General features: G+C 56.4%; 56 protein-coding genes and 2 riboswitches (2 of these 58 running past the window's edge). Of the genes, 23 read left to right on the plus strand and 33 right to left on the minus strand.

The window, feature by feature from the left end; genetic code table 11:
* Together PFY00_RS00860 and fliF are read right to left on the minus strand one after the other, a co-directional pair.
* Window positions 1–293, minus strand: partial view of a FliH/SctL family protein gene (locus tag PFY00_RS00860; RefSeq protein WP_271430626.1) — the start only. Its footprint begins 316 nt before the window's first position; only the first 293 of its 609 coding nucleotides appear in the window; it begins with the start codon at window positions 291–293; its stop codon lies beyond the left edge, outside the window.
* Window positions 290–1831, minus strand: a complete 1542-nt coding sequence (fliF, locus tag PFY00_RS00865; protein ID WP_408648439.1) for a flagellar basal-body MS-ring/collar protein FliF — start codon at window positions 1829–1831, stop codon at window positions 290–292. The genes PFY00_RS00860 and fliF overlap by 4 nt, the downstream gene beginning before the upstream one ends.
* 190 nt (window positions 1832–2021) lie before the next feature.
* Here fliF and PFY00_RS00870 point away from each other — a divergent pair, with 190 nt between their 5' ends.
* The 6 genes from PFY00_RS00870 to PFY00_RS00895 all read left to right on the plus strand — a co-directional run bounded on the left by PFY00_RS00870 (window position 2022) and on the right by PFY00_RS00895 (window position 5665).
* Complete coding sequence (locus PFY00_RS00870) at window positions 2022–2525, plus strand: flagellar basal body-associated FliL family protein (RefSeq protein ID WP_271430628.1); 504 nt, start codon at window positions 2022–2024, stop codon at window positions 2523–2525.
* A 10-nt stretch (window positions 2526–2535) separates the two neighbouring features.
* Window positions 2536–2916, plus strand: coding sequence for a DUF6468 domain-containing protein (locus PFY00_RS00875; RefSeq protein WP_271430629.1), 381 nt, complete (start codon window positions 2536–2538; stop codon window positions 2914–2916).
* On the plus strand, window positions 2916–3521 hold the full coding sequence (locus tag PFY00_RS00880) for a MotE family protein (protein WP_271430630.1): 606 nt from the start codon (window positions 2916–2918) through the stop codon (window positions 3519–3521). The genes PFY00_RS00875 and PFY00_RS00880 overlap by 1 nt, the downstream gene beginning before the upstream one ends.
* Before the next feature lie 127 nt (window positions 3522–3648).
* Window positions 3649–4197: a L,D-transpeptidase gene (locus PFY00_RS00885; protein WP_271430631.1), complete on the plus strand. Its 549-nt coding sequence runs from the start codon at window positions 3649–3651 to the stop codon at window positions 4195–4197.
* Complete coding sequence (locus tag PFY00_RS00890; protein WP_271430632.1) at window positions 4194–5360, plus strand: geranylgeranyl reductase family protein; 1167 nt, start codon at window positions 4194–4196, stop codon at window positions 5358–5360. Before PFY00_RS00885 ends, PFY00_RS00890 begins: the two co-directional genes overlap by 4 nt.
* A gap of 107 nt (window positions 5361–5467) precedes the next feature.
* A complete protein-coding gene (locus PFY00_RS00895) occupies window positions 5468–5665 on the plus strand; it encodes a hypothetical protein (RefSeq protein ID WP_271430633.1) in 198 nt (65 codons plus the stop codon).
* Window positions 5666–5697: 32 nt separating this feature from the next.
* Here PFY00_RS00895 and PFY00_RS00900 read toward each other — a convergent pair whose 3' ends face one another.
* Both PFY00_RS00900 and PFY00_RS00905 read right to left on the minus strand, forming a co-directional pair.
* Entirely contained in the window at window positions 5698–5949 is a 252-nt protein-coding gene (locus PFY00_RS00900; protein ID WP_271430634.1) for a hypothetical protein, read from the minus strand.
* Between the two features lie 76 nt (window positions 5950–6025).
* Entirely contained in the window at window positions 6026–6715 is a 690-nt protein-coding gene (locus PFY00_RS00905) for an arylesterase (RefSeq protein ID WP_271430635.1), read from the minus strand.
* Between the two features lie 18 nt (window positions 6716–6733).
* On the opposite strand from PFY00_RS00905, the gene PFY00_RS00910 reads away from it, so the two are divergent.
* From PFY00_RS00910 to PFY00_RS00920, 3 genes are all read left to right on the plus strand, one after another.
* Window positions 6734–7426 carry an ABC transporter ATP-binding protein gene (locus PFY00_RS00910; protein WP_271430636.1) on the plus strand — a complete coding sequence of 231 codons (693 nt, stop codon included), beginning with the start codon at window positions 6734–6736 and terminating at the stop codon, window positions 7424–7426.
* Window positions 7423–9948: an ABC transporter permease gene (locus PFY00_RS00915; RefSeq protein WP_271430637.1), complete on the plus strand. Its 2526-nt coding sequence runs from the start codon at window positions 7423–7425 to the stop codon at window positions 9946–9948. Before PFY00_RS00910 ends, PFY00_RS00915 begins: the two co-directional genes overlap by 4 nt.
* A 71-nt stretch (window positions 9949–10019) precedes the next feature.
* Window positions 10020–10919, plus strand: coding sequence for an inositol monophosphatase family protein (locus PFY00_RS00920; protein ID WP_271430638.1), 900 nt, complete (start codon window positions 10020–10022; stop codon window positions 10917–10919).
* A gap of 96 nt (window positions 10920–11015) precedes the next feature.
* Here PFY00_RS00920 and gcvP read toward each other — a convergent pair whose 3' ends face one another.
* From gcvP to PFY00_RS00940, 4 genes are all read right to left on the minus strand, one after another.
* Window positions 11016–13865 carry an aminomethyl-transferring glycine dehydrogenase gene (gene gcvP, locus PFY00_RS00925; RefSeq protein ID WP_271430639.1) on the minus strand — a complete coding sequence of 950 codons (2850 nt, stop codon included), beginning with the start codon at window positions 13863–13865 and terminating at the stop codon, window positions 11016–11018.
* A 127-nt stretch (window positions 13866–13992) separates the two neighbouring features.
* Window positions 13993–14355 (minus strand): glycine cleavage system protein GcvH, encoded by a 363-nt coding sequence (gcvH, locus tag PFY00_RS00930; protein WP_271430640.1) that lies wholly within the window; start codon window positions 14353–14355, stop codon window positions 13993–13995.
* Window positions 14356–14373: 18 nt separating this feature from the next.
* The gene (gcvT, locus tag PFY00_RS00935) at window positions 14374–15510 is read right to left on the minus strand and encodes a glycine cleavage system aminomethyltransferase GcvT (protein WP_271430641.1); all 1137 of its coding nucleotides are present in this window, start codon (window positions 15508–15510) and stop codon (window positions 14374–14376) included.
* A gap of 93 nt (window positions 15511–15603) precedes the next feature.
* A riboswitch (glycine riboswitch) is annotated at window positions 15604–15665 on the minus strand.
* 3 nt (window positions 15666–15668) lie between these two features.
* Window positions 15669–15754: riboswitch (glycine riboswitch) on the minus strand.
* A 24-nt stretch (window positions 15755–15778) separates the two neighbouring features.
* Entirely contained in the window at window positions 15779–16255 is a 477-nt protein-coding gene (locus PFY00_RS00940) for an RrF2 family transcriptional regulator (RefSeq protein WP_271430642.1), read from the minus strand.
* Window positions 16256–16343: 88 nt separating this feature from the next.
* Between PFY00_RS00940 and PFY00_RS00945 the strand changes: the two genes are divergently transcribed.
* A complete protein-coding gene (locus PFY00_RS00945) occupies window positions 16344–16910 on the plus strand; it encodes a gamma-glutamylcyclotransferase family protein (RefSeq protein WP_271430643.1) in 567 nt (188 codons plus the stop codon).
* A gap of 4 nt (window positions 16911–16914) precedes the next feature.
* Here PFY00_RS00945 and PFY00_RS00950 read toward each other — a convergent pair whose 3' ends face one another.
* Together PFY00_RS00950 and gltX are read right to left on the minus strand one after the other, a co-directional pair.
* Window positions 16915–18303 carry an MATE family efflux transporter gene (locus PFY00_RS00950; protein ID WP_271430644.1) on the minus strand — a complete coding sequence of 463 codons (1389 nt, stop codon included), beginning with the start codon at window positions 18301–18303 and terminating at the stop codon, window positions 16915–16917.
* Between the two features lie 4 nt (window positions 18304–18307).
* Window positions 18308–19633 carry a glutamate--tRNA ligase gene (gltX, locus tag PFY00_RS00955; protein WP_271430645.1) on the minus strand — a complete coding sequence of 442 codons (1326 nt, stop codon included), beginning with the start codon at window positions 19631–19633 and terminating at the stop codon, window positions 18308–18310.
* A 114-nt stretch (window positions 19634–19747) separates the two neighbouring features.
* Here gltX and thpR point away from each other — a divergent pair, with 114 nt between their 5' ends.
* From thpR to PFY00_RS00970, 3 genes are all read left to right on the plus strand, one after another.
* Window positions 19748–20281, plus strand: a complete 534-nt coding sequence (gene thpR, locus PFY00_RS00960; RefSeq protein ID WP_271430646.1) for an RNA 2',3'-cyclic phosphodiesterase — start codon at window positions 19748–19750, stop codon at window positions 20279–20281.
* Between the two features lie 104 nt (window positions 20282–20385).
* Window positions 20386–21312, plus strand: coding sequence for an MBL fold metallo-hydrolase (locus PFY00_RS00965; protein ID WP_271430647.1), 927 nt, complete (start codon window positions 20386–20388; stop codon window positions 21310–21312).
* A gap of 153 nt (window positions 21313–21465) precedes the next feature.
* A complete protein-coding gene (locus PFY00_RS00970) occupies window positions 21466–21858 on the plus strand; it encodes a metallopeptidase family protein (protein ID WP_408648430.1) in 393 nt (130 codons plus the stop codon).
* A gap of 6 nt (window positions 21859–21864) precedes the next feature.
* Here PFY00_RS00970 and PFY00_RS00975 read toward each other — a convergent pair whose 3' ends face one another.
* The 3 genes from PFY00_RS00975 to PFY00_RS00985 form a co-directional block, all read right to left on the minus strand.
* The gene (locus PFY00_RS00975; RefSeq protein ID WP_271430648.1) at window positions 21865–22398 is read right to left on the minus strand and encodes a hypothetical protein; all 534 of its coding nucleotides are present in this window, start codon (window positions 22396–22398) and stop codon (window positions 21865–21867) included.
* Between the two features lie 104 nt (window positions 22399–22502).
* A complete protein-coding gene (locus PFY00_RS00980; protein WP_271430649.1) occupies window positions 22503–23069 on the minus strand; it encodes a hypothetical protein in 567 nt (188 codons plus the stop codon).
* Between the two features lie 11 nt (window positions 23070–23080).
* Window positions 23081–24745 (minus strand): NAD+ synthase, encoded by a 1665-nt coding sequence (locus PFY00_RS00985; RefSeq protein WP_271430650.1) that lies wholly within the window; start codon window positions 24743–24745, stop codon window positions 23081–23083.
* A gap of 149 nt (window positions 24746–24894) precedes the next feature.
* On the opposite strand from PFY00_RS00985, the gene PFY00_RS00990 reads away from it, so the two are divergent.
* Window positions 24895–26328 (plus strand): MORN repeat-containing protein, encoded by a 1434-nt coding sequence (locus PFY00_RS00990; protein WP_271430651.1) that lies wholly within the window; start codon window positions 24895–24897, stop codon window positions 26326–26328.
* A gap of 31 nt (window positions 26329–26359) precedes the next feature.
* Here PFY00_RS00990 and PFY00_RS00995 read toward each other — a convergent pair whose 3' ends face one another.
* From PFY00_RS00995 to modA, 5 genes are read right to left on the minus strand one after another with little or no spacing between them, the layout of a single operon-like run.
* Window positions 26360–27883, minus strand: a complete 1524-nt coding sequence (locus PFY00_RS00995; RefSeq protein WP_271430652.1) for a cryptochrome/photolyase family protein — start codon at window positions 27881–27883, stop codon at window positions 26360–26362.
* Window positions 27880–28557 (minus strand): SDR family NAD(P)-dependent oxidoreductase, encoded by a 678-nt coding sequence (locus tag PFY00_RS01000; protein WP_271430653.1) that lies wholly within the window; start codon window positions 28555–28557, stop codon window positions 27880–27882. Before PFY00_RS01000 ends, PFY00_RS00995 begins: the two co-directional genes overlap by 4 nt.
* Window positions 28558–28589: 32 nt before the next feature.
* Window positions 28590–29687, minus strand: a complete 1098-nt coding sequence (gene modC, locus PFY00_RS01005; RefSeq protein WP_271430654.1) for a molybdenum ABC transporter ATP-binding protein — start codon at window positions 29685–29687, stop codon at window positions 28590–28592.
* On the minus strand, window positions 29684–30379 hold the full coding sequence (modB, locus tag PFY00_RS01010; RefSeq protein ID WP_271430655.1) for a molybdate ABC transporter permease subunit: 696 nt from the start codon (window positions 30377–30379) through the stop codon (window positions 29684–29686). Before modB ends, modC begins: the two co-directional genes overlap by 4 nt.
* Window positions 30380–30381: 2 nt before the next feature.
* Window positions 30382–31167: a molybdate ABC transporter substrate-binding protein gene (modA, locus tag PFY00_RS01015; RefSeq protein WP_271430656.1), complete on the minus strand. Its 786-nt coding sequence runs from the start codon at window positions 31165–31167 to the stop codon at window positions 30382–30384.
* 219 nt (window positions 31168–31386) lie between these two features.
* On the opposite strand from modA, the gene PFY00_RS01020 reads away from it, so the two are divergent.
* From PFY00_RS01020 to PFY00_RS01040, 5 genes are read left to right on the plus strand one after another with little or no spacing between them, the layout of a single operon-like run.
* Complete coding sequence (locus PFY00_RS01020; RefSeq protein WP_271430657.1) at window positions 31387–32385, plus strand: 3-oxoacyl-ACP synthase III family protein; 999 nt, start codon at window positions 31387–31389, stop codon at window positions 32383–32385.
* A gap of 1 nt (window position 32386) precedes the next feature.
* A complete protein-coding gene (locus PFY00_RS01025; protein ID WP_271430658.1) occupies window positions 32387–33361 on the plus strand; it encodes an NAD-dependent epimerase/dehydratase family protein in 975 nt (324 codons plus the stop codon).
* The gene (locus PFY00_RS01030; protein ID WP_271430659.1) at window positions 33358–34179 is read left to right on the plus strand and encodes an MBL fold metallo-hydrolase; all 822 of its coding nucleotides are present in this window, start codon (window positions 33358–33360) and stop codon (window positions 34177–34179) included. The genes PFY00_RS01025 and PFY00_RS01030 overlap by 4 nt, the downstream gene beginning before the upstream one ends.
* Complete coding sequence (locus PFY00_RS01035; RefSeq protein ID WP_271430660.1) at window positions 34176–35429, plus strand: CoF synthetase; 1254 nt, start codon at window positions 34176–34178, stop codon at window positions 35427–35429. Before PFY00_RS01030 ends, PFY00_RS01035 begins: the two co-directional genes overlap by 4 nt.
* A 1-nt stretch (window position 35430) precedes the next feature.
* Window positions 35431–36492 carry a DUF3419 family protein gene (locus tag PFY00_RS01040; protein WP_271430661.1) on the plus strand — a complete coding sequence of 354 codons (1062 nt, stop codon included), beginning with the start codon at window positions 35431–35433 and terminating at the stop codon, window positions 36490–36492.
* Between the two features lie 34 nt (window positions 36493–36526).
* Here the strand turns inward: PFY00_RS01040 and PFY00_RS01045 are convergent, their stop codons facing one another.
* The 12 genes from PFY00_RS01045 to PFY00_RS01100 all read right to left on the minus strand — a co-directional run bounded on the left by PFY00_RS01045 (window position 36527) and on the right by PFY00_RS01100 (window position 50262).
* On the minus strand, window positions 36527–37693 hold the full coding sequence (locus PFY00_RS01045; RefSeq protein ID WP_271430662.1) for a mandelate racemase/muconate lactonizing enzyme family protein: 1167 nt from the start codon (window positions 37691–37693) through the stop codon (window positions 36527–36529).
* A gap of 56 nt (window positions 37694–37749) precedes the next feature.
* The gene (locus tag PFY00_RS01050; protein WP_271430663.1) at window positions 37750–39276 is read right to left on the minus strand and encodes an aldehyde dehydrogenase (NADP(+)); all 1527 of its coding nucleotides are present in this window, start codon (window positions 39274–39276) and stop codon (window positions 37750–37752) included.
* Between the two features lie 128 nt (window positions 39277–39404).
* A complete protein-coding gene (gene gyrB, locus PFY00_RS01055) occupies window positions 39405–41822 on the minus strand; it encodes a DNA topoisomerase (ATP-hydrolyzing) subunit B (RefSeq protein WP_271430664.1) in 2418 nt (805 codons plus the stop codon).
* Between the two features lie 112 nt (window positions 41823–41934).
* Entirely contained in the window at window positions 41935–42450 is a 516-nt protein-coding gene (locus tag PFY00_RS01060; protein WP_271430665.1) for a GNAT family N-acetyltransferase, read from the minus strand.
* Window positions 42443–43540, minus strand: coding sequence for a DNA replication/repair protein RecF (recF, locus tag PFY00_RS01065; protein WP_271430666.1), 1098 nt, complete (start codon window positions 43538–43540; stop codon window positions 42443–42445). The genes PFY00_RS01060 and recF overlap by 8 nt, the downstream gene beginning before the upstream one ends.
* Window positions 43541–43606: 66 nt before the next feature.
* Window positions 43607–44725, minus strand: a complete 1119-nt coding sequence (gene dnaN / locus PFY00_RS01070; protein WP_271430667.1) for a DNA polymerase III subunit beta — start codon at window positions 44723–44725, stop codon at window positions 43607–43609.
* 160 nt (window positions 44726–44885) lie between these two features.
* Window positions 44886–46247: a chromosomal replication initiator protein DnaA gene (dnaA, locus tag PFY00_RS01075; RefSeq protein ID WP_271430668.1), complete on the minus strand. Its 1362-nt coding sequence runs from the start codon at window positions 46245–46247 to the stop codon at window positions 44886–44888.
* Window positions 46248–46726: 479 nt separating this feature from the next.
* Window positions 46727–46990 carry a 30S ribosomal protein S20 gene (gene rpsT / locus PFY00_RS01080; protein ID WP_271430669.1) on the minus strand — a complete coding sequence of 88 codons (264 nt, stop codon included), beginning with the start codon at window positions 46988–46990 and terminating at the stop codon, window positions 46727–46729.
* Between the two features lie 186 nt (window positions 46991–47176).
* On the minus strand, window positions 47177–47953 hold the full coding sequence (locus tag PFY00_RS01085) for an enoyl-CoA hydratase (RefSeq protein WP_271430670.1): 777 nt from the start codon (window positions 47951–47953) through the stop codon (window positions 47177–47179).
* A 65-nt stretch (window positions 47954–48018) separates the two neighbouring features.
* Window positions 48019–48870 carry a bifunctional DNA-formamidopyrimidine glycosylase/DNA-(apurinic or apyrimidinic site) lyase gene (gene mutM / locus PFY00_RS01090; RefSeq protein WP_271430671.1) on the minus strand — a complete coding sequence of 284 codons (852 nt, stop codon included), beginning with the start codon at window positions 48868–48870 and terminating at the stop codon, window positions 48019–48021.
* Window positions 48871–48910: 40 nt separating this feature from the next.
* Window positions 48911–49534, minus strand: a complete 624-nt coding sequence (locus tag PFY00_RS01095; protein WP_271430672.1) for a hypothetical protein — start codon at window positions 49532–49534, stop codon at window positions 48911–48913.
* Between the two features lie 74 nt (window positions 49535–49608).
* The gene (locus PFY00_RS01100) at window positions 49609–50262 is read right to left on the minus strand and encodes a hypothetical protein (protein WP_271430673.1); all 654 of its coding nucleotides are present in this window, start codon (window positions 50260–50262) and stop codon (window positions 49609–49611) included.
* A 95-nt stretch (window positions 50263–50357) separates the two neighbouring features.
* Between PFY00_RS01100 and ubiE the strand changes: the two genes are divergently transcribed.
* Complete coding sequence (gene ubiE / locus PFY00_RS01105; protein ID WP_271430674.1) at window positions 50358–51110, plus strand: bifunctional demethylmenaquinone methyltransferase/2-methoxy-6-polyprenyl-1,4-benzoquinol methylase UbiE; 753 nt, start codon at window positions 50358–50360, stop codon at window positions 51108–51110.
* On the plus strand, window positions 51111–52643 hold the full coding sequence (gene ubiB, locus PFY00_RS01110; RefSeq protein ID WP_271430675.1) for a 2-polyprenylphenol 6-hydroxylase: 1533 nt from the start codon (window positions 51111–51113) through the stop codon (window positions 52641–52643).
* Window positions 52644–52742: 99 nt separating this feature from the next.
* Here the strand turns inward: ubiB and PFY00_RS01115 are convergent, their stop codons facing one another.
* The 3 genes from PFY00_RS01115 to fliK all read right to left on the minus strand — a co-directional run bounded on the left by PFY00_RS01115 (window position 52743) and on the right by fliK (window position 55909).
* Entirely contained in the window at window positions 52743–52913 is a 171-nt protein-coding gene (locus PFY00_RS01115; RefSeq protein WP_271430676.1) for a hypothetical protein, read from the minus strand.
* A gap of 314 nt (window positions 52914–53227) precedes the next feature.
* On the minus strand, window positions 53228–53908 hold the full coding sequence (locus PFY00_RS01120) for a flagellar hook capping FlgD N-terminal domain-containing protein (protein ID WP_271430677.1): 681 nt from the start codon (window positions 53906–53908) through the stop codon (window positions 53228–53230).
* Between the two features lie 9 nt (window positions 53909–53917).
* Entirely contained in the window at window positions 53918–55909 is a 1992-nt protein-coding gene (gene fliK, locus PFY00_RS01125; protein WP_271430678.1) for a flagellar hook-length control protein FliK, read from the minus strand.
* 111 nt (window positions 55910–56020) lie between these two features.
* Here fliK and PFY00_RS01130 point away from each other — a divergent pair, with 111 nt between their 5' ends.
* Both PFY00_RS01130 and PFY00_RS01135 read left to right on the plus strand, forming a co-directional pair.
* Window positions 56021–56293 carry a rod-binding protein gene (locus PFY00_RS01130; protein WP_271430679.1) on the plus strand — a complete coding sequence of 91 codons (273 nt, stop codon included), beginning with the start codon at window positions 56021–56023 and terminating at the stop codon, window positions 56291–56293.
* On the plus strand, window positions 56283–56597 hold the 5' portion of the coding sequence (locus PFY00_RS01135; protein ID WP_271430680.1) for a flagellar protein FlgN. Its footprint extends 33 nt past the window's final position; only the first 315 of its 348 coding nucleotides appear in the window; it begins with the start codon at window positions 56283–56285; its stop codon lies off the right edge, out of view. Before PFY00_RS01130 ends, PFY00_RS01135 begins: the two co-directional genes overlap by 11 nt.

Raw genomic sequence — 56597 nt, forward strand, 5'->3', positions numbered from 1 at the left:
ACCGCTTTGACGATTTCATCCAGCAAAGGCGCCATTGCATTCATGACGTGCCCGTAGGCTTCGTGGTAGGTAAAGGACAGATCCTGCAGGTGTTGACCAAATCCGCTGGAAATACGGGTGCGGTCATCAGACTGCGCCTTGACCGCATCATCCCAACCTGCGCGATAACCTTCTTCGAATGCACTCAGCCGCAGGCTTTCCAACTTGGCGTTCGTGGTCACTGCGGAGCCAACGGCCGGTGCCACATCTGCAATTTGCTCAAAATTCTCCAAATAGTTGGCGAGATCGGTCAATTGATCTGCTCCTTTTCATCGAGCCAGCTGCGCAGAATTTCCACAGTTTCGGTTTTTCGATCTGAAATCAGGCCCCGCAAACGATCGACCGGGTCTTCTTCGGATAGGGTCTTTGGCTGCGATGCCAGTGCAGGCAACTTTTGCGGGTCCAGATCCTTTTCTGCGCCGATCACGTCAGGTCCTGTCGTGGGATCAATTTCACCCACCAAAACGCTTTCGGGCGCTCCAACCGGCGCTGGAAGTGCCGCTGACTCAAGCGATGGCATTTCGGCGGAAGAACGCATCAAAACCGGCCGAACCACAAACAGCCCGAGCATAAGCGCCACAAACCCAAGGACAGCCATCTGAGCCAATCGCATGATGTCCAGTTCACCAGAAAAGAACCCCGGTTCGATTGGCCCGGTTCCAAGCCCTTCAGGGCGATCAAAAGGCATAGAGTGTATGGTGATCCGATCACCGCGCTGTTCGTCGAAACCAACTGCCGAGGAAACAAGTTCGCGCAACGACTCAAGCTCGGTGTCGGGCAGCGGCTGGAACTGCTGAGCCCCCTGTTCATCCGTCGTGAAACGCCCATTCACCAGAACTGCAACGGTCAGCCGTTTTATCGCGCCGGGTCCTCGTGTGATTTCTCTGGTGGTTTCAGAAACCTCATAGTTGATGCGTTCACGAATTTCCGTCGCTTGAGATCGCGATCCATCACCGCCACCGGCGACGCCATCAGGCAGGTTCGACGCCACTGAAACATCACCGCCACCAGCATCCTGGGTGTTGTCTGACCGCTCTTCCGTATCAGTGGAAATCACAACGCGGCCTTGCGGGTCTATCCGGCGTTCCAAAATCGACTCACTTTCGGTGACTGTATCGACACTGACTTCGACCACTGCGTTACCGACGCCGACGCGGGCTTCCATCAGTCGCTGAACACGGTCACGCAGATCACTGACCCGATCCCGAGCATTTGGACCTGCGGCCGTTTCAGATTCGCCCGAGATCAGGCCCCCTTTTCCGTCGATAACGGCTACCTCTTCCGGGTCCAGGCCCGGCACTGCGGAGGCTACGAGGAATTTCAAAGCTCTGGCCTGTTGTTGCGAAAGCGTTCCGCCGGCAGTTGTGACCGAAATCGACGCGGTTGGTGTGACGTCCCGCTGAAACGGATTTGCGGAACTGTTGGCAATGTGAACACGAGCCGAGGAAATCGCCGGATTTGCGACAATCGTGCGCGAAAGCTCCCCTTCCTTCGCCCGCCAATAGGCAGCATCGAACATCTGGGAGGTTGTTCCGAAGCCGGACAATCCATCCAGCAACTCATAGCCCTGAGTGCTGTTCGCAGGCATGCCTTCACTGGCGAGGGTCAGGCGCAGCGCATCGCGGTCTGCCTGAGGCACAAAAATCGCGCCACCTCGTATTTCATACACCACAGCCCGCGATTCGAGCGCCTGCACAACTTCGCCAGCGGCACCGTTTTCGAGCCCGGCATAAAGCAGGGCCATACTGGGCGCCGACGCCATTCGCGCAAGGCCCAGAACTGACAAGGCCATCGCGATCGAAGCGCCAAAAACGATCAATCGCTGTTTGATGCTCAGCGCATTCCATACCGAGAATAACTGCAAGTCCAACCTCCGCTCCAAACATTCTGTTCGGTTGAAGCCAGAGATTGGACGATCTGCCTTAACAATCGGTTAGCCCATTTGCGCCTATAACCTTTTGATACGAACACAGGGGAAAAGGATGACTGACGCCAACGCAAACGCAGCCATTGACGAGGAGTCGCCCAAAAAGCGTTCCAAATTGCCGCTCGTCATTGGGTTGGTGCTGGCCCTTGCAGGGGGCGCGGGCGGATTCTTTGCGGTGCAAAGCGGGATGCTGGGCGGTTCGGATCAAAGCGCAGTTGAGGCGGGCGCTGAAAAAACGGATCCGATGGAGCCTTTGCCCGAGGTCGCCTTTGTCGAGGTCCCGCCTCTTACAATCTCGTTGTCGCCAACGTCGCAGGCCAGCCATCTGAGGTTTCGAGCCAGCCTGGAGGTTCCTTCACAATACGAAGCCGAAGTGGCGGGGATCCTTCCGAGGGTCCAGGACGTATTGAACAGCTATTTGCGAGCTTTGGACCCATCAGATCTCCAATCACAGGGCGCACTGGTCAAACTGCGGGCCCAGATGCTTAGGCGCGTGAAACTGGTGGCCGGAAAAGGCAGGGTTCGCGACCTGCTCGTGTTGGAATTCGTCTTGAACTGAGAGGACCGGAATGGACTTGATCGCTGACATTCTGCTTGCTGCGGGCGCGCTGGGCGCCGGGTTTTATTGTTTCATTTTGGCGCGGCGTCTCACACGCTTCACCAATCTTGAAAATGGTGTGGGTGGGGCTGTTGCCGTGCTTTCCGCCCAAGTCGACGACCTATCCAAGACGCTGGAATCGGCTCGGAACGCTGCTGGTGAATCAGGCAAATCGCTTGAGGAACTGACCGAGCGCGCGGAAGATGTAGCAAGGCGGCTGGAGTTGTTGGTCGCCTCCATGCATGACTTGCCGCAAGCTCCGCAACCAGAACAATCCGCCGTGCAACAGGCCCCTGCCCCTGAAGCAACCGAACCTGTTTTTGTTCGCCATCCACGCAGCGGAGCACTTTGATGGAAAAACCGAAAAAACAACGCCGATCAAAGACATTTGGTGCATTGTCTGTGATCGGCTCACTGCTGCTCGCCTCGGCAGTCCTACGAATCACGATTGGGGCTACATCGGCAATTGCACGAGAAGAGCCGCTGAAAGCACCACCTGACGTCCAGCAAGTTGCCGCGGAACCTGCCGCCACGTCCCTTTTGTCCGACGAAGACATTGCCCCGGTTCTGGCTGCATTAAAGGCGCGAGAAACGCGAATCGCCAAACGCGAAGAAGCTGTTGCTGTTCGGCAAAAAGCGCTGGAAATCGCAAAGTCCGAGATCGACCAGAGAATGGCGGCCTTGGCCGCAGCTGAGGAAAGCCTGAAAGCCACTCTGTCGCTCGCACAGACCGCTGCCGAAGACGACATCAAAAAGCTGACAGATGTTTATGCCACCATGAAACCTAAGAAAGCGGCGGCCTTGTTTGAAGAGATGGACCCCGAATTTGCTGCTGGTTTCCTTGGCAGAATGCGGCCAGATGCGGCAGCAGCAATTCTGGCCGGGCTTAACCCGCAGGCAGCCTATACAATCAGTGTTATCCTTGCCGGTCGCAACGCCAATGCGCCTAAAAACTAGGTTGCTTGACGCTGGGTGAAGTGTGGCGCGCACGCCATCGTGAAAGCGATGTCCCGCTAGCGGGATTGATTTTCAGGCCAATTTCGGCGAAAAACGCGGCTGAAATTTAGTTAGAGTGAGAGCTGCCATGATCTCCCGCCGTTCATTTGTTGCCGCCGCAGCCGCGACTGTTGCGATGCCAGCCCATGCGTTTCAGGTCGACCCGATTTTTCGGCCGCAAACCGTAACGATCAAGAAAGACCTTGAGCCGGGTCAGTTGTTGATTTTGCCCCGTGCGCATTTTCTCTATTTTGTCGAAGCCCCCGGTCAGGCCCGCCGCTACGGTGTGGGCGTTGGCAAAGCCGGGCTCGAATTCACGGGTGTTGCCAAAATCGGCGCCAAGAAGGAATGGCCGACCTGGCGTCCTACGAACGAAATGATCGAACGCGATCCGCACCTCTACGGAAAGTTCATCGACAACGACTATGTTCAGCCCGGTGGCCCCGGCAATCCGCTTGGGTCGCGTGCCTTGTACCTGTTCCAGAACGGTCGCGACACGTTCTTCCGCATCCACGGAACCACGGCGCCGCGTTCGATCGGGCGGTCGGTTTCGAATGGTTGCATTCGGATGCTGAACGACCACGTTGCGGACCTTTACGATCGGGTGCCGCTTGGCTCGACCGTGACGGTCCTGTGACGGCCAAGTCAGGTCAGCAAACTCAAAAATTTGATCTCATCGTCATTGGCGCCGGTCCTGCCGGCGCCTCTGCTGCTTTGGCGGCTTCCCGGGACGGTTTGAGAGTAGCGTTGGTTGATAAACGGCAGTTCCCGCGGGACAAACTCTGCGGTGGCGCATTGACGGGCCGCGCCGTTTCAACGTTTCAACGGCTATATCAAAAACAATTACCCGAGATTCCGATCAACACATGCACCAGCATGTTTTTTCACGGCTTTGGGCATGACCTGGGGCGTGACGAAAATGCGCCACCCCTGTTTCTCGGAATGCGCCGAGCCTTGGACCACTTTCTGTTGCAAGCCGCCGCTGAATCGGGTGCCCGCACTTTTCTTGGCGAGAGCGGGTCTCTCGATCCTGAAACGAACATACTCTCGCTTGCGAACACAAACCTGATGGCGCCCTTGGTGATCGGGGCGGACGGCGTGAATAGCGCGACGGCCCATACTCTTTTTGGGCAGGCGTTTGACCGGCAAAAAATCGGCTTTGCGCTCGAAGTCGAAATTGAAGGCAACGATCCCGACCGCGAACTGCGGATTGATTTCGGCGCGGCGGACTGGGGATACGGCTGGCAGTTCCCCAAGACAAACGGCACAACAATCGGACTGGGCGGGCTGCTGTCTCAAAATGCCGATATGAAAGCGCATCTAGCCCGATACCTTGCTTTCCTGAATGTTCATGAACCGATCAAACCCAAAGGCCAATTCCTGCCGTTTGGAGATTTTCGCACGGTGCCGGGGAAAGGCCGGGTTCTGCTGGCGGGCGATGCCGCCGGCTTGGTTGATCCGATTACCGGTGAGGGCATCGGACACGCCATGGAAAGCGGCGCCCTGGCCGCCAATGCAGTCAGGGATGCCCTGCAACGCAAAGAGCCAGACAAGGCACTGGACTTCTATCGCCAATCACTTGCTCCGATGCATCAAAGCTTGCGCCACGCACGTTTACTGCGGAATTTGATATTCCGGCCCGCCTTTCGTGGAATCTTTATCAAGAATTTTCAGCGATCAAAACGCCTTAGATCTGAGTACCTGCGCCTGATGGCCGGGGAAACAGAATATGCCGATCTTATGAAGCTGACTGCGCGGCGCTTGCCCGGCGCTGTGCTGCGCAGCCTGAAGCCTTACTAAACTCTGGATAGAACAAACGCGCAGGGCGTCACAATCTTGCCGGGATTTGATGGGATTAAGAATTTGTCAGTCTTTTTGGCTGCATATTTCGACCCGGAGAGCAAAACATGATCGCAATTGCATTCATCTTGGGTGGCGTATTCGCAAGCTTTGCGGCTCTGGCTGGATACTTCTTGCTGGGCTTTGGCGTTTGGACTGCGGTTTTCTGCTATCTTTCGACCGCGCTTGCCTTCACGCTTCTACCACTGCTGCGGGCCGTCTTTGCAGACAACCGCAATGGCGACTCTCTCGCCATCTCCAGCTAACGCTGGGCGCATACCAGATGCGCCCAAGCGCGTTACAAAAGCACCCGCACGACCAGCAAATTCGGGATGACAAATGCGGCGGCGATGCAAAACAGCATGGCCCAGTGCGACACAAGCTTGAACATCTTTGATTCCTCAAGCGCATCGCCATAAGCCAAGGCTGCAAAGACCAAAGCGCCAGATTGACCCTGCTCCAGCTTCTGGCTCTTCACCAGCTCGGCTTTTGCGGCCTCATAGCGAGCATTCAGAAATTGCGTGTCTTTGATTGCGTTCGGATTTTGCATTCTACTCTCCTGTTGGCGACTTGGCGTGACATGGTGCCAACCAGCGAGAGGGCAAGGGAAAATCCGTCCTGTATCTTCAATTCTTTGTGGCGCGCGCGCTTTCGACGCGGTCAATCAATTCGAGCACGTAGGGGCCGACAACATCGACGATTTTGGCAACGCCTTCCGCGTTGGGGTGAATGCCATCAGCCTGCATGAAACTGTCAAAACCGGGAACTGGCGCACCGTCCTGCATCAAACCTGCAAAAAAGTTGTCCAGATAGAGCGTTTCGTATTCTTTGGCGAGCTCAGGATAAAGCGCATCGAAAGCCTGCTTGTAATCGTCACCATAGTTGGCCGGTGCGGTCATACCGATCAAGAGAACTTCCAGACCTTTGTTTTGAGCAATCTCAAGGATGCCCTTGATGTTCGTCCGTGACACTTCGGGCGGAATTCCACGCAACAAGTCATTGCCGCCCAAGGTAAGGATCATCGCATCAGTCAGAGGGCCAATCGACCAATCCGCTCTGGCCAAACCGCCTGCAGTTGTGTCACCCGACACCCCCCCATTGACCACCCGCACGGTTTGACCGTTTTCATCCAGCCAAGCCGTCAGCTGATGAACAAATCCCTCATTGTCGAAGAGCCCGTATCCTTGCGTCAGGCTGTCACCTAAGGCGAGAATTTCAATGTCCTGTGCAGTCGCTGGGAATGCAAAGGCGGCAAACATCATCGCCAACGTCTTGCTGTGCGCAGCACGGAGCCCATATCTAACCCATTGAAACATGTGCCGGACCCTTTCTTGATGCCTGATCCTGTTCTCTCACTAAAAGATGTGACCTTGCGACTGAAGGGCAATGCCGGACCCGTCGAAATCCTGCATGGAATTACTTTGGATGTCGAAAAAGGGGAAACGCTTGGGCTGGTGGGGCCATCCGGGTCCGGAAAGTCGTCATTGCTGATGGTTATGGGCGGTCTTGAGAAGGCAAGCAGCGGTTCGGTACAGGCACTGGGACGCGATCTGACACAACTGGACGAAGACGGGTTGGCGCGGTTTCGACGCGATCACATGGGCGTGGTTTTTCAAAGCTTTCATTTGATCCCGACAATGACCGCCTTAGAGAACGTCGCGACGCCGCTGGAATTGGCAGGAGACAAAGACGCCTTTTCCCGCGCTGCCGAAGCTTTGGAGACCGTGGGGCTTTCCCACCGGACGGGGCATTACCCGGCACAGATGTCTGGCGGCGAACAGCAACGGGTTGCCTTGGCTCGCGCAATGGCACCGCGTCCCGACATTTTGTTAGCGGACGAACCAACCGGGAATCTGGACGGAAAAAATGGGCAGGCCATTGTTGATCTCTTGTTTGATTTGTCTCAGCAACATGGCGCGACATTGGTTTTGGTAACACATGCGCCAGAATTGGCCGCACGATGCAGCAGAACCATTCGTCTCGATGACGGTCGCATCGCAACACAACACCCAAAGGCCGCGGAATGAGTTGGGGAATCGCTGCCAGACTGGCTCGGCGTGAATTACGCGGCGGGCTCAGAGGGTTTCGGATATTTCTGGCCTGTCTGGCTCTGGGCGTTGCGGCGATCGCCGGTGTCGGCTCTGTTCGCTCAGCCATCGAGGCGGGGCTCGCGGATCAGGGGGCGATCCTGTTGGGCGGCGACGCTCAGGCAGAGTTTACCTACAGATTTGCCACACAAGAAGAACGCGCAGCGCTTGAACGCGTCTCCAACCGCGTCTCCGAAGTGACGGATTTCCGATCTATGCTGGCCGTTGACGGACCCGACGGCGTGGAACGTGCCCTGACACAGGTAAAGTCGGTCGACGCAGCCTATCCTTTGCTCGGACAGATCCAACTGAAGCCCAACATGTCACTGAGCCAGGCATTGGTCGGCCAAGACAAACCCGGTGCCGTTATGGCGCCTGTCCTGGCAGATCGACTCGGATTGGAACCCGGAGACACCTTCAAACTGGGATCAAAGGAATTTCAGCTGAGCGCGATTTTGACCTCAGAGCCAGACGATGCCGGAGATGGATTCGGCCTCGGGCCGCGCACAATCGTCAGAACGGCAGATCTGGAAGGGTCTGGCCTGTTGTCGTCCGGGTCATTGTTTGAAACGCGCTATCGTTTGGACCTTGATGACAATGCCAACCTTGATGCTGTCGCCGCCGAATTGCTGATGGAATTTGAAGACAACGGACTGAGCTGGCGGGATTCGCGGAACGGCGCGCCCGGAATTGCAGCCTTTGTAGACCGGCTGGGCAACTTTCTTGTTCTTGTCGGCTTGTCCGGTTTGGCTGTCGGGGGAATTGGCGTTTCCTCCGCAGTTCGCGCCTATCTGGGGCAGAAAACCTCGGTCCTTGCGACGCTCAGAACACTTGGTGCCAGCCGGCAGGTGATCTTTCTTACGTACTTCATCCAGATTGGCGTTCTGGCCCTGTTGGGCATTGCAATCGGTCTTTTGCTGGGCGCGTTGATCCCAATCGCTCTTGGACCTGTGATTTCGAGCGCCTTGCCCATTCCCGCGATCTTTTCGCTGCACCCCGCTCCATTGGCCGAAGCTGCGCTCTATGGGGTTCTGACCGCTTTGATCTTTACGTTGTGGCCCCTCGCCCGTGCCGAGGATGTTCGCGCTGCGACCCTGTTCCGGGATGCACTGGGATCAGCCAGCACCTTCCCGGCGATACGCTATATCGTGGCAACTGTCCTTCTCGTTGGCGCTTTGTTGGGGGCTGCCAGTGTGTTTTCAGGCAACGCGCTGCTGACGCTGTGGACAGCAGCTGGCGTTCTGACGTCGCTGATCCTTCTGGTTCTGGCGTCCGCTTTGATCCGCTGGATAGCACGCCTGATGAATCCCTCGGCTCGGGGTCGACCCGTTTTACGCTGGGCGCTGGGCACCATTGGCGGACCCGGCGAAAACACCGCGACGGTGGTGTTGTCTTTGGGACTTGGGCTGTCGGTGCTGGCTGCCATCGGGCAGATCGACGGCAATCTACGCAGTGCAATCGACCGTGATTTGCCGGATGTCGCCCCGTCCTACTTTTTCGTTGATATCCAGAAAGATCAGATGCCCGGCTATCTGCAGCGACTGGAGAACGACCCGGCTGTAAGCCGGATCGACAGTGCGCCAATGCTTCGCGGCATTATCTCGCGGATCAACGGGCTGCCTGCCAAAGAGGTTGCCGGGGAACACTGGGTGATCCGGGGTGATCGCGGTGTCACCTATGCTGCCCAACCAGACGCGCGCACTAGGGTCACTGCAGGAACATGGTGGGACGCCGATTATAACGGCCCACCCTTGGTCAGTTTCGCTGCTGAAGAAGCCGAAGAAATGGGGCTAAAGCTGGGTGACACCATCACCGTGAATATTCTTGGCCGGGACATCACTGCTGAAATCACGAGCTTTCGGGAGGTTGATTTTTCGACAGCGGGCATCGGCTTTATCATGACGATGAACCCATCCGCGCTGGCTGCCGCTCCGCATACATTCATCTCGACCGTCTACGCTGAACAAACCGCTGAGGCTGCGATTTTGCGCGATCTCGCCGGACAGTTTCCCAATATCACTGCCATACGTGTACGAGACGCCATCGACCGGGTGAGCGAGCTTCTTGGCGGTATAGGTGCGGCCATCCGATGGGGCGCTGCCGCCACGCTGCTGACCGGGTTCCTGGTCTTGATTGGTGCCGCTGCTGCTGGCGAAGGGGCCCGCACATACGAGGCCGCCGTGCTCAAGACACTGGGGGCCAGCCGTGCCCGAATCCTTCAGAGCTTTGCTTTGCGGTCCGCTTTGCTTGGGGGCGGCGCGGCGTTGGTTGCGCTCGCGGCCGGGATTGGTGGCGGATGGGCTGTCAGTACCTTTGTGATGGAAACCGACTTTGCCGTGATCTGGCCCTCGGCGCTGGGCATTGTGGCAGGCGGGGTGCTGGCCACTATTGCCGCCGGTCTTCTGTTCGCTTGGCGCCCACTCTCAAGCCGCCCGGCCAATGTGCTTCGTGCGCGCGAATAGTCACCTTGAACCTTTGTGCCGCGACTGGCACGTGACACCCAACTGTTAGCCATTTTGAGGACGGATACACCATGAGTGATTCTCTTCCCATGACGATTACCGCACTGACCAAAGCCCAGCGCGCGCAACTGATGACCTTGGTACGCCGCACAGCACGCGCGGAAATCATGCCGAGATTTCGCAATCTGGGCAGTCATCAGATCGACACGAAAACAGGTCCTCAGGACGTGGTCACCGAGGCAGACCGCGCAGCAGAAGCCATGCTTACGCGGGGTATTCTGCAGATGTTCCCGCATGCATTGATCATCGGCGAAGAGAACGCCTCTGAAAATCCGAAGATCAAGGACAAGATCGCCGATGCAGAGCTTTGCTTTACCATCGATCCGATTGACGGCACCTGGAACTACGCTGCAGGTCTGACCACTTTTGGGGTGATGATTTCGATGCTTCGTTTTGGCAAGCCAGTGTTTGGTTTGCTGTACGATCCGGTCATGAACGACTTTATCATCGCAGATAGTGACAGCCCGTCCGAGCTTGTCCTGCCACGCCGCATTCGTCGCCCGGTGGCGACATCGGCTGGTGGACCTTTGGAAACGCTGGTGGGATCTGTTCCGGTCTACATGGTCCCCGAAGAACACCGTGCAGCCACGGCTGCCACATTGAACCGTCTGGCGCGACTCAGTTCCATTCGTTGTGCCTGCCACGAGATGCGACTTCTGGCTCAAGGACAGATCGATTTTATCCTGTCCGCAAAGCTGACACCCTGGGACCATCCGGCCGGCGCCCTGATCGTACAGCAAGCCGGCGGACATGTCGCAATGCTGGACGGATCCGAATACAATGCCTCCAAATCAGAGGGCTATTTGCTCTGCGCGGCCAATGCAGAAACATGGGGCCGTGTTCGCGATCTCTATGACTATCTGATAGATACCCCGGCAGCCGAAGAAACCGCAGAAGACGCCCAGGCCTGAGGCTGCGCACCTCTGGTTTCGTTTCATGATGCACGAAAAAACAATGGCCACGCCCCTTCACAGGGCGTGGCCGTTTTCGTTCAGGCTTAACCGGATTTATTCAGCGGCTTCGGCATAATCGCTCATAGGCGGGCAAGTACAGACAAGGTGTCTGTCACCCCAAGCATTGTCGACCCGATTCACAGGTGGCCAGTATTTATCGACCCGGAATGCTCCCGGCGGGAAACATCCCTGTTCGCGCGAATATGGGCGATCCCAGTCCTTGACCAGATCTTCCATTGTATGCGGCGCCATTTTGAGAGGATTCATCTCTTTGTCGCTACGACCCTCTTCGATATCGCGAATTTCTTCGCGGATCGCGAGCATCGCATCGCAAAAGCGATCCAGTTCTGCCTTGGTTTCAGATTCCGTTGGCTCGATCATCAAGGTGCCCGCCACAGGCCAGCTCATAGTCGGAGCGTGGAACCCGCAATCCATCAGGCGTTTGGCAATGTCCTCGACCGTGACACCTGCGGTTTTCTCAAAGGGGCGCGTATCAAGAATACACTCATGCGCAACGCGGCCTTGGCTGCCCCGATAAAGCACCTCGTAGGCTCCTTCGAGCCTTTGCGCGATGTAGTTGGCGTTCAGGATCGCAACACGGGTGGCCTGAGTCAGCCCGGCGCCTCCCATCATGAGGATATAGGCCCATGAGATCGGCAGCAGGGATGGCGAGCCGAACGGGGCCGCGCTGACCGGCGGCGCACCGTCCTCATCAAGCGGATGCCCGGGCAAGTGAGGCGCCAGGTGCGCCTTGACGCCGATCGGGCCCATGCCGGGACCGCCACCGCCATGCGGGATGCAGAAGGTCTTGTGCAGGTTCAGGTGGCTGACATCGCCGCCCAGATCCCCAGGGCGGGACAACCCGACCATCGCATTCAGGTTCGCGCCGTCGATATAGACCTGCCCCCCATGTTCATGCGTGATGGCGCAGACCTCCTTCACGGTCTCTTCGAATACACCATGCGTGCTTGGGTAGGTGATCATACATGCCGCGAGCGCGTCTGAATGGGCTTCGGCTTTGGCCCGAAAATCCTCCAGATCGATGCTGCCTTGTTCGTCGCATTTGACAGCGACAACTTTCCAGCCAACCATCTGGGCGCTGGCCGGGTTGGTGCCATGCGCATTGACCGGGATCAGGCAAACATTCCGCTGACCTTCTCCGCGCGAAACCTGCCAGTCGCGGATCGTCAGCAACCCCGCGTATTCGCCTTGCGCACCCGAGTTCGGCTGCATCGAGATCGCATCGTAGCCGGTGATTGAACACAGCTTGGCGTTCAGGTCATCAATCAGAGCTTTGTAGCCCTGTGCCTGATCGTCAGGGACATAGGGGTGAATCTGGCTGAATTCACGCCAGCTGACAGGCATCATTTCCGCAGCTGAATTCAGCTTCATGGTGCAGGACCCCAGCGGGATCATGGCCCGGTCCAGTGCCAGATCACGATCCGCGAGCCGGCGCATATAGCGCATCATTTCGGTTTCGGCACGGTTCATGTGAAACACGTCATGCTGAAGATATTCCGTGGTCCGGATCAGCGCATCAGGCATTCTGTATTCCGGCGTCAGGTCATCGTCTGCCTGGACAAGCCCAAAGGCGCGCCAAACCGCTTCGATGGTTTCGGGCCGTGTGCGTTCATCAAGGGAAATGCCGACCTTGGTCTTTCCGACACGGCGCAAGTTCAAACCTTCGCGTACAGCCGCCTGCAGCACGCCGCGCTGAAGCAAACCCACATCCACCGTAATGGTATCAAAATACGCCTCGGGCTCGATCTTGAATCCGGCCGCTTCCAGCCCTTTCGCCAGACGCACAGTCTTTCTGTGAATGCGCTGCGCAATGGCCCGCAGCCCCTTTGGTCCGTGGAACACCGCATAGAAACCGGCCATAACCGCCAGAAGCGCCTGCGCGGTGCAGACATTGGACGTCGCTTTTTCGCGGCGGATGTGCTGCTCGCGTGTTTGCAGGCTCAGACGGTAGGCGCGGTTGCCGTGACTATCGATCGAAATACCCACAATTCGGCCGGGCATCGCACGTTTGTAGGCGTCACGGCAGGCCATATAGGCGGCATGTGGCCCCCCATATCCAAGCGGGATTCCAAATCTCTGGGTGCTGCCCACCGCAATGTCTGCACCCATTGCGCCGGGTTCTTTCAGCAGGCAAAGCGCCATTGGATCAGCGCTGACGATACCGATGGCCTTGGCAGCATGCAGCGCATCCATATGTGCTGTAAAATCAGTCAGGTGGCCATGCGTTCCGGGGTATTGGAACAAAGCCCCAAAGACCGCCGCCGCGTCCAGATCATCAGGCGATCCGACGATGACTTCGATGCCCAGCGGTTCGGCCCGCGTGCGCACCACAGCGATGTTTTGAGGATGGCAATTTTCATCGACGAAAAAGGCCTTGGCTTTAGATTTCGCGACACGCTGCGCCATGGTCATTGCTTCGGCACATGCGGTTGCTTCATCCAGCAGCGAAGCGTTTGCGATCTCAAGCCCAGTCAGGTCACAGACCATTGTCTGGAAGTTCAGCAGCGCCTCAAGCCGACCCTGGGAAATCTCGGGCTGGTATGGCGTGTAGGCCGTGTACCAAGCCGGATTTTCAAGGATGTTGCGCTGAATGGCCGGCGGCGTGACCGTGCCATGATACCCCATGCCGATGAGACTGGTCAGAACCTTGTTCTTTGCCCCAACGCTGCGCATCCGGTGCATCAGCTCCCGCTCGGAAAGCGGTTTGCCAAAATCCAACGGTTCCGTCTGCCTGATGGCTTGCGGAACTGTTTCGTCGATCAGGGTCTCCAGTCCATCAACGCCCAATACGGCGAACATGTCTTCCATCTCGGCAGGAGAAGGCCCGATATGCCGTCTGTTGGCAAAATCGTATGGCAGGTAGTCAATCGGATCATAAGTCATGCAACTCTCCGCATCGGGGATAGGCCCCGTTTCTTTCCGGTTCAGATTTCCCATAGGATCCTGCGCCGCACTGTGACGGCCTTCGCGCGCAAGGCAGCGCATTCACCCCATCAATCGTTTGCGAGGATCAATCGCCAATGAAGTCCTTGTAGGCAGCATCGTCCATGTAGTCGTCCATGGGGCTGAAATCGCTGACCTTGATTTTGAAGAACCATGCTTCGCCTTCGGGATCTTCGTTCACCTTGCTCGGCTCGTCGGTCAGAGCGGCGTTAACCTCGACGATTTCGCCATCCAATGGCGCCAGAATGTCAGACGCCGCCTTGACGGATTCGATCACGACGACCTCATCATCCTTGGCAACTTCGGTGCCTTCTTCCGGCAATTCGACAAAGACAACATCACCCAGCTGTTCAGCCGCATGCGCCGTGATGCCTACGGTTACAACGTCACCTGCGACGTCCAGCCATTCATGCTCTTCGGTGTATTTCATGTTCATTCTCCCTGAGATTTATCGTTTGAACCCAGCTGCCACAAAAGGCAGCGCTGCAACTGTGACCGGCATGCGTTTGCCGCGTACTTCGCCCCAAAGCGCCGTACCATTTTCTGAAAGATTCCGAGGGACGTATCCCATCGCCACGGGCCCGCCGACAGACGGCCCAAAACCGCCCGATGTAATCCGGCCAATGGCCGCCCCACCCTCGGGCAAATCAAAGATTTCCGTACCTTCGCGCATAGGCGCCCGACCCTCTGGCCGCAGGCCAATCCGCTTCATGGCTGGCGGTTCCGCCAGTTCAGCAAGGATCGTATCAGCGCCGGGAAACCCGCCTGCCCGAGCACCATCAGTCCGGCGCACTTTCTGGATGGCCCAGTTCAATCCAGCGGCAATCGGGGTGGTCTGCTCGTCGATGTCATGTCCGTACAGGCACAGGCCACCTTCCAGCCTAAGGCTGTCCCGCGCACCCAAACCGATCGGCTCAACGGCTTCCTCGCCCAGCAATGCGCGTGCAAGATCCATGGCAGCCGCGTTCGGCACCGAAATCTCAAAACCGTCTTCACCGGTATAGCCTGAACGGGACACCCAGCATTCCGCCCCTGCAATAGGAAGCGTTGCGACATCCATGAAGCGCATGTCCCGAACTGTCGGGCAATGTTGGGCGAGAACGTCTTCGGCGGCTGGGCCTTGAAGTGCCAGCAAGGCGCGGTTTTCCAGAAGCTTTACCGTAATGCCTTTGGGTTCAAGCGCAGCACGCATACGGGCCACATCCGCGTGCTTGCAGGCTGCGTTGACGACAACGAACAAATGATCGCCTCTGTTCGCAATCATCAAGTCGTCCTCGATGCCACCGGCTTCGTTGGTGAAGAAGCCGTAGCGTTGACGACCGTCCGGCAAACCGCACACGTCCACAGGAACCAGCGTTTCCAATGCTGCAGAAACATCGGGGCCCCGCAGGATCACTTGCCCCATGTGGCTAACGTCAAACAAGCCCGCGGACGCGCGGCAATGCAGATGTTCCTTCAACACCCCAAGCGGATATTGCACGGGCATCTCATAGCCCGCGAACGGCACCATCTTGGCACCCAGTTCAAGGTGCAATTCGTTCAATACTGTTTTTTTCAGCGCACCAGCGTCTTCTTCTTCGGCCATGGGGGCCTCCCGGGTCTGTCTTCTCCCGGCCGCGCTGATTTGGCATGGCTCGGGCATATATGGTTCGGGTCAAGCCCGCACCGCACATGCCCCCTCTGTCCGTTTGCCTGAGATCGCTATCCCTTCGGCGGACGCATCAGCGCCTCTCTCCAGAGTATCTGTTCCCTGCGGTCCTTGCGCCTGAGAGTTTCCGGGGCGGTTGCTCCTTCGGCACCGGCCGAGCCGGTTCTCCCACAGGGATGGTGGCGAAACGATAGCCCCAAAGAGCCTAGGACGCAAGAACGGTATTCACCGGTATACCGCCACAGCTTCCTTCCGGGTGCAGAATATCCATCAGAGCCGCATTGTCACAAACCAGAGCATCCAGAGTGATGGGGTCGAGCGTCTTGTAAAACGCATTGGCCGCATCTGTCAGAGCCGTGCGCAGACGGCACGCTTCCGTCAACGGGCAGGTGTTGTCCACGTCCGCAAAGCATTCGGCCAAAGGCACTGGTGCTTCCAACGCGCGGAATATGTCACCGATCACGATCTCAGTCGATGGGCGCCCCAGTTCCAAGCCCCCGTTGCGGCCTCTCTGGGTATGAAGATAGCCCAGTTGGGCAAGCTGATTGATGACCTGAGCCAGGTGATTCTCAGACGCATTGCAGCGTTCGGCAATCTCATGCTTGGTCACGAGCCGCCCGGGATTGGCAGCACAGTACATAAGAACTCGCATTGCTATGTTGGTTCGCTTTGTTACGCGCACGCCGATTCTCCATTTTGATCGACCTGAGGGTGCCCGCTTATCCAGAAATTGCCTTTGATATACATCAATTCCGATTAATCATTGCCGAATGAAGGACGCATTTTTCTTTGGGTACGGGTCACTGGTGAATCGGCTGACCCATGGGTTTGATCCAGCGCATCCGGCCACGCTCAGCGGATGGCGGCGGGCATGGCGTGCTACAGCAGAAAGAAAGGTTGCCTATCTGACGGCAATTCCGGATGCGGGTTGCACGATCAAAGGCCTGATTGCACCAGTGCCCGGCGACAGTTGGGCAGCACTCGACATCCGCGAAGCGGCGTACAACCGCCATTCAGTCCAAAGTGCCGTGATTCACAACGCGGATGACGCAGAACAGATTGCTGTCTACGCCATCGCGCCTGAGCGCATCCTTATGCCCAGTCCTGAGCATCCCGTTCTTCTGTCGTATCTCGACGTGGTGATTCAAGGATATCTGGCCGAATTCGGGAAAGACGGAGCTACCCACTTTTTTGAAACGACCATTGGCTGGGAAGCGCCGATTTTGGATGACCGCGACAGTCCCCGGTATCCAAGGGCACAAAGGCTGACAGATGCCGAACGATCCATCGTCGACACCGGCCTGCGCAATCTTGGATGTATGGTATTGCCGGACTGAGCCGCTATCGGCGATGCATCAGCAATGACAAAAGCCGCGCTTGACGCTGGAACGGTTCACGCTCAACGGGTGCGCCGCCTTCTTCAAGCACACGTCTCAAAGCGATCCATGCAACCCCGGCAAAAATCACGCCACCAATGGCCTGTCCGATCAAGACACCGGGTGCTCCAAACATGGCAGCGCCAACCAGAACAAATGGAATAGTCCCCAACGTATGGCGGCCCCAGTTGATCAGCGTCGACTTGAACGGATGGCCAAGGTTGTTGAACGCGGCATTCGTTACGAAAATGACGCCGTTGAAAAAGAACGCCAGGGCCAGTGGCCCGCAGAACAGGAACACCAGATCGCGCGTTATGCCGTCCGCATCGAACAGCGCTGCAATCGGAGCACGCAAGACAAACAGCAATGCGGTCATCGCAGCGACAAACAATCCTACGAACAAGACCGCTGCCTTGAAGGCCCCACGCACCCGGTCAAAATTTCCGGCCCCGTAGTTCTGCCCGATGATCGGGCCCACTGCGCCCGACAGCGCGAAAATCACACCAAACGCAAGCGGCGTCAGGCGTCCGACAATCGCCATGCCCGCAACCGCTGCTTCACCAAAATCGGCCATGGATCGTGTCACAAACGCTTGCCCGACGGGCGTTGCCAGCTGTGTCAGGATTGCGGGAAACGCGATGGCAAAGGTCGGCGGCAAATCGGCCATCAGCCCGATAAACGACGGGCGGGCAAATCCGCCATAGTGCTTGATCAACGGCAACAAGGATGTGCCTGCAATGACCAGTCGCGCCGCAACAGATGCAAGCGCCGCCCCCGTCAATTCCAAGTCCAGACCGAAGATCAGGATCGGGTCAAGAACGGCATTGGTTACCCCGCCGTAGATAGTCGCCATCATGGCGCGCTGTGCGTCCCCATGTGCGCGCAGAATTGCGCCCCCCATCATCCCGATCATCAGAAACGGCAGCGTCGGAACAATAATTTGCAGGTATCCGACTGCCAGGTCGGCAATGTCACCCTCGGCGCCCATTAGGCCGACAAGCTCGGGCAGGATAGACCAAACCCCTGCGGCGAACACTGCGCCAAACAAAAAGCCAAGGATCAAGGCGTGGCCTGATTTGATCCGTGCGCTTTCCTCGTCGCCCTGCCCAAGAGTGCGGGCCACCAGAGCACCAGCGGCGATCGCCATACCGATCCCGAATGAAGTCGTGAAAAACAGGATTGTCCCGGCATAACCAACGGCGGCGGCCAATTCCGCCTTGCCCAACATCGAGATGAAAATCATATCGATGAAGTCCACCGCGAAGACAGCCATCAGGCCAATCGACGCCGTCAGCGACATCACGGCAACATGGCGAAACAGGTTTCCGGTCAGAAATTTTGCCTGCTCCGCCATTTGATCAGGCCTCTCTTGGCTTGGTTTGCAACAACTGCATCACATCAGCCATTTCAGGCCCGCGTTGGCGCCCGGTCACTGCTTTGCGCAGCGGCATGAACAGGCCTTTGCCCTTGCGACCCGTCGCTTCTTTGACCGCGCCAGTCCATTCCGACCAAGTGTCTGCGTTGTACGGAGGCTCTGGCAGCATCGAGATCGCCTGCGCCACGAATTCCTTGTCTTCGTCATCCACCAACGGGTCCGCGCCATTGCGGAACATGTCCCACCACGGAGCTAGATCGGCCCGTGTCGTGATATTTTCGCGGCAAATTTGCCAGAACAGCTCTGCCTGATCATCCGGCACACCCAAGGCAGCAACGTCATTGGCCATCTGGTCAAACGGCATCGCATGAAGCTTGCGCGCGGTCAGCGGAAACAGATCCTGCACATCGAATTTCGTTGGGGCCGAGCCGAACTGCTCAAGTTCAAAGCCATCCGCGATTTCATCAAGCGTCATACGCAATTCGATCGGTTGGCTGGACCCAAGCCGCGCCATCAAGGACAACAACGCTTCGGGCTCGACACCCTGTTCCCGCAAATCGCGCAGAGCCAGTGTCCCAAGCCGCTTTGACAGTGATTCACCCTGCGGACCCGTCAAAAGCGAATGGTGTGCAAAGCTTGGCGGTTCAGCACCCAATGCACGGATCATCTGGATTTGTGTGGCGGTGTTTGTCACGTGGTCATTGCCGCGCACCACATGGGTCACGCCCATGTCGGTGTCATCCACAACAGAGGCCAGCGTGTAGAGCACCTGACCATCTGCCCGGATCAAGACCGGATCTGAAACCGATGCGGCATCGATCGAAACATCGCCCAGAATTCCGTCGCTCCACTCAATGCGCTCTTGATCGAGCTTGAAACGCCAGACGCCGTCACCCCGCTCGTCACGCAGCTTGGACTTTTCTTCTTCGCTCAGCGCAAGAGCCGCGCGATCGTAGACCGGCGGCTTGCCCATGTTCAGCAACTTCTTACGCTTGAGATCCAGTTCCGTCGGCGTTTCAAAGGCCTCATAGAACCGATCCATCCCGCGCAGTTTGTCTGCCGCGTCCGCATATCGGTCCAGACGTTCGGACTGGCGCTCCACCCGATCCCAAGTCAGGCCGAGCCACTCAAGGTCCTGCTTGATCGCATCAACATATTCTTCCTTGCTGCGTTCGGGATCTGTGTCGTCGATCCGCAGGATAAAGGTACCGCCCGATTTGCGGGCGATGAGATGGTTGAACAATGCGGTGCGCAGGTTGCCAACATGGATGTATCCGGTCGGCGAAGGCGCGAAACGTGTGACAGTCATGGACGGGTCTCCTTGGCTGTGCCTGTTTTCACAAGCAGGCCGGTTTGTCCATATCCGCCATGCCTGTCTGGCTGCCTTCTGGATATGATTGCAAAGCTCTGGCAGGGTCGGGCCATGCGAGTCTTCATTGCCCTGTGCCTTCCTGACGAGGCAATCGATCAAATTGTTCAAATCCAATCCACCATGCCGCCCAGTCGTCTGACGCCAGAGGACAACCTGCATCTCACCTTGGCCTTCGTCGGCGATGCGAGTTTGCAGGATTGTGACACCATTTTGGATGGGTTGAGTTCGATCCAGCATGAACCAATACCTTTGACGCTTGCCGGAGTGCAGATATTTGGCGGCAAACATGGGCAGGTGGTTGCGCTGGGTGCAGACGGCGGGCCTGGTTTGACCATGCTGCATGACCGGGTGCGCTCGCGTATGCACGGCGTTGGCCTGCCGCTGGCACGTCGGCGTTTTCGCCCGCATGTGACCTTGGCTCGGCTACCGGGACGGGCAGATACCGGCCCGTTCCATACGGCACTCAGAGGCGCCAAAACCGACACATTCAAAGCGTCCCGATTTGGCTTGTTCGAATCCATACTGCAGCCCGAAGGCGCGATTTACGAAGCGATTGGTCTTTTCCCCCTGACCGAGCATTCCTGACCGTAAACTCACACGCCGACACATTCACGCGATCTGGTGCCGGCCTTACTGGCCACGCAGTTCCATCACCCTAGGTTGTGCGACATTGTATTCGGAGGAACATCATGACCAACGCTTTGAAAATGACCCGTCGCGCTGCTTTGGCCGGGGCCGCAGCCATCCCTTTCGCATCAACCGCGCTGAAGGCAGGCGGCCATGCAGCACCCATGCAGGGCGCGCAGGTTCCGCGGGTCAACCGGTTCATGCTGGGCGGTATGGAAGTCAGCACGCTTTTGGCCGGTACAGCGACCCGCGAAGAACCACAGAGTATCTTTGGCATGAACGTCTCCGCCGAGGAGTTTTCCGAAGTGTCAAACGCCGCGCATCTGCCAGTCGACAAGGCCCAGTTCTTTTTCACCCCCACTTTGATCAACACCGGTTCAGAGCTGATCCTCTTTGACACAGGGCTGAATGCCAAAGGAATTACCGCCGCTGTAGAGGCGGCCGGCTATTCGGCAGATCAAGTGACCCATGTCGTTTTGACCCATATGCACGGCGATCATATTGGCGGACTCATGAACGAGGGCGCGCCAACATTTGGCAACGCCGCCTATGTCACCGGGCAGGCTGAATATGACCACTGGGCGGCGGCAGGCAACGAACGCTTTGACGGTATGGTCAAGCCGCTCGCCGAAAAGATGACGTTTATCGGCGACGGCGGGTCCGTCACATCGGGGATCACCGGCATGGCCGCTTTTGGTCACACGCCCGGACATATGACCTACATGATCGAAAGCGAAGGCAAGCAACTGGTGCTGATCGCCGATCTGGCCAATCACCACGTCTGGTCACTGTCCTACCCGGACTGGGAAGTGCGCTTTGATGCTGACAAAGCCGCCGCTGCTGCGTCCCGCCGCAAGGTTCTGGGCATGCTCGCCGCTGATGGCGTTCCATTTATCGGATACCACATGCCCTTTCCGGCCCTTGGCTATGTTGAAACGCGTGGCGACGGGTTCCATTATGTCCCACACAGCTATCAGTTGATGCTGTAAACAGTTTGCGCCGTGCTGTGCACGTCGCCCGTGGGGCGCGGCCTAACGGCCGCGCCCTTTTCGCATTTTTCAGCGTTGCATCATCCGCCAGACGCGTGATTGTGTTGCGGCCGATCGCTTGCGTATTTTGAAAAAGAAGAAGTGTTCCTGACTGTGTCTGAAACATTGAATATCGCAGCCTTTGAGCGCTATGCGCGTGCGGCCGTGGAGCAGTTTCCAGAGCCGTTCAGAACTTTGGCCGCTGCAGTTGTTCTGCGTGTTGAAGACTGGCCGCCAGAAAATATTCTGCACGAGATGCAGATCGCTGAACCGCTGGAACTGACTGGCCTGTATGAAGGCATACCAATCACGGAAAAGAGTGTGTCGGACCCTGCGCCGCTGCCGGACACGATCTGGTTGTTTCGCGAGCCGATTCTGGACGAATGGCGCAACCGTGGAGACGTTGATCTGGAGACGTTGGTTGCTCATGTCACAGTGCATGAGTTTGCTCATCACTTTGGCTGGTCCGATAATGACATCGCCAAGATTGATCAGTGGTGGCTGTGACCTCTGTCAGTTCGAATTGCGCTGCATCATCCGCTCGTGCACCGCGTGCATCCCTCGATTGACCATATCACTGACTTCCGCAGCATGAATATGCAGGGCAGCAACAACTTCCGGGTCTTCTGACGTCTGGACGACGACCAATCCCTCGTCTGTCACTTCGACTTCAGAGCGGATGCTTTCAGCCCGAGCAAAGAAAATGTCCAGAGTTGGACTCTGGATAAAGACCTTGGGGTCGCGTTTCTGGCCCACGCGGTCGATCATACCGACCGTGTGGTTGATAAGTGCATCCATGACATCCGGATCATCGGAAACTGTGACCGTCCTGATGCCATTGGGCAGGTTTTCGACGGTGCGGGTAATGCCTTTGAAATTCCGAAACAGGACCTCCATGTCGAGGCTCTCCTGCTCGGTTGCGTCCAACCCGCGTAGACCCGGCATGGTCACTTCGTCATGGCCTGTTCCGTCCGCCCCGTGACTATGACCATGACCATGCATCATCTGCGCCCCAGCTGCGCTTGAGAAAAAAAACGTGAGGGCCATGCTGAAAAAGGCGATCCGCATCTGGTGCTGCTCCAAAAATAACATTCTAAAATTAGAATACATTAGTGTTGCGGGCTTGGCAAAGCGAAAGCGCGAGACGAGGCCTAGCGTCTGATGTAAACGCCCAAGTCCAGCTTCTTCTGCAAAGGCGCATCAAAACCAACACGACCCTTTTGGATCGGATCACCGTTCTTGTTGGCGATGCCGCGAAACATAGCCAGCGTCCCATTTATGGCTTTCCAGCCCATCATATCGCAGAACAGGTTGCACATGATGTCTTGTTCGGCTCGACTTCGGAATTCGCTATCCACTGGAATGTCATGAAACCTTTGCTCGCGTCCGACATATTCCAGCCAGCGCTCTGGCCGCCCGATTTCGGTTATCACCATGTCGAAGCCCGGATTTCTGTCTACAAGTTCATTGTATTCCGGACCATCGAGAAGCGTGGACGCGTGAGGACGTGAAAAGGGGATACTCAGCCCATGGTACCGCATGAGAAACACCTCATTGCCGCGGTGCTGAGCGGGTACGAAAACAATTGCAATCTTTGGGTCTTCTGTCCGGATGGTTGACGCCTGATACGGTGCGCCATTGTCCTGATAATCCATCCAGAATTTCAGGCCGTTGAAGGCTTCGAACTTCAATTGACCCGTAAAACTATCCCGGAACATGATCTCACCTATCAGTTCCTGTCTCGCCAGCGATTCACGATGGGGTACCGCCGATCAAGCCAGAACGCACGGTTGGTCAGGCGCGGGCCCGGCGCAGATTGAAAGCGTTTGTATTCTGAGATGAAGAGGAGATGCTCGACCCGTTTGACGTCTTCGCGCGCATAGCCCGCGTCAACGCAGTCAGCGACAGATGCCTCGCGATCTACCAGCATCTCGAGAATACCGTCCAGCACCGGGTAATCCGGCAGGCTATCGCTGTCCTTTTGGTCTTCGCGCAGTTCGGCCGAAGGCGGCTTGGTGATAATACGATCCGGAATCACCACACCGTCCGCGCCCATCATCCAATCGCGATGGTTGGCATTCCGCCACCGACAGGTCTCAAAGACCCGCGTTTTGTAGAGATCCTTGATCGGGTTATAGCCACCCGCCATATCCCCGTAGATCGTGGCATAGCCAACAGCCACTTCGGATTTATTGCCCGTGGTCAGCAACATTTCACCAAACTTGTTGGACAATGCCATCAGCAACAAGCCCCGCAGCCGCGACTGGATATTTTCTTCGGTGATGTCCGCATCACGGCCTTCGAACAGCGGCGCAAGCGTGTTGGTAATCGCAGTTCGGCCCTCGGCAATCGGGACGAAGTCATACCGGACGCCCAACGCATTTGCACAGGCCTTGGCATCTTCCAGCGAGGCATCCGAAGTGTATTCGGATGGAAGCATCACGCAACGCACATTTTCAGGGCCCAAAGCGTCAGCGGCAATGGTCGCCACAAGAGCCGAATCGATTCCGCCCGACATGCCAAGCAAAACCTTCTTGAACCCGGTTTTGCCCATGTAGTCACGCAATCCCATGACCATCACGCGGTAGTCGAGCTCCCACTCATCGGCCATGGGGGCGACCGTGCCTTCGGTCGCGGCCCAGTTGCCGTCATCGCCACGCGTGAAATCGACGTGTTCGATGGCTTCATCGAACGTCGGCAATTGAACGGCCAGCTTGCCGTGTGGGTTCAGAACGAATGAACCACCGTCAAAAACCTGATCATCCTGACCGCCGACCATGTTGAGATAGACAAGCGGCAGACCAGACTCGACGACTCGCGAAACCATATGGTTGAGACGGGTCTCGAACTTGTTGCGGAAATAGGGCGAGCCGTTTGGAACCATCAGGATTTCGGCACCGGATTCTTCCATGGCTTCGACAACATCCGGGTACCATGCGTCTTCGCAAATCGGCGTGCCCAATCGGATACCACCAATGGCAACGGGGCCCTGCATCCGACTGCGCGAAAACAGGCGAACCTCGTCAAACACGTTAAAGTTCGGCAGGAAGAATTTATGCGTCTGCGCCAAAACTTCACCGCGATACAAAATCCAATAGCTGTTGTGCAGCTTTCCGTCTTCGCCAAATGACGGCCCGCCGATCCCCATGGCAGGCCCATCGGCACACTGAGCCGCGAGATCCTGCATGTGGCTTTCCACATCGGCAACAAAAGCGGGTTTGGTCACCAAATCCTGCGTCTGGTAACCCGTCAAAAACATTTCAGGCAAAGCAACAAAATCTGCCTCAGCCGCTTTGGCCTGCTCCCAGGCTTCGCGCGCTTTTGCGGCGTTGCCGGCCAGGTCGCCAACGGTGGGATTCAGCTGTGCCATTGTCAGGCGAAACCGGTCGGTCATGCCCTGTCCTTCCTTATCGGTCGTGCTGTGACATAGCAGATGTACGCCCAAGTAAAAGACAGCCGGTGCAAAAGAGATTGCCCAGACCGTAAGGCTCCTTTACGTTTTCGCCAAATTGGGAAACTCCCTAGAGCAGAGGCAGGGCACAAATGAAACTCGCAGGTCGTGCACTTCTAATTCTTGGCACCATGGCATTGGCACAAACGGCAGTCGCCCAAGACGGCGAAGTCGGGACCAAGCAATATGATGATGGTGGCTTCTACGAGGGTGAATTCCTGAACGGTCTCCAACATGGGACCGGCACCTATCGCCTGCCCAACGGGTATGAATACACCGGGGAATGGGCCGATGGTGAAATCAAAGGCCAGGGCGTAGCACGGTTTCCAAATGGTTCCGTCTACGAAGGCCAGTTCGTAAAGGGCAAGCCAGAGGGCGTTGGCAAAATAGTCTTTGCCGATGGCGGCACCTATGAAGGCACATGGCTGGACGGCAAAATCACCGGTCAGGGTGTTGCGATTTATGCCAACGGCGTTCGCTACGAAGGGTCTTTCCGCAACGCGCTGCATCACGGCAAGGGTGTGATGACCTCTCCCAATGGCTATCTGTACGATGGTCAGTGGGTCAATGGCATCAAGGAAGGCGAGGCCAAGATCTCTTATCCGGACGGATCCGTGTACGAAGGCCGGGTTGCCGACGGTGACCGCGAAGGCAACGGCAAGCTGACGATGCCGGACGGGTTGATCTACGAAGGCACGTGGCGGGACGGACAAATCGACGGAACCGGCAAACTGACTCAGGCCAACGGCGACATCTACGAAGGAGAACTGGTGGATGGGCGTCGCGAAGGTCAGGGTAAAGTCGTTTACGCCAATGGCGACACCTATGAGGGCGCATTCAACAACGATCAACGTCACGGGCAAGGCACCTTTGTTGGCGCCGACGGCTACAAGTATGCTGGAAACTGGATCGCAGGCCAGATCGAAGGCGAAGGCAGCGTCACCTATCCGGATGGCTCTGTCTATGCGGGTCAGTTCCGCGGGGACCTGGCCAATGGCAAAGGCAAGATCACCTATCCCGGCGGCTCAACCTTTGAAGGTGACTGGGTCGACGGAGTGATCGAAGGCCAGGGTGTCGCAACCTACGCAAATGGGTTGGTGTACGAAGGCGCTTTCAAGAACGCACGGAATGAAGGGTACGGTGTGATGACCTACCCCGACGGCTACAAATACGAAGGCGAATGGAAAGACGGCCAAAGACACGGCAAAGGCACGGCAACTTACCCGGACGGCACGGTTTATGCGGGCCAGTTCCGCGAAGGCCAGCGTCACGGTCAGGGCCAGATCGCGATGGCCAATGGGTTCAAATACACCGGCGAATGGCAGCGCGGTGAAATCAGCGGTCAGGGCGTTGCGACATATGCCAATGGGGATGTCTACGAAGGCACCTTTGTGGATGGCAAGCGGCAGGGCACCGGCACGATGCGCTACTCCACCGGAGAACAAGCCAGCGGTGAGTGGATCAACGGGGCGCTGACCGGTCAGGCGGCCGTTGTGCCAGCGCAAGACGCGACACAGGACCAATAGGCCAGTAGGACAGCCGCTGCATGATTGCAGTCTAGACCAGATCGCCCTTGGTCATACGGTCCAGCCATGTCTCGGCCTCGCTTAGCACCGTTTCGCGTTTGTCCGCGTCCATCCTGTCCCATGTCCGGTACATCTGCGCCATGCGCGGATTGCTCTGGAACCGGTCGCGGTGTCGCTCCATGAAGTGCCAATACAACAGATTGAATGGGCAGGCATCAGGACCTGTCTTTTCTTTGACCTTATACTCACAATGTTTGCAGTGGTCCGACATCTTGTTGATGTAGTTGCCCGAAGAAACATAAGGTTTAGACGCGATAACCCCACCGTCGGCGAACTGGCTCATTCCAACGGTATTCGGTGCCTCGACCCACTCAAAGGCATCGATATAGACCGACAGATACCATTCATGCAGTTCGGTCGGGTTGATCCCGGCCAATAGGCCAAAGTTGCCGGTAACCATGAGTCGTTGGATATGATGCGCATAGGCTTCTTCGCGGGTCTGTTCGACCGCCTTTGAAATGCACCGCATCTTGGTTTGGCGGCCCCAATAGAAGTCAGGCAGGTCGCGTTGGTGATTCAATCCGTTCCTTTGCGGATAATCCGGCCCTTCGTGAAAATAGATCCCGCGCACGTATTCCCGCCAACCAATAATCTGCCGGATAAACCCTTCGGCAGCATTCAGTGGCACCCGACCCGCGCGATAGGCGGCTTCGACGGCGCGACAAACCCTTAGCGGATCAAGCAAGCCAATGTTCATGTATGCGGACAACAGCGAGTGGTACAAAAACCGATTGCTGTCCAACATGGCATCTTGATAGTCGCCAAACTTCGCCAGACCATTCTCAACAAAGTGCTCAAGAGCCTGTTCGGCCTCGGCCTGGTCGGTGGCAAAGTGAAACGGTCGAAGCGTCCCGAAGCTGTTTGAAAACCGAGCCTCGACCAATTCAAGAACTGCCTCGACGGTTGCATCGGGTACGAATTGCATCGGGGCTGCATCGACACTGTTTGGTGCTGGTTTGCGATTGTCGTGATCGTAGTTCCACTGACCGCCTTCCGGCTCGGCTTCGTTCATCAGAAGGCCAGTCTTTCGGCGCATGTCACGATAGAAATACTCCATGCGCAGCGCCTTGCGGCCTTGGGCCCATGTCTCGAAATCCGCGTGGGATGCGATGAACCGGTCGTCTTCCAAGAGAGTGATTCCAAGAGGCGCTTCTTCCAGCGCCTGAATCAAACGCCACTCACCCGGTTTGGTCGCAACGACACCTTTGGCGCCTGTATCCTCTGTATGCCGAAGCAATTCACCGACGATTGATCCTGCGTTGTGTGCGTCGTCCAACTCGGAATAGCGTACATCCCAACCATCCATCCTCAGTCGGGCCGCAAATTTGCGCATGGCCGCAAAGATCAGGGCGATTTTCTTTGGATGATGCGCCACATATGTTGCTTCATCCGCCACTTCGGCCATCACGACGATATCCTGACTTTTGTCAGCACTGCGCAGGGCCGCGATGTCTGGTGTCAGTTGATCGCCAAGGATCAGGATCAGTCGTGTCACCAAGGAATCTCCTGCCCGGCGTAGTCGAAAAACCGCCCGGTCTGATCCGGGGACAGTTGCTCCATGACATCCACAAGATTTCGGGCCGCTTCGCCCGGTCCGACGGCAGGATGCCGTCCAAGGTATTTTTCGGTGAATGATGTCGCCACGGTTCCCGGATGCAGGCAGACAAGGCACAGCTGCTTGTGGGTGCGTGCCAACTCAACCGCCGCGCCATGCATCAACTGGTTCAACGCGGCTTTGGAGGTGCGGTAACTGTACCAGCCGCCCAGTCTATTGTCGCCAATGCTACCGACCCGAGCGGAAAGTGCAGCAAATACCGCAGGGCGGGACTTGGGCAACAAGGGCACGACGTGTTTCAGCACCAAGGCCGGCCCCATGGCATTCAGTGCGAACTGGTCAATCAAGGCAGACGGCGTCAGGCTTTGCAGCGTTTTTTCCGGCGCGGCGCCTGCGATTTCCAAGGCACCCGACGCCACAAACACCAGATCAAAAGGCCCTGTCAGCCCATCTATCAGCCCATCTAGATGCCGTATGATCGAGCTTTCTTGCGTGACATCAAGGCCGTGTTCGCGCCGGGACAAACCCGTCACCCCGTAGCCACGTGCCTGCAGCTCGCCCTGCACGGCGTGTCCGATCCCGCCACTGTTTCCGATAATGAGTGCCTGCTTCATAGCCGTGTCAGCTAGCGGTTTGCCACCGCAGTTCAAGCGCCGGCGGCAGGTCCACCCACATCTTCAGGTGCGATTGCGACGGTTTTTATAACCGCATGACAGGTCATGCCCTCAACCAAACCCAATTGGCCGGCAGATCGGCGCGTCACCCGTGCCAGAACCATGCCAGCAGCGGTTTCAAGAGACACCATAACACCTGGCCCATCGCCCGATCGGATCTGAGAAATAACGCCTGGCACAATATTGAGTGCCGAGATGCCTTCGGGGCGTGTCAGGGCCAATGTCACATCCTGCGCCGGGACGCGTACACGCAAAGACTGCCCAACACTCTGCGAGACTTTCGGCAGGAATAGTGTCTCTCCGCCGACATCAAGCTCTGATAACCCGTCGGCGTGATGTGCCTTTACTGTTGCGGCCAACAAGGCGCCGACAGCGCGCACACCGGTCGGCATGACTGTCGGGTCGCTCAGAACTTCTGCAGCGCTGCCCTGGCGGGCAATTCGGCCATCCTGCAAAACCACTACGGTTGTCGCCAACCGCGCCACTTCGGCGGCCGAATGGCTGACGTACAGGATGGGAACTGACAATTCACTACGGAGCCGCTCAAAGTAGGGCAGGATTTCGGATTTCCGGGTTTCATCCAACGCCGCCAAAGGTTCGTCCGCCAGCAACAATTCGGGACCAGACAGCAGCGCCCGCCCGATGGCGACCCGCTGCTTTTCACCGCCTGACAATCCGACCGGCTGGCGCTCCAGCAGATGGGCAATCCCGAGCAGGTCAACAACGTGATCCAGATCTTCGCAAACGACACCCGACGGCACAAATCTTTGGCCGTACTGCAGGTTTTGTTTGACCGTCAGATGAGGAAACAAACGACCTTCCTGAAAGATATAGCCGATCCGTCTTTTGTGCGGCGGGACGAATATCCCAGCTTTGCTGTCCAGAACACGTCTGTTCGCAATTTCAATGCAGCCAGAATCCGGGCGGAGCAATCCGGCTACCGCATTGATGACCGTTGTCTTGCCCGAACCGGACCGTCCGAACAGAACGGTGACACCGTCCGGCGCCTCAAAATCTGCCTGAACCGAAAATCCATCGTACGCGTGATTGATCGAGACCTTCAGCGTCATGATCTGGCCCCCACACGCTGCGCCACACGGCGGGCCAACCACTCGGACAAAAGAAGCGCAGCCATGGCAATGATGATTGATACAATGACCAACCGTGCCGCCGATGATTCACCCCCGGGGACCTGCAAGAATGCATAGATTGCCGAGGGCACGGTTTGGGTCTGGCCCGGGATATTGGCTACAAATGTAATTGTGGCGCCGAATTCACCCATTGCCTTGGCAAAGGCCAGGACCGCGCCCGCCAGAATACCAGGTAACGTCAGCGGAAGAGTTACGGTCAAAAACACCCAAAGGCGTGACGCACCCAAGGTTGCCGCTGCCTCTTCAAGTTTGGGGTCTACTGCCTCGATCGACAATCGAATGGCCCGCACCATCAGCGGGAACGCCATCACAGCAGCCGCAAGCGCCGCGCCCGTCCATCGAAATGCAAAACTGATACCCAACGGGCCAAGCAATTCACCGATGGGTCCCCGTGCGCCAAAAGCCAGAAGCAGCAGATAACCTGTCACGACGGGGGGTAGGATAAGCGGCAAATGCACAAGACCATTGACGAGCTGGCGGCCAGGAAACCGCCAACGCGCGAGTGCGTAGGCGGTCAGCAGCCCAAACGGCAATGACAAGGCTGTTGCCCAGAACGCAACGCGCAACGACAGTCGGACTGCCTGCCATTCTTCGGGACCCAGCCAATCCATTCCTACCCACCCGGCACGGAAAAACCGTGCTGTTCAAACACCCCGGATGCCTTGGCACCGGTCAGAAAATCCAAAAACGCTTTGGCCCCACTTCCGGACTGTCCAGCGACCAGAGCCGCAGGATACCGGATGGGGGCATGGCTGTGCGATGGAATGCGCGCCACAACATCAACGCGGGGTTCTGCATGGGCATCGCTGGCATACACAATTCCCAGCGGTGTCTGATCCAAGGCAACAAATGCCAGCGCGGCCCGGACGTTGTCAGCCTGTGCCACACGATCCGAAACCTCATCCCACAGGTCATAGTGCGAAAGAGCCGCCTTGCCGTAGATACCAGCGGGAACGGCATCAACCAAAGCCATCGCCAGGAGACCCCCGACAAGCAGTCCATCAAGATCCAGATTTTCGTTGAACTCGACAGGTTTGGCCTGATCCTTTGGAGCGATCAAAACCATCCGGTTTCCGGTGACCACCACCCTGCTTTCCGGAACAATCAGGTTTTGACCCTCCAGATAGTCCATCCATTCAACACTGGCCGAAACCAGCAGATTGGCTGGAGCGCCCTGTTCAATCTGGCGGGCCAAAACAGCTGTTCCCGCGTAGACTAGGGTGGTGGTGTGTCCGGTTTCGTCTTCGAACGTCCTCGCGATTTCGTCCAACGCATTTTTCATGCTTGCAGCGGCAAAAACGGTGATCTGATCGGCACGCGCACCGATGCTGCCCACCGCCAAAGCAAGCATCGCAACCAAGACCAGCCGCAAAGACCTATGAAAACTGAAAATAGGCATACCGTTCCTTTTCCTGAGACCGACTATCAACAGGGTCGCGTTCTGCAACAAGGGGTTAAATCGGCGCGCCTGTAGCATCAATTTGTCTGGATTGAAGTTCTTTGGATTTCCAGCGAAGTATGAAGAATTACGTGACGGCAACATTGAACGTCGTTCAATTTCCTTGACATCACGACCTTCTGGCGTATTTTGAACAATGTTCACGATTTTGGAATTACCATGCACCACCTTCCTATTTCGATCACCGGAACCGGGCACGCCCTCCCACAAAAGGGCCTGGACTCAGAGACTCTCGACAAAATGCATGGCCTGAAAACCGGGTGGTTGCGCCGGAAATCCGGTGTGGCCTTTCGACATCTGTGCACGGACGAAGACCAGATTGATCTGGCTGTCTTAGCTGCGCAAAGAGCCATGGAAGATGCCAGAGTTGAGATCGACAATATCGATCTGATCCTTTCCGGCAGCGCCATTCCCTACCAATCCCTACCTGCGACAGCGCCATTGATCATGCAGCGATTGGGGGCAAAGGGAGGCGCGGCCGCAGCCTTTGACGTGAACGCAACTTGCCTGAGTTTTGTCACCGCGCTTGATCTGGCGGCCGGACGTATCGCACTTGGTCAGAGCAAGCGGGCATTGGTCATTTCGTCGGAAATCGCGTCCCGCGCTTTGCCATGGCAGAAGCAGCCAGACGTTGCCGCGCTCTTCGGTGACGGAGCAGCTGCGGCAGTTGTCAGCGCGCCCCTTCACAATGAGGCCGGCATTCGGGCAAGCCTCGTACGAACGCATCCTGCTGCCTATGACGCCTGCCAGATTGGCGCTGGCGGCACGCGGATCGATTACCACCGCAATCCTAAAGAGTTTGCCGAAAATGCGTTGTTCCGGATGGACGGCAAAGCACTGTTCAAAGTCACGCGACGACACTTTCCTGCATTTGTAGAGACGCTTTTGGACAAGGCGGGATGGCGCAAATCAGATGTTGATGTTGTGGTCCCTCATCAGGCCAGCCCACACGCTCTATCCCATATGTCGCGCAAAATGGGCTTTCGCCAAGGCAGCGTCATGAACGTTGCTGAACAATTGGGCAATCAAATCGCCGCTTCCATTCCAACGGTTCTGGATATCGCACGGCGCGAAGGGCGGATCGTCAAAGGCAGCAAGGTTCTGCTGCTTGGAACTTCGGCGGGCGTCTCGTTTGGCGGCATGGCAATCGAGGTCTGAAATGAACCGTATTCTTATCACAGGCGCCACCGGGTTTTTGGGCGGCAAGCTGGCCCTACACTTGCATTCGCGTGGCTGCGGGGTGGTCGCCTGCGGGCGTGACCCCAAGCTACTGAACGAGCTTCGATCCAAGGGTATCGAAACCCTACAATTCGATCTGGCTGGTGGTCTTCCTTCAACGCTTCCCGAACCCGTAGATGCGGTTGTTCATTGCGCGGCACTTTCGTCGCCCTGGGGACGCCGTTCGCGATTTGAAGCGGCCAACGTTGTGGGCACACGAACGGCTTTGGCGCTGGCAAGCGCCTTAAACAGTCAAAGGTTCGTCAATATCTCATCCCCCAGCGTTACCTTTGCGCTCAGGGATCAACTGGATGTGCTGGAGTCTGATCCGCTGCCGCGCCCGTTCAATGCCTATGCCGCCACAAAGGCAGCAGCCGAGGCTTTGGTGCACGCCCGTCCAGATTTGAACCCAATTACGTTGCGGCCGCGCGGTATCTATGGCGCAGGTGAAACCACATTGCTGCCACGCCTGATTGCCGCGGCTCGCAGAGGTCCGCTGCCACTGTTTCGCGATGGCGCCGCAGCGATCGATTTAACCCATGTGTCCGATGTAGTCAGGGCGATCGAATTGGCTCTGGAACGTTCAACTGATCCGCAAGACCCGATCTACAATGTTTCCAGCGGTGAGGTGCTCCCGATCCGGAACATCGTGGAAAGCGCCTGCCGCGCACATGACATCGCACCAAAGTGGCGGGCCCTGCCGTTCTGGCCAGCGCTGGCCATTGCGCGTGCGGCTGAATTCGTCAGCCTGATCCCGAAGAACAGCAAAGAACCCCGGATCACCCCCTATGCGGTGGGACTCTTTGCGTTTCAGCAAAGTTTGAGCCTGTCAAAGGCCCGCGACGTGCTGGGTTGGACGCCAAAGATCACATTTGAACAGGGTCTTTCGCAGACCGTAGGGAAAGGCGCGGTATGAAGCCCAAATTTGCAAACAGTGCCTATGTGCATACGCCGGAACGTTTGGTTCTGCGTGGCGGAGGTTGGGGCAAAGTCCCTTTGAAAGTGCGTTACGGCATCCTCGAACATCCCACCGAGGGTTTGATCCTGATCGACTCTGGTTATGGCACGGAACTGTATTCGACGCCCAACCGCGGGCTGGCCCTGCGGCTGTACGGTAAACTGCTCGGTCCGGAACTTCTGCCAGAGGGCGCACCGGATAAGGTGCTGGCGCGATTGGACCTATCTCCAGAAGACGTTCAGCACGTTGTCGTCACGCATCTGCATGCGGACCATGTGTGCGCATTGCCCCGGTTTAAAAAAGCCCGGATACACACCGATCTCGCAACGCTTCAGCAGGCAAAATCCGGACCCCGGCGCAAAGCCTTGCGGCACGGCGTATTCCCGGAATTGCTGCCCGATGATCTGTTGGACCGAACAAGTGATCTGGGGTCCACACCTGTGACCGAAGCGCCCTTGGGGCTGGGTGACGGGTTTGACTTGCTGGGCGACGGATCAATCCTCGCCATTCCTTTGCCGGGACACAGCACCACCCATTTTGGCGTATGTTTCCCATTGTTAGAGACGCCTTTGCTCTATGCCGTAGATGCGCAGTGGGTGCCCAATGCCATCACTCAAGACCGTATTCCGGGCTTTCCCGCGAGTCTCGTGGCCGAAGATCCTTCCGCATTGAGGAAATCGGCCGAAAAGGTCGCGCGATTTGCCAAAGCCGGTGGAGACATTCTGCTGTGTCATGACCCCGAGGACAGCCCCTATGATTTGCTGGATCAGGCATGACCAAACTCATGCATACAGCCCGCGCCTTTGCGGAAACACTATGGGTGACGCGAAAGGGACGGTCCCGCGCATCGTTCGAGGCATGGCAAGCCGCCAAACTGAAAAAATGGCTGACCCATGATTTGCCAAAGGTGAGCTTTTACGCCAATGGCGCCACTTGTCTGTCTTCTTTGCCGATCATCGACAAATCCAACGTCATGGCGCAATTCGAGGACTTTAATCTTGGCCGCATCTCGTCTGCTCAGGGATGGGCCGCATTCGAAGACACGGGCCAAATCGGCAAAGTATCGATTGGCGCGAGTACCGGCACCTCTGGCAATCGCACACTCTATGCTGTCACACCGGCCGAGAGATTCCGCTGGCTTGGCACGATTCTGGCCAAAACAGTACCGGGCTTTCTATTCGCCGCGGAACGTGTCGCGGTGATCTTGCCACAAAGCTCTGACCTCTATGACGGTGCCAACCAGACTGGCCGGATGGCCTTGCGTTTTTTCGATCTGCGGTCCGGAGTGGAAACATGGCTCGATCGTCTTGAGCAGTTTGATCCAACGACCATTGTCGCGCCGCCGCGCGTGCTACGGCACTTGGCGGAACAAAATGCAAAACTGCACCCAAAAAGACTCTATTCCGGCGCAGAAACGCTCGACCCTATGGATCGCAAGATTATCGAAGCAGCGTTTTCAGTGCGCCTGGGGCAGATCTACATGGCGACCGAAGGGCTTTTTGCCGTAACTTGCGCGCATGGAAATCTGCACTTGGCAGAGGACGCCAACCACTTTGAACTACAGCCTGTTGGGGACGGATTGGTCACACCGCTGGTCACCGGGTTTCGACGCCAGTTCCAGATCATGGCACGCTACAGGATGAACGATCTGCTTCGCATGTCTGACCAATCTTGTTCCTGTGGATCACCTCTGCGTGTCGTGGATGAAGTTGTTGGGCGTATGGACGACGCCTTTCTATTCGGCGGCCGGCTCGTGACACCAGACGTGATGCGAAATGCCGTTTTGAATGCATCACGGGACATCACTGATTTCCGTATTCGGCGCGAAAGCGAGCGGGTGATTTCACTGGTGCTCCGACCAGACATCAGCCCAGAAGCCAGAACTTCGGCCCGAAACGCTCTTTCGAATTTGTTTGGTGATCGGGGGCTTTCCCCGGTTATTCAGATCAAGACCGAACCCCTTTGTCTGAACCCGTCACGCAAACTGCGGCGTGTTGAAAATTGCTGGTCATCTGAGGCAGATTGATATGGATTTTTTTGAGTCATTGAGTTTTTCGTCATCCAATGAGGACGGACGCAGCGAGTTACGCGCGCTGTCCGGACCCGCTGAAAAACTGGTATGCCTGACGGGTAGCGGAACACGGCCACTGGATATGTTGCTGTCTGACGCCAATCAGGTCATCGCGTTGGATCTCAATCCGATGCAGAATGCGCTGCTGGAGCTGAAGATAGCGGCGTTTCAATCGTTGGATTACGATGCGCTTCTGGCTTTTCTTGGGCTGGTGAAAACCGATGATCGCATGGCGCTATATGCGCAGGTGCGCCGTTCGCTCAGACCAGAGATGCAGGCACATTGGGATCAGAACCTGCGCGAGATTGGCCGCGGAATCTGGTACATGGGTCTTTGGGAAAAGGTGCTGCGCATTGGGGCAAAAGGTGTTCGGATGTTGCGCGGCAAAGCTGTACCCGCGCTGTTCAACGCTCGTGACGTTGCCGAACAAAAAGCAATCTGGGACCAGCAATTTGACGACTGGGTGTGGCGCAGTTCGATCCGCACCCTTGGACGCCCATGGTTTTGGACCCGCGTCATCGGCGAACCGGGCGGTGCGTTTCTTCCCGGTCCTGAGGCAGTGGAGCAGCGATTGGCAGGCTGTTTTTCGCGTGCCTCAGGCCAATTCCTTTTCCGGGAAAGCGATTTTGCCTCGCTTGTTTTGAGAGGAACCAATGTGTCGCCCCTCGCGGTTCCTCTACATCTGAAGCCAGAAAACTTTGAACGTATTCGGACCCGATTGTCTGATCTTCGTATCGTGACGGGCGGGCTGGGTGACCTGGCGGACCTCAGGATCAATCAGGTTGATGCGTTTTCCCTGTCTGATTTCGGATCCTACTGTGATGATGTCAGCTATTCGAAGATGTGGGCGGGTGTGATCGGTGCAGCGGCCCCCAATGCCCGGTTCTGCGAGCGCGTTTTTATGAACGACCTCGCGCCGCCTGACGAACGGATCCGATTGGATCAAGATTTGTCAGACCATCTGACCACGCATGACAGAGCAATCATTTATGCCATCCGGGCCGGTCATATCGCCTAAACTTAGTCCCGATCAGAAATCGGCCGGACCGCTTTCAGCCGTCGATTTCATATTCGCGGATAAAGTCCATATCGGGCTCAACGCCCAGTCCAGGGCCCGTTGGAATGGCAACTCTGCCGTTGTTTCGGGCGACTTGTCCTTGAATATCCAAAGGGTCCGCGAGCAGGTGGTCCCGGAATCGATTTTCCGTTGTGTCGAATTCCAGCATCGGCTCCCACGGGTGCAGCCCACCTGGCATCGGTGGCATCGCGGCAAGGAGTTGCAGGTTGGTAGCCACCGCAATTGCGCTGCCCCAGACATGGTTTACGACCGGTGTGAAATGCGCATGGCAGAGGGCAAGAACACGTAAGTATTCGGTGATCCCGCCCAGTGCGCAGACCTCGGGTTGCGCGATGTCCAAGCCACGGTTTTCCAGAATACCGCGCCATCCCCAGCGATTGAACTCGGCTTCGCCACCCGAAATGTTCACTTTGAGACCGGCGCGTAATTCTCGGTACCCGTCCAGATCTTCCGGGGCGACCGGTTCTTCGAACCAATAGGCCCCCATCTCGTCGAGGGCGCGGCCTACGTAGAATGCGTCAGATGTTGTGTAACAGTGGTTGGCATCCACCATGAACCGCGCATCGCCAACGGCATCGGCGACGGCCTGACACAATCGCACATCGTCACGTGGGCCTAGTCCGGTTTTCATCTTGGTAGCGGAAAATCCCATACCTATAATTTTTGCCGCCTCATCGGCAAATCGGGCAACATGATCATCAACACTTTCGCGTTTTAGCATCATGCCATAACCATAGGCCGCAACATCGCTGCGATGCGCCCCGCCGATCAGTTTGTGAATAGGTTGGCCCGTGACCTTGCCCGCAATGTCCCAAAGCGCAATGTCGACCCCGGACAGTGACTGCAAAGGCATCCCTTTTTGCCCATGGTCGCGAAGCAGATTGTAAACCTTATGCCAAATCACATCGCGATCCATCGGGTCCATCCCAAGGACCATAGGCTGAATGACCTTTTCAACGATCGTCTTGTTGGCCAAAGCAACATTGCCTGGCCCAAAGCATTCGCCCCATCCCGTCACACCATCGTCGGTTTGAACCTCAACCAGATGCGCCGTGCGTTTGGCATAGTACTGCTGTGAATAGCCCAATTCCTCGGGCATATCGCATTGCAACACATGGCTTCGGATCGCAGTAATTTTCATGGTCTTGTCAGCCTTCTGGCATGATGAGCGGGTCGCGCAGTTTTTTGCGCGGAGAATCAATCGGGTAGAGCATCCGCCGGCACCAGACTGTCGGGCATGTTCTGGTAACACACCGGACGCAAGAACCGCCGGATTGCCATTGTCCCTACAGAGGTATGGCCAAAGTTTGTCGAGGCCGGATAGGGGCCGCCGTGCACCATAGCCTCAGCCACTTCGACGCCAGTTGGAAAACCATTAGCTAAGACCCGTCCGGCCTTGCGTTCCAGAATGGGCATCAAGCCCTGTGCCTGTGAAACGTCACCATCATCCATCTGCAAGGTACAAGTCAGCTGCCCTTCCAGCGCGGATGCGATCTCCGCCATTTGCTCGGCATTGTCTGCGCGCACGATCAGTCCAAGAGGCCCAAATACCTCGTGTGACAAGCCGGGGTTCGCCAGAAAGTCATCCCCCGACACCTGATAGATATTTCCCGCCGCCGAACGGTCACCAGCAGCATGCGAAACCAACGCCTCGACACCGTTCTCGGCTTCGGTTTGGGCGACACCCTTGGCATAGGCCTCAGCTATTCCAGAAGTCAGCATTGTCTGCGGACCCGCATTTTCCATCGCCTTACTGGCGGCCTGAACGAACAAATCACAATCCGGGCCATCCAGCGCGATGACGACACCCGGGTTTGTACAGAATTGACCCGCCCCCATTGTCAACGAGGCAACCCAGCCCTCTGCAATCTGTTGAGCGCGGGATGCCATCGCAGCGGGCATCAGGAACACTGGGTTTATGCTGCCAAGTTCGCCAAAGAACGGGATAGGGACCGGGCGTGCTGCGCAAAGATCATAGAGCGCGCGTCCACCACGCAGAGATCCGGTAAAGCCCACAGCGCAGATCAACGGATGCTGCACAAGTGCTTGTCCGACCTCCAAGGTGCCTCCCTGAACAAAAGAAAACACACCCGCTGGCATGTTGCAGGCCTGAACAGCCGCTGAAATTGCGTCAGCGATGATTTCGCCCGTTCCGGGATGGGCCGGGTGGCCTTTGACGACCACCGGGCAGCCAGCGGCCAAGGCTGAGGCGGTGTCTCCGCCTGCCGTCGAAAACGCCAAAGGGAAGTTGGACGCACCAAACACGGCGACGGGCCCAATCGGGCGCTGCACCATCTTGAGATCGGGACGCGGTAAGGGCGCACGGTCCGGCAATGCTTCATCGTGACGTTGATCCAGATAGGCGCCATCTCGGATGTGCGATGCAAACAGGCGCAGTTGCCCGCAGGTCCGGCCACGCTCACCTTCGAGCCGGGCTGCAGGCAAGCCGGTTTCAGCCGTTCCAATTGCCGTGATCTGCGCCCCCCGGACGTCGATTTCCTCGGCAATTTTTTCGAGGAACGTTGCGCGCGCTTCGCGTGAGGTTTCAGCATAGGCCAGAAATGCAGTTTCGGCCGCCTTACACGCGGCATCGACATGGGCCGGTGTGCCATGGCTGAACCGTTGTGCTGCACCCTCTACCGGCGCATTCTCAAAATTTTCGCTGCCAGCTACCCATTCCCCTGCAATGAGGTGTTTGCCATGCGCCTTGTAGCCATCTGTCATCGGATTGTTCCTTGGGTGTTTCAGCGTTCCGCATCATACGACCGCCAACGCCCAAAGAATGCAAGTGCAACGAAAATGGCCCGCGTCGCGCGGACAGCGGGCCATCATTCGTTCGGCGTAGAACGGAACTAGAAATCCAGGTTTTCCACGCTCAGCGCATTCTGTTGGATAAACTCACGGCGCGGTTCAACCACATCGCCCATCAATTTGGTAAACAGATCATCTGCTTCGGCCATGTCGTTGATTTCCACACGCAGCAATGTGCGCGCATCCGGATCCAAGGTTGTTTCCCAGAGCTGACCGGGGTTCATTTCGCCCAGTCCCTTGTAGCGCTGAAGGCTGAGGCCTTTTTCACCTTCTTCCAGAATCGCGCTAAGCAGTTCCAGCGGACCATGGATCATCTGCCGACGGTCCTTGCGCTCCAGTGTTGCGGGCAAGCCGTATACCGACTGCAGGCTCTGCGTGAAGCTGCCCGTTTTGCGTGCCTCACCCGAGCGAAGCATAGGCCCATCCAGCGTGCGGACTTCTTCGACACCGCGCAGGATACGGGCCAGACGAATGCCTTTGTCCTGCGTGATCCGGCCAGTCCAGCCGCGTTCATATTCCAGGGCGACCAGATCCAGCCGCGCAGCAACTTTGTCTGCCACGCCCTGAAGATCAGCATCAACAGCACCCGGAACGAAACCACCGGCAATGGCCGCCTGTTCGAGGATATGTCGTGGGTAGTGCGTCGGGAAAGCATCCAGAACGCGTTTCAGCTGACGCGCTTCCTCGACCACTCGGACCAGATCCTGACCCATGATGACTTCGCCATTGCCCTGCTTGAGCTGCGCACCGTCCACGCCCTGCTGAATCAGGTAGTCATCCAAGGCGCCCTGGTCTTTCAGGTACACTTCGGATTTGCCACGCGCCACTTTGTAGAGCGGTGGTTGCGCAATGTAGAGATAGCCACCTTCGATAAGCTCAGGCATCTGGCGATAGAAGAACGTCAGCAGCAATGTGCGAATATGCGCTCCATCGACGTCCGCATCAGTCATCAGGATAATCTTGTGATACCGCAGCTTGCTGACATCAAATTCGTCACGGCCAATACCGGTGCCCAGCGCCATGACGAGATTGCCGATTTCCTGACTGGCCAGCATCCGATCAAACCGCGCGCGTTCGACATTCAGGATCTTACCCTTGAGCGGCAGGATCGCCTGTGTCGCCCGGTTGCGCCCGGTCTGCGCAGAACCGCCAGCCGAGTCACCCTCGACGATGAACAGTTCGGTTTTGGACGGATCTTTTTCGGAACAGTCCTTCAGCTTGCCCGCAAGGAAATTCACATCCATCGGGTTCTTGCGGCGCGTCAGCTCGCGGGCTTTGCGTGCTGCTTCTCTTGCAAGCGCGGCCTCGATGATCTTGCCAACGATGATCTTTGCCTCGTTAGGGTTTTCCTCAAACCACTCGGACAGCTTTTCGTTCACAAGGCTTTCCACCGCGGGCCGAACCTCGGAAGACACCAGTTTGTCTTTGGTCTGGCTGGAGAACTTAGGGTCAGGCACCTTGACCGACAAAACACAGGTCAAACCTTCGCGTGCATCGTCACCGGTGAAGCTGACTTTTTCCTTTTTGCCGATCCCCTTTTCAGCAGCGTATTTCTGAACACTTCGGGTCAACGCAGCCCGGAAGCCAGCCATGTGAGTGCCGCCATCGCGCTGTGGAATGTTGTTGGTAAAGGGCAGGACATTCTCGTGGTAGCTGTCGTTCCACCACATGGCAACTTCGACGCCGATGTCGTCCTTTTCGCCTTCCATGAAAATCGGATCAGGCATGACAGACTGCTTGGAGCGGTCGAGGTATTTCACGAATTCCTTAACGCCGCCTTCAAAGAACAGTTCGGTTTTCAGGGGCTCAGCCGGCCGTTCATCTTCGAGGATGATGCGGACGCCAGAATTCAGGAAGGCCAGTTCGCGCAGGCGTTTTTCCAAGGTTTCGAAACTGTATTCGAGATTGGAAAACGTGTCAGTCGATGCCAGGAAACGAACCTCTGTTCCGGTTTCACCACCGGCATCGCCAACTTCGCGCAAATGCTCTGTCGTCTCACCGTGCTCGAACTTCGCATAGTGTTCTTTGCCGTTGCGCCAGATTCGCAGCTCAAGCCAGACGGAAAGAGCGTTTACGACCGATACGCCCACGCCATGGAGGCCGCCGGAGACCTTGTATGAATTGCTGTCAAACTTACCGCCTGCGTGCAGTTGGGTCATAATGACCTCGGCTGCGCTGACGCCCTCTTCTTGATGCAAGTCGACCGGAATACCACGACCGTTGTCGCGCACTGAAACGCTGGAATCGGCGTGGATTTTCACATGAACATAGTCCGCGTGCTTGGCCAGCGCCTCGTCGATGCCGTTGTCCACGACTTCGTAAACCATGTGGTGCAGACCAGAACCATCGTCAGTGTCACCGATATACATACCGGGACGCTTTCGAACAGCCTCCAAGCCTTTGAGAACCTTGATAGAATCCGCGCCGTATTCTTCGGGGGTGCCTGCGGTATCGGACATGCCGTGATCCTTGTTTATTTTGCCACGATTTATAGCGGTTTGACCCGGATATGTCACGTCTCAGACACAATATTTAGGGGTTTTCTGACAAGCGTTGCACAGGCCGACCGGGCTACATCATCTGGCCTAACAAATCGACCGTACCTTTGCTGGGCCAAGAGCGCTGTCTCAGCTGCTTGATCATCAGAAACTCGTTGGATTCCGTCACGGATTCACCTGTTTTAGAACCCATCATCACAGTGTGGCGGATTGGATTCGAAACCGACACAAAACCCGCCCGATCATAAAGCTTGCGACGACCAAACAGCATCGCAAAATCGGCGCGTGGCGCCGCCGCCAAAGCCTGGTCGATCAATTTGGTCGCAATACCTTGTCGACGATATTTTGGGCCCGTTGCGACATCTCCGATCCCAAGGACATTGGACAATGTGCCGTCTAAGCGAACAGCCCGGTAGAACACCCCAACATGCGCAACAATCCGGGTGTCTCGCCAAATCAAACGACAATGGGGACGCTGTTGAAAGAAACTCCGCCCGTCGTATTCGGAAGGAAAGCAATCTTCCAAGAGCCGCGCAATCTGGTCTTCATCCGATCCGCTCAGATCCTGCTCGTGGATCATCTCAAGCATTTTTCTGCACCTGAGACTGACCTTCTTGTTCCGTTACTTCGATGTATTGCGCGCGTGATCCCAAATCATCAAACAACTCGGGGCCCGTACCTGTCATCCACGCCTGTGCGCCCAGCGCGCAGATCTCGTCGTAAAGGGCGGCCCGGCGTCCGGCATCGAGATGTGCGGCCACTTCGTCCAAAAGCACCAGAGGCGGCGCACCCGTATCTTGGGCCAGCGCACGCGCATTTGCGAGGATCAAGGAAATCAGAAGCGCTTTTTGCTCACCTGTCGAACAATCAGAGGCAGGCACACCCTTAGCCGCAAAAGTTCCATAAAGGTCAATCCGGTGCGGTCCCGCCAATGTCCGCCCAGCGGCCATGTCACGTGCGCGGCCTTCGGATAGAGAGACCCGCAAATCTTCTTCTGTGGCCGGTAGATCGACCTCAGGGTGGGTGATGACCAGATCGGCCGCAGGAAACTGTGTCTCGGCCCCCTTCTGCGCGGCCGCTATCCGCTTCAGAGCGGCGTCGCGATTGCTGGTCAGGATCGCCCCGGCGCGGGCCATTTGGGTCTCAAGAGCGCCGTACCAATGCGCGTCGCGTACTTGCTCCTTGAGCAAGCGGTTCCGCTCGCGCATGGCCTTGTCATAGTCCAAGGCAGCCTGCGCATGTTCGGGGAAGAATGACAACGTCACACGATCCAGAAAACGGCGACGTCCCTCAGCGCCCTCGATCCACAGCCGGTCCATGGCAGGCACCAGCCACACAACACGAGCCAACCGTCCAAGTGCGACCTGAGAGGCGCTCTTACCATCGACCTGAACCTGCCGCGCCGCGCCAGCGTCTGACTGAAACGTTATCTCATGCGGGCCGTCGTGCGTTTCCAGAGTGCCGCTGATTTTCCAGCCCAGCGCTTCGGGCCTGCGTGTCATATCCTGAGCGGAACTTCGGCGCAGACCGCGCCCCGGTGAAAACAGCGACACGGCTTCGATCAGGTTTGTCTTTCCCGCGCCATTGGGCCCGTAAATGGCCACTGGGCGCGCATCCATTTCCATCCGCACGAGCAGGTGGGAGCGGAAATGCGAAAGGGTGAGGCCTGTCAAATACACCTCACCCTCCTGCGTATTCTCTAGTCACATACGCGAACAATCGACCTGTCTGTTTTCGGCAGCAGATCAAACGCGCATCGGCATCACGACATAAACTGCGCTGGTGTCATTTCCTTCGCGCATCAATGTCGGATCACCGGACGAATTGAACATGAAGACCGCGTTTTCGCGATCAACCTGGCTGGCGATTTCCAGAAGGTACTTGGCGTTGAAGCCAATCTCCAGACGTTCATCGCCGTAAGCTACGGCCAGTTCTTCTTCGGCGGCACCGCTGTCTGGCGCGTTCACCGACAGGATCAACCGGTCTTCGTCCAGCTGCAATTTGACAGCGCGGGACCGTTCAGAGGAAACGGTGGCAACCCGGTCGACCGCTTTGGCAAATTCAGACGCATCCACTTCCAGTTTGCGGGTGTTTCCTTGTGGAATGACGCGTGTGTAATCAGGGAACGTTCCGTCGATCACCTTGGATGTCAGCGTGATGTCAGGGGTCGCAAAGCGGACTTTGGTTTCCGAAACGGATACGGCGATATCCATATCATCGTCGTCCAAAAGCTTGCGAAGCTCGCCCACGGTCTTCCGTGGAACGATCACACCGGGCATATCCTCAGCGCCACTGGGCAGATCAGAATCGATCCGCGCAAGGCGGTGACCGTCGGTTGCCACGCAGCGCAGCATCTTGCCGCCATCGGCATCAGCAACATGCATGTAGACACCGTTCAGGTAGTAGCGGGTTTCTTCGGTTGAGATTGCGAATTTCGACTTGTCGAACAGGCGCCGCAGAACAGATGCCTTGGCACTGAAGTTGGTCGTGTACTCAGACGAGGCCATGACCGGGAAATCTTCTTTGGGCAGCGTCGCAAGATTGAAGTTGGAGCGCCCTGCCGCCACCGTCAGCCGGCCCGCGGCACTGTCTTCGGACAGCTGAACCAATGCGCCGTCGGGCAATTTGCGCACGATTTCATGCAAGGTGACCGCAGACACTGTTGTCCCGCCCGCTCGCTCCACTTGTGCGGGCGCCTTGTCCAGCACTTCGATATCCAGATCGGTCGCACGGAAGGTCACGCTGTCGCCTTCGGCTTCGATCAAGACATTTGCGAGGATCGGAATGGTGTTCCGACGCTCGACCACCGATTGCGCTTGTGCCACGGCACGCAAAAGCGTTGCCCGTTCAATGCTGATTTTCATCGCCCTACCCTCTCGCATGGCCAACGGCCGGAGTGGCACACTAGCCGTATGCTGCGCCCACTCCAAGTCTGTTTTGGCGATTTTTTGGTCTGTTTACCTGCCCGGTCAAGGCTAATGCACGGCTGTGACGCTGCACGCACGTGACTGTGCCAAAACCGACTCAGGCTTCCAGTGCGCGTCGCAGCATTTCGACATCTTCGTCGATCTGATTGTCTTGCTGCCGCAACTCTTCGATCCGGCGCACACCGTGCATGACCGTCGTGTGATCCCGGCCACCAAAGCGGCGTCCGATTTCAGGCAACGAACGGCTGGTCAACTGCTTGCAAAGGTACATCGCGACCTGGCGGGGGCGGGCAAAGTTGCGAACCCGCTTTGGGCCAATCATGTCGGACAAGCGAATGTTGTAGTGCTCCGCGACTTTGCGCTGGATTTCGTCAATCGAGATTTTGCGTTCGGACGCGCGCAGAACATCGGCCAGACTGTCATGAACAAGGTCCATGTTGATAGGCTTGCCAACGAGCGAAGCAAAGGCGAACAGGCGTGTCAGCGCCCCTTCAAGCACGCGCACATTGGTGCTGATGCGGTGCGCAAGGTATTCCAGAACACCTTCGTCGATTTCCAGACCGGGATAGTGGCCCCGATAGGTTTCGACCTTGGACTGGAGAATGCCAAGACGCAATTCGTAGTCAGTCGGATGAAGATCAACCACCAACCCGGATTGCAAGCGAGACCGAATACGGTTTTCGAGATCCTTGATTTCGTCAGGCGCACGGTCTGCCGAGATAATGATCTGCTTGTTCTGATCCACGAGCGCGTTGAAAGTGTGAAAGAACTCTTCCTGCGTGCTGTCCTTGCCGGCGATGAACTGCACGTCATCGACCATCAGAATATCGACCGAGCGGAACATCTCTTTGAAGTCCAGCATTTTGCGTTCACGCAGTGCCTGAACAAAGCGGTACATGAACTGTTCCGCAGAGAGGTAGAGAACCGTCAGCTGTGGATTGCGGTTCCGCAATTCCCACGCGATTGCATGCATAAGGTGCGTTTTACCCAGCCCTACGCCACCGTAGAGGAACAGGGGATTAAACGTGACAGCGCCACCCTCGGCAACGCGCTTGGCTGCGGCATGCGCCAGTTCGTTAGGCTTGCCGACGACAAAGGTGTCGAATGTGAAACGTGCGTCCAACGGCGCGCCAGGCAGGTCGCCTGCGGGTTGGGCAGGTTTTGCTTCGGCCGGTTTGGGCGTTTCAGCGGCTGAACGGGAGGGGGCTGCGGCATCGTTCGCGACTTCAAAGGACAGGCGCCGCACGGAACGATCAATGAGAGATACCTGCGCCAGGAGCAAGTCACCAAAATTCTGAGACACGTAAGTGCCAAAAAAGTTCGTCGGAGCGCCCAGTACCAAGACACCGTCTTGGTTAACGCCAACAAACTGCAGTGGTTCGATCCACGTTTTGTAATTGTTCTGCCCTACTGTCTCGATCAGCTTCTGCTGCAGCGCGCCCCATTGGTCTTTTGTCATTTGTCCCATTCCAAGTTTCGCCGTGTTTTCACTGGCCCATCCCCGATGCCGGCCACTACGTTAGGGACAAAACAACTTGTGCCTTGAAACGTATCGAATCAAAGCCTGTGCCTGACGTTTCCGCAACGCGCCGTTTCCCCAAACGACGTTTCCATGAAACGACAAATCGTTTTGTATTTATTGGATACGGCAACCGTTGAATGTTGACCGTAGATCTACAGGTGCAGATCCAGTGCCGTCAGTTTCGCAACGCCCGGTTGTTGCCCGGAATCATTGAAGCGAACCTGAGTGACTGTCCCCCCACGAGGTGACTCGCAGGATGAAAATACCAACCCACTGGGCGCCCCGGCAACCGAAACTACCGCTTGACAGAAGAGTCTTTGCGAAAGAATCTCTGGCGTCAGAGATGTTGCAGAACCAACAAAAAAAGGCACCACATGTAGTGGTGCCTTTTTGCTGTTCCACCAAATGAAACAGGCTTAACCGATGGCTTTAACCCGCGCGGACAGACGCGACATTTTGCGGGCAGCCGTATTTTTGTGGAAAACGCCCTTGGTGACGCCGCGCATCAGCTCTGGCTGAGCTTCACGAAGAGCGGCCATTGCTGCTTCCTTGTCGCCGGAGGCGATAGCTTCTTCGACTTTGCGCAGATGTGTACGAATACGCGAGCGGCGTGCTTTATTGATCGCAAAACGTTTTTCGTTCTGACGTGCGCGTTTCTTTGCCTGGGGCGAATTTGCCATGATGATCGTTCCTTCGAGTCTCGTGTGTTTCTATGCGTAACGCCGCAAAGACCCGAAACTCCTGATCGGACCGATTCTTGCCTTAGCGGGCATCACGCGCATGTTCTGAGGCCGCGCTATAGACCAAGCGCGCCGATTTGGGAAGCCCCATCAAAGGGACAACCCTGATGTATTGAATTCAGGTGTCTACCGATCGCGGAACTGCGCTGTGCGCTTTTCCATGAAAGCCGCCATGCCTTCTTTCTGATCTTCAGTATTGAACATCGCGTGGAACAAGCGGCGCTCGTAAAGAAGCCCCTCTGACAGCGGCGTCTCATAGGCGCGGTTCACTGCTTCTTTGACGGCAATGGAAGACATCAGGCTCTTCTCGGCAATCTTCTGCGCCGTGCTCTGAACTTCGTCCATCAGCGACTTGGCTGGAACAACGCGACTGACCAATCCAGCACGCTCTGCTTCTTCCGCGTCCATGAAACGACCGGTCAGGTTCATTTCCATGGCCTTGGACTTGCCAACATAACGGGTCAGCCGCTGCGTGCCACCCAAGCCCGGCATAACGCCAAGATTGATCTCCGGTTGTCCGAACTTTGCCGTGTCAGCAGCAATGATGAAATCACACATCATGGCCAATTCGCATCCACCGCCGAGCGCATAGCCCGCCACCGCGGCTATGATAGGCTTGCGAGTGCTGATGATTGCGTTGCCTTCTCCACCAAAGAAGTCGGACATGAACATGTCGACATAGCTTTTGTCGGACATTTCTTTGATATCCGCACCGGCGGCGAAAGCCTTGGCCGATCCGGTGATGATGATGCAACGCACCTTTTCATTCTTGTCACAATCCGCAAGCGCGACTGACAACTCACCCAGCAGGTGTGAATTGAGCGCATTGAGCGCGTCAGGGCGATTGAGTTTGATGGTTGCGACGTGGTCTTCTACTTCGACGATGATCGTCTCATAGGCCATGACTGCGGGCTCCGGTCCGTTAACGTCAGTCGCCAAGCCTTATCATCTAATTTGCGCGTTTCAAGCTATCTTTGGCAGGACGGACAATAGAAAGTCGACCGGCCGGATTGTACGATCCGATGAATGGTCTGACCGCATTCGGCCACTTTGCAGGGTTCGCCTTCGCGTCCGTAGACGTCAAAGCTGTGCTGAAAATATCCAAGTTCGCCATCGGCTTGGCGGAAATCCCGCAGGCTGGACCCACCCGCTTCAATCGCGGTTTCCAGAACCTCGCGAATGATCGGCACCAGGGTCTCTACCCGGCTTTTTGAGATCCGCCCCGCCTTTCTGGCCGGGTGAATGCCGCTGCGGAACAAAGCTTCACAAACATAGATATTGCCCAATCCGGCGACGATTTTCTGATCAAGAAGCGCTGATTTAATGGGCATGTTCCGCGAATCCAGCGCCCCAACCAAATGGGATTCGGTAAAAGAGTTCCCGAGCGGTTCAGGCCCGATACTGGCCAATAGCTTGTGGGCTTCGGCGGTGGCGGTATCCAACAAGTCCATCGCTCCGAAACGGCGCGGATCGTTAAAGGTGATGCGGGCACCGTTGTCCATGTTCAGAACCACATGATCATGCTTTTCAGGCGCGGGGTGATCATGAACAAACCGGCCCAAAGGATCACCAGACACCAGCATCCGTCCGGACATCCCCAAATGCACGAGCAAGGTTTCGCCCCGATCGAGATCCGCGAGGATGTATTTGGATCGCCGGCGCAGTTGCAAAACACGCGCGCCTGTCAACCGTTCGGACATCCGTTCGGGAAATGGCCAGCGCAAGTCGGGACGGTAGATTTGGGCCTGTGCAATAACGGCCCCTTCCATGACTGGGGCCAGTCCGCGACGGACGGTTTCAACCTCGGGCAGTTCGGGCATCTGAATTCCTGTCAGGCAAACGCGTTGCTGGCAGGTAGGTCTAGAGTGCCCATTCTCCAGTGGCAATCTCTGTACTGCGGTTGATCCGCAAGGCAGCCAACAAGAAATCCTTCAGGATGCCGTGCCCTTCCACATATCTGAAAATATACGCGGTCTTGCCGTCCTGAAATTCGAGCCGGTAGCCACCTGAGCTGTCTTGCTCCACATTGAATAGCTGCGACAGGTCATGACTGCGTTCGCGCAGGAACCAGTCGATCCAGACGATTTCGCTGTCATATATCTGCAGTCGAAAGATCAGAACGTAACTGACAAAATACAAGCACGCCCCAAGGAAGATCACAAAATAGAACATGTCCATCGGGCTTGAAAACCCAAGGATCATCATCTGGTAAACCAACAAGCCGATCAGGGCGATTGTCACGGTTTTCATGCCTAACGTGCATCGAAACGTCAGAACGCCATCCTGCTCAATGGCCCGGTCTTTTCCTGCTTTGGCGATAATGTGAACCAAACGCTGTTCAAAACCGCTGCCATTCCCTCTGTCGTTGTTGGGGTTTAGATCTGCGAAACCCACCAGTTTGCGGAACAGCCGAAAGCGCATGAAGGGTATGTAGATCACAAGGGCTATCGCGATCAGTTGCAAAAACATAAGAGAATTCGACATCAATCCAACCTTTACATTAGTGCCTTTGTAACTCGGCCAGAAATTCGGCTTCAGTTGGGCACGAAAGGTTCTATTCAGCGGCCATTGATGCTGAGCGTTTCCAGAATTATGCGCCTCAGCGTGTCATGGCCTTCGACATATCTTGGAATGAAAACGCTGGCCCCATCTTGGAAGTGTAGTTTGTAGCTGTCACCGAAATCTTCGGCACCCAAGAGAAAGGCCAGATCTTGCGATTTGTTGACAAATGAAAGATCGAGGTAGCGCAGGGTGCTGTCTTCGATTTCGACACGGAATGTCCAAATGTACATACCCAGCCAAATCAAACCACCATTGATCCCAAAGAAGGCGACCCAAGCCGCCGGAGTGTGCAGACCTTCATAGACCAACATGTAAAATATGACCGCAAAGCCGACCAGAAACCCGTATCTCCAGCCCGGGTTGGCCCGGAACACGAGTGCATCCCCATCTCTGGCAGCATGGCTTTCACCCAGAGAATAGATCGCTTCCACATATTTTTGCGGGTTGCCTACGGGCGAGACCACATCGGCGCCAGCCTTGAGAATGCGGTTTCCAGCCGGTTCCCGCTTGCGAATGTCCCAGCTTTCCTGAAGGCCAAAACCCTTGCGGGTTACGACAAGAAACGCGACGCCAATGGCAAGCAGCGAAATAAGCACGTCGCCGCTCAGAAGCGTTCGAAAGACATCGAGCACTATGAAAAGGGTTTCCATGGTGGGTCCTTTGCGCGCATTTGACAGTTTGTTCTTTGCACCACATCTCTTTAAGGACGAATTGGACTTCACTAAGGCTGGATCGGATCGCTCAGATGACCGACGCGAATGAAAAGACGACACATTTTGGGTTCACCGACGTTCCGGAGAGCGAAAAAGCCGGGAAAGTTCAGGGTGTTTTCAACTCTGTTGCCTCAAAATATGACGTCATGAATGACGCCATGTCGTTTGGCATTCATCGCATCTGGAAAGACGCGATGATGGATTGGCTTGCGCCGCGCCCCGGTCAGCGCTTGCTGGATGTGGCAGGCGGCACAGGTGACATTTCGTTTCGGTTCCTGAAACGCGCGGGCCGGGGGCATGCCACGGTGCTGGACCTTACGGAACCTATGCTGGTCGAGGGCCGCAAACGCGCCGAAGCGGATGCAATGGCCGACAGTCTGGACTGGGTTGTCGGCGACGCGATGAAGCTGCCCTTCGCTGACAACAGTTTTGACGTCTACACCATCTCATTCGGCATCCGAAACGTCACACGCCCTCAAGAAGCCCTGAACGAGGCCTATCGCGTGCTCCGCCCGGGCGGGCGTCTGATGGTTTTGGAGTTCAGCCAAATTCCAAACGACATGATGCAAAAGGTTTACGATCTGTATTCCTTCAACATCATCCCGCCGATGGGCCAGATGATTGCCGGAGACCGTGATAGTTACCAATACCTTGTCGAATCCATTCGAAAATTCCCGGACCAAGAGACATTTCTTGGGATGGTGCGGCAGGCCGGATTTGAGAACGCAAAATACCGGAATATGACGATGGGCGTCGCCTGTCTGCACTCCGGCTGGAAAATCTAGATGCGTGGTCCGCACAACATTTGGCGTCTGGTTCGCACGGGTGCAACGTTGGAACGCACCGGGGCGATGCGCGTTTTGCTGGATGCCTTCGAGGCGCCCGCACCTCTGCGCGTTGCCGCCCGGGTTCTCGGCTGGCCATTCAAATGGCTCGGACTCGAAGGCGATCCATCACTGCCACCGGCGGTACGCGCGCTTCAGGCTCTGGGACCGGCCTATATCAAATTTGGTCAAATCCTCAGCACCCGACCCGATGTTGTCGGGGATGAAATGGCGCAAGAGCTCCGTGTGCTGCAGGACAAACTGCCGCCCTTTTCCATATCGGTTGCCAAAAAAGCGATCGAAGAGGAATTGGAAACACCGGTCGATACACTGTTTTCCGACTTTTCAGAACCGGTGGCCGCGGCCTCGATCGCACAGGTCCACAAGGCTGTTCTGGCCGACACAGGCGAAACAGTTGCCGTCAAGGTTCTGCGGCCAGAGATCGAAAAAGCCTTTCGAAAAGACATCGACGCATTCTATCTGGCAGCCAGTTCCATTGAATTTCTATCGCCATCATCGCGACGCCTGCGGCCAACGGAAGTGATTTCGCATTTCGAGGGTGTTGTGCTCGGAGAACTGGATCTTCGGCTCGAAGCGGCGTCCGCCAGTGAGTTCCACGCCAATACAACAGAGGATGCCGGATTCCAGCTTCCGCAGGTCAAATGGCCCTACTCGGGCCGAGGTGTCATGACATTGGGCTGGGCCGAAGGTGTTCCGCTTGGCGACAATGACGCGCTGGACGCCGCAGGCCATGACCGTGAACAGCTGTCCGAGCGAGTACTTCAGCTGTTTCTGAACCATGCGTTGCGGGACGGTTTTTTTCACGCTGACATGCACCAGGGAAACCTGAAGGTCGCAGCAAACGGCGACATTATTGCCTATGATTTTGGAATCATGGGGCACATCGACGAGTACACGCGCCGCGTCTATGCCGAAATTCTCTATGGTTTTATTCGTCGTGACTACAAACGCGTTGCCGAAGTTCATTTCGAAGCAGGCTATGTGCCCGCGGATCGGGATGTGGATGAATTCGCCCGTGCTTTGCGCGCTGTCGGCGAGCCGATCTTTGGTATGGATGCAACACGTATCTCGATGGGCAAGTTGCTTGCCTATCTGTTCGAAGTGACCGAACGCTTCGGAATGGAAACACGGACCGAACTGATTTTGCTGCAACGCACAATGGTCGTGGTCGAAGGCGTTGCCCGTTCGCTTGATCCCAATATGAATATCTGGAAAGTTGCCCAGCCCGTCGTCGAGCAATACATCAAACAGTCGATCGGGCCCAAAGCGGCGCTCAATGACCTGGCGAAAACCGTGCGGGTCTTAGCGCGTTTCGGGCCTAGGTTGCCTACTCTGGTTGAGGCCGCGTTGATCCGTCAGGGTGATGCCAACGAAGCGCCAGCACGAAAACCGCGTCGCGAACGCTTGATGTGGCTTGTCGCGGGGGTTGTTCTGGGCGGATTGATTTCTGCTGCTGTCGTCGTTTTCGGCTGATCAAGAGCCCCGAAAGCGTCAGATCCATACACAATAAACAAAAAAGAAACGGCGGCTCAAAAGCCGCCGTCTCAAGATCTTTTTTCAGCGAACCGAAATTTAGTCGGTGCCGGACGACGCTGCGATCGCGATGATCACTGCGATGCCACCAATGATCGCCAGAGCAGGCAGACCGCCCGCGTCAGTGGTGATGAATGGGTCATTGGCTTGCTGAGCTGCGAGAGGTGCAGCTGCCACGGCTGCTGCTGCAGCAATGATAAGCTTTTTCATAATAGTCTCCAGACTGTACAGTTTAGGGTAAAGTACCCTGCGCGTGTTTGAACTTATACTGTCGTCAAACCCCTTTCAAACATGAATTTTGTCGTGTTCGTCGGATCGAGCAATTCAGACGGAGCGAAGCGGCAAATTCGCAACATTTTTTTGCTTTTGGCTTTTGACGCACCGTTTTGATTGAGCGAGTGATTCATTTTTTTACTGTTTTACAGTGCTTTATGGCCGAAAATTTTGGCATGCTGCCTCCGTTGGCTTGGTGCAAAAATTCTAGGCAGGACTTCGCGCAACATCGCGGTTTTCTGAAGAATTGCCTAGTTTGCGTGTCTTAGGCCGGTGATCAGACTCTGCGGCAATTCGCTTCCGTCTGACAATCGAACCAATGTAACGCCTTCATCGCTCCTGACTTCGTTGATTCGAGAATACACTTGCGCGAGCTGACTGCCGACCAAGGTTTCGTCGTTAAAACTATCAATCTCGAACCGGTAAACCCCCGCCGGAAGCAGATCACCGTTGTCATCGCCGCCCGCCCAAATGACCGACTCCTGGCCTTGCGGAATGTCGAAACGCTGAATCACTGCGCCGCTTTCGTCACGCACAACCAGTTCAGCCCTGTTGGCGCCTTCGGCCAGTTCGGGCCGGATGGAAATCGGGCCGGATTGATCAAAATAAACCGGAGCGCGTGCCAGTGCCTCCATGCCGATCAACCCGGACATATTCTGCAATGAACTTCCCCCAAGCGTTTCGGCCATGGATCTAAGTAGATCGTTGGTCAGCACTTGCTGCTCTACCGATGAAAACGTCGCGAGCTGCGTCGCGTAGTCTGTCGAATCTACCGGATTCAAAGGGTCCTGATTTTGGACCTGGACCGTCAGCATCTTTAGGAAAGTTTCAAAATCCGAGCTAAGCGCATCGGACCCCGACGCTTCGGTTGACCCTGAAAACTGAGTTGAGCCTCCCGCAATCGAGGGCGTTGAGACCAGCGTTTCTACCATGGAGTGCTCCTACAATCTGATGTCGATTCCCGACGTTCCGGGCTTGAGGGTCAATTTTGGGATTTCTTGCTCGGGAACGCTGTCATCAGGGTCTTGATTCAGAAATGAAGCCTTTTCAGCGCCCTGCTGTCTTTGATCGCCAAACGAAAATTCTGCGGCTTCGTATCCGGCATCGGCGAGATTGCGCGCCAAGATATCAATGTGCCGCCGCAACAGTTCGAGTGTTTCCGGGCGATCCGCATGAATGGTGACAGCCGTCCCAAGATCGGTCGTCGTCAACTGCATCCTGATACTGCCTAGTTCCTCCGGGCTTAGACGTATCTCAATCCCGTTGTCCTTCGTACCAACCGATGCATTTGCGATTTGGCGTATGACCGAGACCGGATCAGCGCTGACAGGTGCGTTTGGCGCCTGTTGAACAACAGTGCCTCCAGCAGTCCGGATTTCCGTTGGAGCAGCGGGACTCATTGGATCGGGATCGCTGGCCAAAAGGCTTGGTTCGGGAAAGAGTGTTTGAACCGGTTCAGTTCGGACCGATGGCAAAGACACAGCTGTCAGCCGAGGTTTGACGGTATCAGCGGTAGTTCCGCCCGAGACTTCGGCAGGGTCATGCGGCTCATCTACAGGCGCAACCGCGCTGCCGCTTCGCGACAAAATCAGATCAGAGCGCAACGCGATTTGATTGTCTGGCGCTGTACCCAGCCGTGGAATGGGCTTGGGGGTTTCCAACCGATTTCGTAGACCAACAAATGTCTCGACTTTGACTTGGACTGCTTCTGGAGCAAACGCCATCGTTTCAGGTTTGGGTGTTCGGATGCCCATGTCGGGAACGGATCGAACCTGCTCCAACCCTTCTGGCTTAACCCTCTTTCCTGCACTTCCAACCATTGTCTTTCGTGGCTGGCTTTCAGAAGACTGGCCACGCGCAACCCCATTGGGCACAGGTATCCGGTCTTCATCGTTTTGTTGGGCCTTCTTCTGATGTCGAACATCACCCGCGACCAAAGCCTTGGCGTCTTGAACAAACCCTACACGGCCTGGTTCAGAATATGGACCAATCAAAGGCAAGCCACCGGACGAGATCGACCCGACGACCAGACGTTTCTCAGCGACGCGCTGGTCAACGGATTGGGAAACCGGCGGGTCCGTCTCAATGCGCTCGGACGGGAATTCGGCCTGCCTGTTTTTGGGTTTTTGGCCAAGTAATGCTTGTTCGTCCCGTGCAAAAATCGCTTGGCGATCACCAGTGTTTTCCAGCAGTCTTTTGGCCTCCAAAACTGGCTTTTCTTCCAGCGGAAGATGAAGGTGCGTGACATCTTCTTCGGGTGCTTGGATAAGTGTTGCCGCGTTTGCAGGCCCCTTCAAGAGCGCCGCCTTTTCAGGAACCGCGGATCGCGCGTGTGCTGGCTCAAGCTCAATGCCTTCGGCAGGTGAAAGCTGAATAGGAACCTGCGCAGTGATAACCTGAGGCCTCAAGTCAATCTCTGCGATTTTAGGCGATTTAGTCTCTATTTCACGGTAAGGTGCTTCGTGGAAAAGCTGCGTTTTTTCGCGATGTTGAACCTGCTGTAGATTCGCATTTTTCAGTGCTTCCATACCCGTTTCCAGCGATGGTACTTTCCTGCTCAGAGGCGTTTCGTGATCCAGCCCCCCAGATTTATCAGGGCTGATAAAGTCAAAGCCGGGCGCTTTTTCAGTTTGTTTGACCACCTGCCCAGTTGAGTGGGTGATTTCGCTTCTCCATTCCAAAGATAGCTTTTCGCTGTCGGCCTCCAAATCATCTGGTTTGGCCGCGTCGCCACTATGGTCATCAGGTTTTTCAATTATCCGCCTGCCAGCGTCTTCTTCTGGTTCGTCTTTTGCCTGTTCCATCGTTTCGGATTGGTCGGACAACAAAGCCAAAACTTCGGAAAACTCATCCGCTGCACCCGATTCATCGATCATCGGTTTCCCTGAGAGGGCCGTGGTGAGGCCTGACTGTCCAACAGTCGGAATTTGCATGTCTCAGTCTCCGGAAATCACTGGAAGCCGGACCATACAGGCAACATCGTTACCGCTTCTTTACCGAAACAGGGGACCAATAGATCAACTGAGTCGAATTGGAGAAATCTCGTGCAGATATCATCGCAACTCCCCCTGGCCACACAGGATCCGGATGCTTCGCTCAGGCAGGCCGCCCGCGAACTTGAGGCCAACTTTCTCGCGGAAATGCTCAAATCGACGGGCATGGGCCAGATACCAACCACGTTCGGTGGCGGCACGGGCGAGTCGCAGTTCCAGTCCTTTCTGCTTCTCGAACAAGCCCGACAAATTTCTGATGCAGGCGGCATTGGGCTGGCAGAAACACTGTTCAACGCATTGAAGGAGAGATCAGATGATCAATGAAGACCGTTCAACCGCGCTTGGCGCGCTGCTTGAAGCAGAACACGACGCGCTGCTTAGCGGCGACTTTGCAAGGATTTCTGCGATATCCGAGGAAAAGGAAACTCTGCTTCAAAACCTTCAAAGCGATCCAATCAAACCATCCGATCTGCAGCCCATCAAAGAACAGATTGAACGGAATCACCGCTTGTTCGATCAAAGTCTGGCGGGCCTCAGAGCCGTCGCGGCAAGGATCGGAATGCTGGCCAGTGACCGCAAAAACCTCAGCACTTATGACATCAACTGCAAGAGACAATCGCTGGATAGT

Origin of the sequence: Thalassococcus lentus (assembly GCF_028023555.1) — a bacterium.
Taxonomy (GTDB): domain Bacteria; phylum Pseudomonadota; class Alphaproteobacteria; order Rhodobacterales; family Rhodobacteraceae; genus Thalassococcus_A; species Thalassococcus_A lentus.

What these genes read in the sequence shown, in the direction of transcription:
- fliF (WP_408648439.1), bottom strand. Translation starts at nt 1,831, where the DNA reads ATGGCCTTGTCAGTTCTGGGCCTTGCGCGAATGGCGTCGGCGCCCAGT.
- PFY00_RS00870 (WP_271430628.1), top strand. Translation starts at nt 2,022, where the DNA reads ATGACTGACGCCAACGCAAACGCAGCCATTGACGAGGAGTCGCCCAAA.
- PFY00_RS00875 (WP_271430629.1), top strand. Translation starts at nt 2,536, where the DNA reads ATGGACTTGATCGCTGACATTCTGCTTGCTGCGGGCGCGCTGGGCGCC.
- PFY00_RS00880 (WP_271430630.1), top strand. Translation starts at nt 2,916, where the DNA reads ATGGAAAAACCGAAAAAACAACGCCGATCAAAGACATTTGGTGCATTG.
- PFY00_RS00885 (WP_271430631.1), top strand. Translation starts at nt 3,649, where the DNA reads ATGATCTCCCGCCGTTCATTTGTTGCCGCCGCAGCCGCGACTGTTGCG.
- PFY00_RS00895 (WP_271430633.1), top strand. Translation starts at nt 5,468, where the DNA reads ATGATCGCAATTGCATTCATCTTGGGTGGCGTATTCGCAAGCTTTGCG.
- PFY00_RS00900 (WP_271430634.1), bottom strand. Translation starts at nt 5,949, where the DNA reads ATGCAAAATCCGAACGCAATCAAAGACACGCAATTTCTGAATGCTCGC.
- PFY00_RS00905 (WP_271430635.1), bottom strand. Translation starts at nt 6,715, where the DNA reads ATGTTTCAATGGGTTAGATATGGGCTCCGTGCTGCGCACAGCAAGACG.
- PFY00_RS00910 (WP_271430636.1), top strand. Translation starts at nt 6,734, where the DNA reads ATGCCTGATCCTGTTCTCTCACTAAAAGATGTGACCTTGCGACTGAAG.
- PFY00_RS00915 (WP_271430637.1), top strand. Translation starts at nt 7,423, where the DNA reads ATGAGTTGGGGAATCGCTGCCAGACTGGCTCGGCGTGAATTACGCGGC.
- PFY00_RS00920 (WP_271430638.1), top strand. Translation starts at nt 10,020, where the DNA reads ATGAGTGATTCTCTTCCCATGACGATTACCGCACTGACCAAAGCCCAG.
- gcvP (WP_271430639.1), bottom strand. Translation starts at nt 13,865, where the DNA reads ATGACTTATGATCCGATTGACTACCTGCCATACGATTTTGCCAACAGA.
- gcvH (WP_271430640.1), bottom strand. Translation starts at nt 14,355, where the DNA reads ATGAAATACACCGAAGAGCATGAATGGCTGGACGTCGCAGGTGACGTT.
- gcvT (WP_271430641.1), bottom strand. Translation starts at nt 15,510, where the DNA reads ATGGCCGAAGAAGAAGACGCTGGTGCGCTGAAAAAAACAGTATTGAAC.
- PFY00_RS00945 (WP_271430643.1), top strand. Translation starts at nt 16,344, where the DNA reads ATGAAGGACGCATTTTTCTTTGGGTACGGGTCACTGGTGAATCGGCTG.
- PFY00_RS00950 (WP_271430644.1), bottom strand. Translation starts at nt 18,303, where the DNA reads ATGGCGGAGCAGGCAAAATTTCTGACCGGAAACCTGTTTCGCCATGTT.
- gltX (WP_271430645.1), bottom strand. Translation starts at nt 19,633, where the DNA reads ATGACTGTCACACGTTTCGCGCCTTCGCCGACCGGATACATCCATGTT.
- thpR (WP_271430646.1), top strand. Translation starts at nt 19,748, where the DNA reads ATGCGAGTCTTCATTGCCCTGTGCCTTCCTGACGAGGCAATCGATCAA.
- PFY00_RS00965 (WP_271430647.1), top strand. Translation starts at nt 20,386, where the DNA reads ATGACCAACGCTTTGAAAATGACCCGTCGCGCTGCTTTGGCCGGGGCC.
- PFY00_RS00975 (WP_271430648.1), bottom strand. Translation starts at nt 22,398, where the DNA reads ATGGCCCTCACGTTTTTTTTCTCAAGCGCAGCTGGGGCGCAGATGATG.
- PFY00_RS00980 (WP_271430649.1), bottom strand. Translation starts at nt 23,069, where the DNA reads ATGTTCCGGGATAGTTTTACGGGTCAATTGAAGTTCGAAGCCTTCAAC.
- PFY00_RS00985 (WP_271430650.1), bottom strand. Translation starts at nt 24,745, where the DNA reads ATGACCGACCGGTTTCGCCTGACAATGGCACAGCTGAATCCCACCGTT.
- PFY00_RS00990 (WP_271430651.1), top strand. Translation starts at nt 24,895, where the DNA reads ATGAAACTCGCAGGTCGTGCACTTCTAATTCTTGGCACCATGGCATTG.
- PFY00_RS01000 (WP_271430653.1), bottom strand. Translation starts at nt 28,557, where the DNA reads ATGAAGCAGGCACTCATTATCGGAAACAGTGGCGGGATCGGACACGCC.
- modC (WP_271430654.1), bottom strand. Translation starts at nt 29,687, where the DNA reads ATGACGCTGAAGGTCTCGATCAATCACGCGTACGATGGATTTTCGGTT.
- modB (WP_271430655.1), bottom strand. Translation starts at nt 30,379, where the DNA reads ATGGATTGGCTGGGTCCCGAAGAATGGCAGGCAGTCCGACTGTCGTTG.
- modA (WP_271430656.1), bottom strand. Translation starts at nt 31,167, where the DNA reads ATGCCTATTTTCAGTTTTCATAGGTCTTTGCGGCTGGTCTTGGTTGCG.
- PFY00_RS01020 (WP_271430657.1), top strand. Translation starts at nt 31,387, where the DNA reads ATGCACCACCTTCCTATTTCGATCACCGGAACCGGGCACGCCCTCCCA.
- PFY00_RS01025 (WP_271430658.1), top strand. Translation starts at nt 32,387, where the DNA reads ATGAACCGTATTCTTATCACAGGCGCCACCGGGTTTTTGGGCGGCAAG.
- PFY00_RS01030 (WP_271430659.1), top strand. Translation starts at nt 33,358, where the DNA reads ATGAAGCCCAAATTTGCAAACAGTGCCTATGTGCATACGCCGGAACGT.
- PFY00_RS01035 (WP_271430660.1), top strand. Translation starts at nt 34,176, where the DNA reads ATGACCAAACTCATGCATACAGCCCGCGCCTTTGCGGAAACACTATGG.
- PFY00_RS01040 (WP_271430661.1), top strand. Translation starts at nt 35,431, where the DNA reads ATGGATTTTTTTGAGTCATTGAGTTTTTCGTCATCCAATGAGGACGGA.
- PFY00_RS01045 (WP_271430662.1), bottom strand. Translation starts at nt 37,693, where the DNA reads ATGAAAATTACTGCGATCCGAAGCCATGTGTTGCAATGCGATATGCCC.
- PFY00_RS01050 (WP_271430663.1), bottom strand. Translation starts at nt 39,276, where the DNA reads ATGACAGATGGCTACAAGGCGCATGGCAAACACCTCATTGCAGGGGAA.
- gyrB (WP_271430664.1), bottom strand. Translation starts at nt 41,822, where the DNA reads ATGTCCGATACCGCAGGCACCCCCGAAGAATACGGCGCGGATTCTATC.
- PFY00_RS01060 (WP_271430665.1), bottom strand. Translation starts at nt 42,450, where the DNA reads ATGCTTGAGATGATCCACGAGCAGGATCTGAGCGGATCGGATGAAGAC.
- dnaN (WP_271430667.1), bottom strand. Translation starts at nt 44,725, where the DNA reads ATGAAAATCAGCATTGAACGGGCAACGCTTTTGCGTGCCGTGGCACAA.
- dnaA (WP_271430668.1), bottom strand. Translation starts at nt 46,247, where the DNA reads ATGACAAAAGACCAATGGGGCGCGCTGCAGCAGAAGCTGATCGAGACA.
- rpsT (WP_271430669.1), bottom strand. Translation starts at nt 46,990, where the DNA reads ATGGCAAATTCGCCCCAGGCAAAGAAACGCGCACGTCAGAACGAAAAA.
- PFY00_RS01085 (WP_271430670.1), bottom strand. Translation starts at nt 47,953, where the DNA reads ATGGCCTATGAGACGATCATCGTCGAAGTAGAAGACCACGTCGCAACC.
- mutM (WP_271430671.1), bottom strand. Translation starts at nt 48,870, where the DNA reads ATGCCCGAACTGCCCGAGGTTGAAACCGTCCGTCGCGGACTGGCCCCA.
- PFY00_RS01095 (WP_271430672.1), bottom strand. Translation starts at nt 49,534, where the DNA reads ATGTCGAATTCTCTTATGTTTTTGCAACTGATCGCGATAGCCCTTGTG.
- PFY00_RS01100 (WP_271430673.1), bottom strand. Translation starts at nt 50,262, where the DNA reads ATGGAAACCCTTTTCATAGTGCTCGATGTCTTTCGAACGCTTCTGAGC.
- ubiE (WP_271430674.1), top strand. Translation starts at nt 50,358, where the DNA reads ATGACCGACGCGAATGAAAAGACGACACATTTTGGGTTCACCGACGTT.
- ubiB (WP_271430675.1), top strand. Translation starts at nt 51,111, where the DNA reads ATGCGTGGTCCGCACAACATTTGGCGTCTGGTTCGCACGGGTGCAACG.
- PFY00_RS01115 (WP_271430676.1), bottom strand. Translation starts at nt 52,913, where the DNA reads ATGAAAAAGCTTATCATTGCTGCAGCAGCAGCCGTGGCAGCTGCACCT.
- PFY00_RS01120 (WP_271430677.1), bottom strand. Translation starts at nt 53,908, where the DNA reads ATGGTAGAAACGCTGGTCTCAACGCCCTCGATTGCGGGAGGCTCAACT.
- fliK (WP_271430678.1), bottom strand. Translation starts at nt 55,909, where the DNA reads ATGCAAATTCCGACTGTTGGACAGTCAGGCCTCACCACGGCCCTCTCA.